At 45.4% G+C, this 57,671-nt stretch carries 53 protein-coding genes, 2 pseudogenes and 1 riboswitch; of the genes and pseudogenes, 9 read left to right on the top strand and 46 right to left on the bottom strand.

Annotated features, from left to right (window positions below):
* Positions 1-101 precede the first annotated feature (101 nt).
* The 22 genes and pseudogenes from A3KS_RS0111135 to A3KS_RS0111015 form a co-directional block, all read right to left on the bottom strand.
* Positions 102-1,796 (bottom strand): S8 family serine peptidase, encoded by a 1,695-nt coding sequence (locus A3KS_RS0111135; protein WP_026394989.1) that lies wholly within the window; start codon positions 1,794-1,796, stop codon positions 102-104.
* Positions 1,797-2,072: 276 nt separating this feature from the next.
* On the bottom strand, positions 2,073-2,630 hold the full coding sequence (locus A3KS_RS20950) for a GNAT family N-acetyltransferase (protein ID WP_035356026.1): 558 nt from the start codon (positions 2,628-2,630) through the stop codon (positions 2,073-2,075).
* A 141-nt stretch (positions 2,631-2,771) separates the two neighbouring features.
* Positions 2,772-3,713 (bottom strand): alpha/beta fold hydrolase, encoded by a 942-nt coding sequence (locus A3KS_RS0111120; protein ID WP_026394988.1) that lies wholly within the window; start codon positions 3,711-3,713, stop codon positions 2,772-2,774.
* Between the two features lie 89 nt (positions 3,714-3,802).
* On the bottom strand, positions 3,803-4,645 hold the full coding sequence (locus tag A3KS_RS23195) for a GNAT family N-acetyltransferase (protein WP_084504975.1): 843 nt from the start codon (positions 4,643-4,645) through the stop codon (positions 3,803-3,805).
* Positions 4,646-4,765: 120 nt separating this feature from the next.
* Complete coding sequence (locus tag A3KS_RS0111105) at positions 4,766-5,497, bottom strand: LEM-3-like GIY-YIG domain-containing protein (RefSeq protein WP_026394987.1); 732 nt, start codon at positions 5,495-5,497, stop codon at positions 4,766-4,768.
* Between the two features lie 249 nt (positions 5,498-5,746).
* Positions 5,747-6,373: a hypothetical protein gene (locus tag A3KS_RS0111100; protein WP_035356023.1), complete on the bottom strand. Its 627-nt coding sequence runs from the start codon at positions 6,371-6,373 to the stop codon at positions 5,747-5,749.
* A gap of 51 nt (positions 6,374-6,424) precedes the next feature.
* On the bottom strand, positions 6,425-7,633 hold the full coding sequence (locus A3KS_RS0111095) for a hypothetical protein (RefSeq protein ID WP_026394985.1): 1,209 nt from the start codon (positions 7,631-7,633) through the stop codon (positions 6,425-6,427).
* A gap of 262 nt (positions 7,634-7,895) precedes the next feature.
* Complete coding sequence (locus A3KS_RS0111085) at positions 7,896-8,480, bottom strand: hypothetical protein (protein WP_026394984.1); 585 nt, start codon at positions 8,478-8,480, stop codon at positions 7,896-7,898.
* A gap of 119 nt (positions 8,481-8,599) precedes the next feature.
* On the bottom strand, positions 8,600-9,643 hold the full coding sequence (locus A3KS_RS0111080) for a hypothetical protein (protein ID WP_026394983.1): 1,044 nt from the start codon (positions 9,641-9,643) through the stop codon (positions 8,600-8,602).
* 45 nt (positions 9,644-9,688) lie between these two features.
* On the bottom strand, positions 9,689-10,489 hold the full coding sequence (locus tag A3KS_RS0111075) for a PASTA domain-containing protein (protein WP_169727702.1): 801 nt from the start codon (positions 10,487-10,489) through the stop codon (positions 9,689-9,691).
* 510 nt (positions 10,490-10,999) lie between these two features.
* Positions 11,000-11,198: pseudogene (locus A3KS_RS23190) on the bottom strand (PH domain-containing protein); the annotation flags it as partial.
* A 279-nt stretch (positions 11,199-11,477) separates the two neighbouring features.
* A complete protein-coding gene (locus A3KS_RS0111065) occupies positions 11,478-11,792 on the bottom strand; it encodes a type II toxin-antitoxin system RelE/ParE family toxin (RefSeq protein ID WP_026394981.1) in 315 nt (104 codons plus the stop codon).
* A 3-nt stretch (positions 11,793-11,795) separates the two neighbouring features.
* Positions 11,796-12,101, bottom strand: coding sequence for a type II toxin-antitoxin system RelB/DinJ family antitoxin (locus A3KS_RS0111060; RefSeq protein WP_026394980.1), 306 nt, complete (start codon positions 12,099-12,101; stop codon positions 11,796-11,798).
* Between the two features lie 112 nt (positions 12,102-12,213).
* Entirely contained in the window at positions 12,214-12,504 is a 291-nt protein-coding gene (locus A3KS_RS20935; protein WP_051355820.1) for a phage holin family protein, read from the bottom strand.
* The gene (locus tag A3KS_RS20930; protein ID WP_051355819.1) at positions 12,504-12,890 is read right to left on the bottom strand and encodes a D-Ala-D-Ala carboxypeptidase family metallohydrolase; all 387 of its coding nucleotides are present in this window, start codon (positions 12,888-12,890) and stop codon (positions 12,504-12,506) included. The genes A3KS_RS20935 and A3KS_RS20930 overlap by 1 nt, the downstream gene beginning before the upstream one ends.
* Positions 12,891-12,996: 106 nt before the next feature.
* Positions 12,997-13,221 carry a DUF2922 domain-containing protein gene (locus tag A3KS_RS20925; protein WP_035356017.1) on the bottom strand — a complete coding sequence of 75 codons (225 nt, stop codon included), beginning with the start codon at positions 13,219-13,221 and terminating at the stop codon, positions 12,997-12,999.
* A gap of 146 nt (positions 13,222-13,367) precedes the next feature.
* Positions 13,368-13,517 (bottom strand): hypothetical protein, encoded by a 150-nt coding sequence (locus tag A3KS_RS24030; protein WP_242834760.1) that lies wholly within the window; start codon positions 13,515-13,517, stop codon positions 13,368-13,370.
* A gap of 54 nt (positions 13,518-13,571) precedes the next feature.
* The gene (locus A3KS_RS0111035; protein WP_242834761.1) at positions 13,572-14,153 is read right to left on the bottom strand and encodes a DNA primase family protein; all 582 of its coding nucleotides are present in this window, start codon (positions 14,151-14,153) and stop codon (positions 13,572-13,574) included.
* A complete protein-coding gene (locus tag A3KS_RS0111030) occupies positions 14,129-14,482 on the bottom strand; it encodes a hypothetical protein (RefSeq protein WP_026394978.1) in 354 nt (117 codons plus the stop codon). Before A3KS_RS0111030 ends, A3KS_RS0111035 begins: the two co-directional genes overlap by 25 nt.
* Before the next feature lie 257 nt (positions 14,483-14,739).
* A complete protein-coding gene (locus tag A3KS_RS22615; protein ID WP_051355818.1) occupies positions 14,740-17,208 on the bottom strand; it encodes a hypothetical protein in 2,469 nt (822 codons plus the stop codon).
* Positions 17,209-17,500: 292 nt separating this feature from the next.
* Positions 17,501-17,860: a VOC family protein gene (locus A3KS_RS0111020; protein ID WP_026394977.1), complete on the bottom strand. Its 360-nt coding sequence runs from the start codon at positions 17,858-17,860 to the stop codon at positions 17,501-17,503.
* A 19-nt stretch (positions 17,861-17,879) separates the two neighbouring features.
* Positions 17,880-18,251, bottom strand: a complete 372-nt coding sequence (locus A3KS_RS0111015; protein ID WP_026394976.1) for a MerR family transcriptional regulator — start codon at positions 18,249-18,251, stop codon at positions 17,880-17,882.
* An 86-nt stretch (positions 18,252-18,337) separates the two neighbouring features.
* Here A3KS_RS0111015 and A3KS_RS0111010 point away from each other — a divergent pair, with 86 nt between their 5' ends.
* Complete coding sequence (locus tag A3KS_RS0111010; RefSeq protein ID WP_026394975.1) at positions 18,338-18,748, top strand: carboxymuconolactone decarboxylase family protein; 411 nt, start codon at positions 18,338-18,340, stop codon at positions 18,746-18,748.
* Positions 18,749-18,804: 56 nt separating this feature from the next.
* Here the strand turns inward: A3KS_RS0111010 and A3KS_RS0111005 are convergent, their stop codons facing one another.
* The 10 genes from A3KS_RS0111005 to A3KS_RS0110960 form a co-directional block, all read right to left on the bottom strand.
* Entirely contained in the window at positions 18,805-19,296 is a 492-nt protein-coding gene (locus A3KS_RS0111005) for an acetyltransferase (protein ID WP_026394974.1), read from the bottom strand.
* Positions 19,297-19,456: 160 nt separating this feature from the next.
* Entirely contained in the window at positions 19,457-19,942 is a 486-nt protein-coding gene (locus A3KS_RS0111000) for an NADPH-dependent FMN reductase family protein (RefSeq protein ID WP_026394973.1), read from the bottom strand.
* A gap of 484 nt (positions 19,943-20,426) precedes the next feature.
* Entirely contained in the window at positions 20,427-22,616 is a 2,190-nt protein-coding gene (locus A3KS_RS0110995; protein WP_026394972.1) for a DEAD/DEAH box helicase, read from the bottom strand.
* Positions 22,613-23,947: an ATP-binding protein gene (locus A3KS_RS0110990; protein ID WP_026394971.1), complete on the bottom strand. Its 1,335-nt coding sequence runs from the start codon at positions 23,945-23,947 to the stop codon at positions 22,613-22,615. The genes A3KS_RS0110995 and A3KS_RS0110990 overlap by 4 nt, the downstream gene beginning before the upstream one ends.
* 4 nt (positions 23,948-23,951) lie before the next feature.
* Entirely contained in the window at positions 23,952-25,952 is a 2,001-nt protein-coding gene (locus A3KS_RS0110985; RefSeq protein ID WP_026394970.1) for a TerB N-terminal domain-containing protein, read from the bottom strand.
* 181 nt (positions 25,953-26,133) lie between these two features.
* The gene (locus A3KS_RS0110980; protein ID WP_026394969.1) at positions 26,134-28,722 is read right to left on the bottom strand and encodes an AAA family ATPase; all 2,589 of its coding nucleotides are present in this window, start codon (positions 28,720-28,722) and stop codon (positions 26,134-26,136) included.
* Positions 28,723-29,157: 435 nt separating this feature from the next.
* The gene (locus A3KS_RS0110975) at positions 29,158-31,311 is read right to left on the bottom strand and encodes a HelD family protein (RefSeq protein ID WP_026394968.1); all 2,154 of its coding nucleotides are present in this window, start codon (positions 31,309-31,311) and stop codon (positions 29,158-29,160) included.
* Positions 31,312-31,588: 277 nt separating this feature from the next.
* The gene (locus A3KS_RS20915) at positions 31,589-33,607 is read right to left on the bottom strand and encodes a M13-type metalloendopeptidase (protein WP_051355817.1); all 2,019 of its coding nucleotides are present in this window, start codon (positions 33,605-33,607) and stop codon (positions 31,589-31,591) included.
* Between the two features lie 80 nt (positions 33,608-33,687).
* A complete protein-coding gene (locus tag A3KS_RS0110965) occupies positions 33,688-34,077 on the bottom strand; it encodes a beta-sandwich lipoprotein (protein ID WP_026394967.1) in 390 nt (129 codons plus the stop codon).
* Positions 34,078-34,167: 90 nt separating this feature from the next.
* Positions 34,168-34,767 (bottom strand): transglutaminase domain-containing protein, encoded by a 600-nt coding sequence (locus tag A3KS_RS0110960; protein ID WP_026394966.1) that lies wholly within the window; start codon positions 34,765-34,767, stop codon positions 34,168-34,170.
* Between the two features lie 276 nt (positions 34,768-35,043).
* Here A3KS_RS0110960 and A3KS_RS0110955 point away from each other — a divergent pair, with 276 nt between their 5' ends.
* A complete protein-coding gene (locus A3KS_RS0110955) occupies positions 35,044-36,237 on the top strand; it encodes a GGDEF domain-containing protein (RefSeq protein WP_026394965.1) in 1,194 nt (397 codons plus the stop codon).
* Between the two features lie 287 nt (positions 36,238-36,524).
* On the opposite strand, the gene A3KS_RS0110950 is transcribed toward A3KS_RS0110955, so the two are convergent.
* The gene (locus A3KS_RS0110950; RefSeq protein WP_026394964.1) at positions 36,525-36,887 is read right to left on the bottom strand and encodes a VOC family protein; all 363 of its coding nucleotides are present in this window, start codon (positions 36,885-36,887) and stop codon (positions 36,525-36,527) included.
* Positions 36,888-37,100: 213 nt separating this feature from the next.
* On the opposite strand from A3KS_RS0110950, the gene A3KS_RS0110945 reads away from it, so the two are divergent.
* The 6 genes from A3KS_RS0110945 to A3KS_RS22605 all read left to right on the top strand — a co-directional run bounded on the left by A3KS_RS0110945 (position 37,101) and on the right by A3KS_RS22605 (position 43,643).
* Positions 37,101-37,679 (top strand): TetR/AcrR family transcriptional regulator, encoded by a 579-nt coding sequence (locus A3KS_RS0110945; protein ID WP_026394963.1) that lies wholly within the window; start codon positions 37,101-37,103, stop codon positions 37,677-37,679.
* Entirely contained in the window at positions 37,676-38,428 is a 753-nt protein-coding gene (locus A3KS_RS22610) for a CPBP family intramembrane glutamic endopeptidase (RefSeq protein WP_026394962.1), read from the top strand. Before A3KS_RS0110945 ends, A3KS_RS22610 begins: the two co-directional genes overlap by 4 nt.
* A 107-nt stretch (positions 38,429-38,535) precedes the next feature.
* Entirely contained in the window at positions 38,536-38,946 is a 411-nt protein-coding gene (locus tag A3KS_RS0110935) for a pyridoxamine 5'-phosphate oxidase family protein (protein ID WP_026394961.1), read from the top strand.
* Between the two features lie 271 nt (positions 38,947-39,217).
* Positions 39,218-40,276: a DUF3089 domain-containing protein gene (locus A3KS_RS0110925; RefSeq protein WP_026394960.1), complete on the top strand. Its 1,059-nt coding sequence runs from the start codon at positions 39,218-39,220 to the stop codon at positions 40,274-40,276.
* 397 nt (positions 40,277-40,673) lie between these two features.
* Positions 40,674-41,363 carry a 3'-5' exonuclease gene (locus A3KS_RS20905; RefSeq protein ID WP_051355816.1) on the top strand — a complete coding sequence of 230 codons (690 nt, stop codon included), beginning with the start codon at positions 40,674-40,676 and terminating at the stop codon, positions 41,361-41,363.
* 255 nt (positions 41,364-41,618) lie between these two features.
* Positions 41,619-43,643 carry a sensor domain-containing diguanylate cyclase gene (locus A3KS_RS22605; protein ID WP_051355815.1) on the top strand — a complete coding sequence of 675 codons (2,025 nt, stop codon included), beginning with the start codon at positions 41,619-41,621 and terminating at the stop codon, positions 43,641-43,643.
* Positions 43,644-43,746: 103 nt separating this feature from the next.
* Here A3KS_RS22605 and A3KS_RS0110910 read toward each other — a convergent pair whose 3' ends face one another.
* Positions 43,747-44,253, bottom strand: coding sequence for a ferritin-like domain-containing protein (locus A3KS_RS0110910; RefSeq protein WP_026394959.1), 507 nt, complete (start codon positions 44,251-44,253; stop codon positions 43,747-43,749).
* A 289-nt stretch (positions 44,254-44,542) separates the two neighbouring features.
* Positions 44,543-44,626, top strand: a riboswitch (cyclic di-GMP riboswitch).
* A gap of 79 nt (positions 44,627-44,705) precedes the next feature.
* Between A3KS_RS0110910 and A3KS_RS0110905 the strand changes: the two genes are divergently transcribed.
* Positions 44,706-45,914, top strand: a complete 1,209-nt coding sequence (locus A3KS_RS0110905; protein WP_026394958.1) for a copper amine oxidase N-terminal domain-containing protein — start codon at positions 44,706-44,708, stop codon at positions 45,912-45,914.
* 222 nt (positions 45,915-46,136) lie between these two features.
* Here A3KS_RS0110905 and A3KS_RS0110895 read toward each other — a convergent pair whose 3' ends face one another.
* From A3KS_RS0110895 to A3KS_RS23475, 12 genes and pseudogenes are all read right to left on the bottom strand, one after another.
* Complete coding sequence (locus A3KS_RS0110895) at positions 46,137-46,997, bottom strand: class II fructose-bisphosphate aldolase (protein ID WP_026394957.1); 861 nt, start codon at positions 46,995-46,997, stop codon at positions 46,137-46,139.
* Positions 46,987-47,403 carry a DUF1667 domain-containing protein gene (locus A3KS_RS0110890; RefSeq protein ID WP_051355814.1) on the bottom strand — a complete coding sequence of 139 codons (417 nt, stop codon included), beginning with the start codon at positions 47,401-47,403 and terminating at the stop codon, positions 46,987-46,989. The genes A3KS_RS0110895 and A3KS_RS0110890 overlap by 11 nt, the downstream gene beginning before the upstream one ends.
* On the bottom strand, positions 47,403-48,695 hold the full coding sequence (locus A3KS_RS0110885) for an NAD(P)/FAD-dependent oxidoreductase (protein WP_026394955.1): 1,293 nt from the start codon (positions 48,693-48,695) through the stop codon (positions 47,403-47,405). Before A3KS_RS0110885 ends, A3KS_RS0110890 begins: the two co-directional genes overlap by 1 nt.
* A complete protein-coding gene (locus tag A3KS_RS0110880) occupies positions 48,692-50,149 on the bottom strand; it encodes an NAD(P)/FAD-dependent oxidoreductase (protein WP_026394954.1) in 1,458 nt (485 codons plus the stop codon). The genes A3KS_RS0110885 and A3KS_RS0110880 overlap by 4 nt, the downstream gene beginning before the upstream one ends.
* A gap of 62 nt (positions 50,150-50,211) precedes the next feature.
* On the bottom strand, positions 50,212-50,970 hold the full coding sequence (locus A3KS_RS0110875; RefSeq protein WP_026394953.1) for an SDR family NAD(P)-dependent oxidoreductase: 759 nt from the start codon (positions 50,968-50,970) through the stop codon (positions 50,212-50,214).
* Positions 50,971-51,216: 246 nt separating this feature from the next.
* A complete protein-coding gene (locus A3KS_RS0110870; protein WP_026394952.1) occupies positions 51,217-52,716 on the bottom strand; it encodes an FGGY-family carbohydrate kinase in 1,500 nt (499 codons plus the stop codon).
* 244 nt (positions 52,717-52,960) lie between these two features.
* Positions 52,961-53,515 carry a glycerol-3-phosphate responsive antiterminator gene (locus A3KS_RS0110865; protein ID WP_026394951.1) on the bottom strand — a complete coding sequence of 185 codons (555 nt, stop codon included), beginning with the start codon at positions 53,513-53,515 and terminating at the stop codon, positions 52,961-52,963.
* Positions 53,516-53,616: 101 nt separating this feature from the next.
* Entirely contained in the window at positions 53,617-54,036 is a 420-nt protein-coding gene (locus tag A3KS_RS20895) for an alpha/beta hydrolase family protein (RefSeq protein WP_051355813.1), read from the bottom strand.
* A gap of 122 nt (positions 54,037-54,158) precedes the next feature.
* Complete coding sequence (locus A3KS_RS0110855) at positions 54,159-54,629, bottom strand: HAD family hydrolase (RefSeq protein ID WP_026394950.1); 471 nt, start codon at positions 54,627-54,629, stop codon at positions 54,159-54,161.
* Between the two features lie 65 nt (positions 54,630-54,694).
* The gene (locus A3KS_RS0110850) at positions 54,695-55,291 is read right to left on the bottom strand and encodes a Yip1 family protein (protein WP_026394949.1); all 597 of its coding nucleotides are present in this window, start codon (positions 55,289-55,291) and stop codon (positions 54,695-54,697) included.
* 40 nt (positions 55,292-55,331) lie between these two features.
* Entirely contained in the window at positions 55,332-57,317 is a 1,986-nt protein-coding gene (locus A3KS_RS0110845; RefSeq protein ID WP_026394948.1) for a GAF domain-containing protein, read from the bottom strand.
* Between the two features lie 198 nt (positions 57,318-57,515).
* Positions 57,516-57,671, bottom strand: a pseudogene (locus A3KS_RS23475) (IS110 family RNA-guided transposase); the annotation flags it as partial.

Genomic DNA, 57,671 nt, shown 5'->3' with positions numbered 1-57,671 from the left:
ACCTGTCTGTAGAAATCCTCCTGAAATTAATTGTATAAATTAAGTGAGCCTGTCACCAGGGCTTAAGTTTTGAGACTTTTTTGATTTTAGATTTCAGCTCTTTATTTCTTAACAAAAGGTCGCTCTACCTTCCCTGGTGCTTCACTTCCTTTTAAAACTAACTGGATCTTGATCCCTTCCATGCGGTAACCAAAACCTTCTGTTCCGGCCGGATCGCCATTTTTTGCCCAATCCATCCAACCCATATTCTGAACATGAACCTGATAGTATATATCAAAGCGATCGGCATCTACCCCGGTTAATTCAATTTCAATGGCTTCCAAGCGCAGCGATTCACCCTCGGTGCCACTTATTTCGCCATTTTCCACAAAATTCTGCCAGCACTGATTTTCAACATGGGTTTTATACCGAACCCCAATATTGGAGTTGATGGCATTGGCGTTCAGCTCAACCGCTTCTAAGCGCAGGGATTCACCCTCGGTGCCGCTTATTTCGCCATTTTCAACAATTGGAAGCCATCCTTTATTTTGAACATAGGTACGATAGGCGGTCGTTGCCATTGGTATCACTTTGCCCAACGCTTGATCAAGTTGAATGAGGCCGTAACCATAATAATCGTCACGTCCATTTTCCCCCAGATCAATGGCCGTATCTTTTAAGATCGCCTCAACCTTAGACGACGAAATCGTCTCATCAGCCGCTACTAAAACAGCACAGGCACCCGCCACAACAGGTGATGAAAGCGATGTCCCGGAAGCGGTGATATAATCATCCTGATCCCACAGGGTCGTGGTCTCGACACCGGGCGCACAAAGATCAACCATTTCATTATGTTGGGAAAAATCGGCAATTACATTATCCCGATCCGTAGCGCCAACCGATATGACGTTGTCATAGCTGGAAGGAATCGCCATTTTCCCAGCATTTTCAGGATCACCGCCTTCATTTCCGGAAGCCGCCACTAAGATCTTGCCGGCGTTAGCCGCATAAGCGATGGCAGTCTCAAGGGCTGGAAAATCCTCATATCCGGCAAAGCTCATATTGATGACCCGAACTTCTGGTCGATTGGCCGCATCATAAAGGGCGGCACAGGCATAACCCAGGTTGGCTTCATAATCATCGACCGTTTTACCACCAGTCCGGTACGGGGCGATTTTAATATTTGCTGTCCCGGCCACTCCGGCGATGCCAAGCCCATTATTAGCAAGCGCTGCAATACAGCCACTGACTGCGGTACCATGACCAACCACATCGGTCACCTCGGTTGTTCCTGTGACATAATCAAAACCGGCGATCGTTTTGCCAACGATATCCGGGTGATTGGTGTTAAGACCGGTATCGAGAACCGCTACGACAACGGTGTCTTCATTATTAACCTGATCCCAGGTCTTCTCGGCACCGATCCCTTCAAATTGCCATCCTTGCGCTAATTGGGGATCGTTTGGCAGGGCTACAAATTTCAGGCAAGCATTTTTTTGTGCGGCCAGCACCCGGGGATTCTTTAGCAGCTCCAAAACCAGCGCATCGATCTGGTTCACATCCTTGACTTTGATAATATCAACCTGATCATTTAATTTTTCGCCAGCTGCGATCTGACTCGTTGTCAGCCCCAGATCTTTAACCGAGCCATCATTTTGATAAATCACCACAATTTCGTCTTCTATGTTCGAATCATCTGCCAAGTTCTTGACTTGACTATAACTTTGGATGCCTTGACTGGCAGCGACCACTCCGATTGGTAAACCGGATAGAATTAAAACTACTATGAGCCCAATAATACACTTCTTAAATTTCATCGTATGCCTTCTTTCTAACGTCTATGATTCAAATATAACTCGGGAACGTTCGAGACCGGTGATACCACGGAAACCAGTCAAGTCGATGGTTCGATGCCACCGCCAAAGGGTCCGCCCCCCAATGTCAGTGCAACATCTGAATCAGCCAATCATTACAGTCCCTTTTCCAACAATACCATGACAGTCAAAATTTGTACTAACCGCCATCCTTGTCTTGCATTTTCCTCGATTAAAAGATGGAGTTTTTTTCCAGTCTTTGGTAATCGAAGCGTCAAATTACTTGTGTAATGAGATGTCAAGTGATCCGCATTTTTCATCAATGATGAGGTCTTTTCTCATCAGATAATCCGTCTGGATCTCATCTCCCATTATAAAATCATGTGACCCGATTTTATAAAAGTTGTGTTTTTGATAAAAACTCAAGGCTTTTTTGTTGTCCTCCCAGACCCCCAACCACAGATAGGTCAGTTTCCGGGCTTTTCCCAGCGCTACTGCTTTATCCATCAATTGCCATCCCAATCCATTTCCCTGAAAATCCTTCAAAACATAGATTCTTTCGACTTCAAGTGATAAGGGATCATGAAGATCGGTTTGTGCTTTGCCTTCATTAAGTTTCATATATCCTGCCAATTGTTCATTACAAAATATGAAATAAAAAAATGAGGCTTCATTTAACCATTCACTTCTGAGCTTTTCTAAATTAAACGCCTCCTCCAAATAAGCCTGCATATTCGCTTGCGTATTCATGCCGGCAAAGGTCTCCCAATAGGTTTGGCGGGATATTTTTTGATAGTCCATTAAATCATCGACTGAACATTCTTTTATTAAAATCATTTTATTACTCCATTAAATCACAGCACTTCAGGAAGCCGTACGACCGCTTTTAAAAGTATGTTTAGCTTCATTTGATGCATTTCTTTGATTGTCTTGACTGGTTCCATTTATTCCCTCACAATCACACGTCTGCTGCGAAAATCAGTTTTCCTTCGTCGCAATGATCGCATTGATGAAGTCGATCATGCCATCTTCGACCTCATCACGAATGTCCCGATAATTGTGGATTTCATGACGATACCCAGAATAAATCTTTGTTTGGACCTGATTTCCGGTATCTGCCAGCCAGTTTGACACCGCATAGACACCTTCTCCGAAAAGACCGACGGGGTCCTGATCACCGGCAATATTATAAACCGGAATGGCAGCCGGAACTTTCTCGGCCCACGGGATGCCAAGAATACTATCAATCATCATGATAAAATCGTAGGTTGAGCGAATATTCGGTGGGCTGGTGAAATTGTTGAAGGGGTCACTGGCATGATCAGCAACGATATCCGGATCACCGGCGATCCAATCATTGGGGGTCAGGGGATTCGTGATGCGGTCAGTCATCCATTCGAAAAGAACCCCTAAATAACTGGGATCAACTTCTTCGCCTTTGCCTTCATCGATGCACTTTTGCAATGCTGCCGCCAACTCCTGAGTCTTCGGAAAAATCGACGAGGTTCCACAGAGCAGCAAACCGTCGATGCCTTCCCCATAAATTGTCGCATAAGACCGAGCAATCATCGAGCCCATGCTGTGACCGTACATAAAATAAGGCAGGTCGGGATAGTCGGCCTGAACTAATTTCCGCAGGCTGTGTTCATCTTCAGCCATGGTCAGATAGCCTTTGTTTCCCCAGTCACTCCAGTTGCCGGATTCCGCGGCGGTTTTACCATGTCCTACATGATCGTCTGCCGCAACTACAAAGCCAGCCTCATTCAGCTTAAGAATCATATGCAGATAGCGTCGTGAATGTTCGCCAAAACCATGGACAATTTGAACAATCCCCCGAGGTTTGCGAATCGGTTTGTAAATCCAAGCCTGGACTGTATCCTTTTCGTTAAATGATCTGAAACTTCTTTCTTCAAATGCCATTGTCTTCCTCCTGTAAATTTATTATCAAGCTGTCATGCAGCCGGATGATCTTAAGTTAAGTGCGCCTGACCGGGCACCGGGCTCGCACCCTATTTTATCTGCTCCAGCAGGGTTTTTCTGGGGTAAAAACCAAACCGCGCATAAAAGCTGAAGGCTTTTTCGTTGCCGACTGCCACCGACACGGTTTTCGTGTGGGCCCCCATTTCATCCATCCAGGCAATGGCATTGCTTAACAATGTCTCACCAAGACTCAATCCACGATAGTCGTCCTGCACATATAGGGATTCCATTTCAGCATCACCGGAAAATTCAACCCGGGAAATACAGTACCCAACATTTTGAGCGATTTCCTGATCAACTGCAATTTCGATTCGCAGCTGCCCAGTTTTAGCCTTTTGGAGCAGATTTTTTTTACGCATCGCAAACGTAAACGCTTCATAGTGGGATTTAAAATTTACCGCAGCATCGCGATGATGCCGGTTCAATGCTTCCCACAGCTCCCGGATGTCATCCAACAGCGATTCATCGCCGCTTCGATAGGTGATCGCTGTGGTTGGGGTTTTTTCGTGTTGCACCGCTTTTTTTGCCTTGCTTTGCCGCCTGATATCGTCTTGGGCTGTGAACGGATCGCTACCATCCACGACTTCCTGAATGATCACAATCGGATCGGAAATCAAGCCATAGTGTTCATCCTCGGGATAAGTCACCGCAATCGCCGGTTCCTGCCCGGCATAAGCAATCATGCTGGCCATTAAATCCCATTTTGTGCAGAGAAAAAAATGAGCAACCTCACCCTGCTCGACAATTTTTAAAAAAGCACCCCGATTGCCCGGGATGGCCAGGGTATCTTTAACACCGGTTTGATATTCATATTGTTCAAACGCCGCCCGCATTTTAAGCGGCACAATCCCATGCCAGGTTCGTGAAAACATGATAACTCCTTTTATACTATAAATGCTTCAAATCAAAGTCAGACAACGTAAAGGATGATCAAAACGTAAAGTGTGCCTAGGGCCGGCCATCAAAAGTAATCCTTCACAGACTTTTCTTGTTTAATCAACATTTACATAAATTACCGGGCTTGCGTTACCTTGTTTAAAATAATGTGCCACCGATTTGTTCAAATATTTTTTTCTAATTGTTTCGTCAGCAATCTTCCCCACAAACTCCCAGCGACTTGTGTCAACGTTTGAATTGATATTGATACAATTATAAGTGGTTCCACCAGGAAACCAACCAGCAATTGTATATACTTCCTGAATAATACCCTCATAAACTGCCATTGCGTAGGTAGCTTTTTCACGTCGAAGACCTAACTTCCACCGGGCTCTTGTTGCATCATAAAGTTCTTGTTCGGTAATGCCATAATAAAATGCCTGATTAATTCTAATAAGAAGTACTGGCTCAACAATCTTTGCAATTTCATTATTATACCTCTGAATCAATTGTTCAACGCCAATGCGCCCATATAGTTTACTATAATGTCCTTTGACTCGATTCGTCAATCCGTCCAGTCCAATTAAATCAATTACCGCTGCTTCCACTTTAAGGGCTGTTTCTTCATTCTCCAAACCGTGAATCAATATTTCTATGACTGGTTCTTTATGATCTGCTTGAAGCATTTTAATTTTTTTGACTTTTTCGGAATCTGAATCATCTTTAAGATGTGAGAACACGCGATTCCCTTTTCCTTTTCCCACATAAAAAATTTCTTTCGTATCCGGATCCATGTAGATATAAACGTAATATTTTAAAAACTCGATTTGTTCAGTCGTAAATTTCATTCATTATTACCTCGTCGTAAAATAACTGGGTTTTATTATCATTTGTTAAGTTTATCTGGCACTGTGACTACAGCCCATGGCAACCCGTGCAAATTCTACTAAAAAATTGGCCGATGAAATCTCAGTGAGCGATTTTCATCATACCGCAGCATAATAAAAATACCACCGATTCGCCTTCTCAATGAACAGGAGGGCGATTAATTTTGATTGGCGTGGGGTTTGTTGCTGTTTTCCGAATCCAGCTCAACCCTACTCATCTTCTCCGCGATGCTCTACGGCCATCTGGTCTACCCAATCTTCCTCAACGTACACCATACCATTCCGACCTTCCACCTTACGGTTAGGACCAGCCTTATGTAGTTTGCAACTTAAAGGACCATAGCAGAACGTCTCAAACCGATACTTTCTCCGCCCTCTCGGATTCCAATTATCGACAATGATTTCAACTGGCATTCGGCAGCCCCACATACAACTGCGACACTTCGTATCATAGGTTCTTGCTGCCAGTCTGCGGTGTCCTCTTTCCCTGTAAACGTCCAGCTCCGGCGGCACCCGTTCCCAGGGTGATAATGTGCTGCCCGGTTCTCCCTCAGCGATAACACTAAGCTTTGAAACTTTATAATAGTCAACCGGCTCCATATCCGGATCAGGAACTGGGACGCATTCACCTGAAACGATATCATTGACTTTGAATTGATGTTTGGTATGAGCTGCTTTGCCGATACCGATGGAAAAAGTCGTTTCCACGCCATCGAGTTCCCCTTCTAACATAATAGCATAACCAAGGTAGGTATGAGAGGCTTCATCGAAGGACCTCGTTAGACGGATGCGGGGTTGGATTGAAATGATCGTACCTTTGAAAGTTGATTTAATCATGATTGAGTGGCCTCCTTCTTTATCTTATCAAAATATAAGCTTGTTGCAATTTTATGCTGGAATCAGATATATGTTCTCTTGATCAAAAAGAAGCTCCATTGGCTGATTATACAGCCTATTGATGGTATCGATATTTTCTACGAATGGACGGACACAGTTATTTTGGTTGTTTTCAAATTGCTTCATCGTCTGTTCGGTTTTTCTTGAGCATAATTTCCCCAATTGGTTACTTGCTTCAATCAGAGTTTCATCAATCTGTGAATCACAGATAAAGGGAATCTTTGCCACCGCATCTCCGGCAAATTTATTCATGGATGCAAATCCATCTAGCAAAGATGAATTGATCGAAGACTTGGCATATTCTTCAATCTGGTTATAGCATTTTGTATATAATTCACGATATTGAAAAGAATAATCCTCTATTTTATGAACGGTACCTTCAAGGTATGCCGATCCAAAGTTTTCCAGTAACATCACTTCAAGAAAGGACGAAAAGGCGAATAAATATAACGCCAGTTGATATTCTTTGAGCTCAGCTTGAACTTCTTCCAGCTTGCCTTTGACATCCTGATCATGATGAATGAAAAGATTCCCTATTTTTTTATTCATTTTTTTAACGATCCGTTCCCGATAGAAAATAATGCTCTGCTCTGCCTCCCGTTTGATTTCCTGAACATGAATGTGTTTGTTGGTTTTATATTTTTCATTGTCCCAGTTGAATTTGTAATTATTTAAAACATCCTCCAAAACATTCAGGTTACCCCGCTGTTTTGCTTTTTCTTTTTGTTTCAGAAATTCAAATATTTCCTGTGAAGTTTCAAGGATTTCTGCTAGTTTTTTATCGATACTGATCAGTGCAACGGCTATTAACAGCAACGTAGGATTATAAGCCATTTTTGTGGTCAAGGTTACGGAGCTACTTGCTGCCGGTACAAATACCGGTTGGCCAGTAATTTGGCCATTTGCTCCCTGAATGAGTCCACGAAATCCAGTGCCATCTTTCGCTTTTGCCAGCTCTCCTAAAACACCTTCCGGGAAGACAGCCTTGTAGTAACCTTCCATTCCACCGGTTTCAAGCGTTTGGGTAACGGTTCGAAATGCTGCAGGTAAGGTAGCAAAAGCTGTACCCAACGCAGCAATACTTACTAATGGTAGTTTTGTACATTTTTCTAACGCCACTTCATCTTTAAGATCAGCAGAATAGTATTCAACATTCATCATAGCTTTTACGATCTCATTTTTTTTAATGTTCTCAGCCATTAATCATTTCCTCCAGAAATATGAGTTTTTTGCTTTTGATATCTATGTCAAGCATGTCTACACCAGTAGTTAATCGTTGCCCTGATAGCCAATCATGAAAAATGCTGCCTCGATGGCTCTCATTTTCAAATCGCTATCCAGATGATTAAATATCGTAAATAATAAAATCATCAATCATTTTCGTCCAATAGATACCCAGTCGTTTTTTGTTTCAATTGGACTGGGTATGCCTTTTTAAAATAGCAACCAAAGCAACCCCCTGTTATATCTTTTTTCGCACTTTTTTCCGGCCCATTGTTTTAAGCATAGGCGGATATTTATCAATCAAATAAGTTTCAAAAACGGCTTTGTCTGTAACAGCAATCGTTGCGTAAAATAGTTCTTTCGCATTAAAAAATGAATAGTTGCATAAATGTAAATTGCTGTTGTTTTTATGCCCATTTATATGAGCAATTAATCTACCAATCAGTAAATCACTTAATCCCCAATATAAAAGATATATCCCTTTGCTAACTTCTTCAATTTCTTCTATTTTTGAAAACCGAACTGTTTTCAATTTCTTTGCTTCATTAAATAACATCTCCAATTCCGTATCATTTAATCGCATTGCAAAACCGTACACAATACCAGAGTTATCTTTGTCATAAACAAATTTTATCTTTCCATTTTCTTTTTTACCATTTAATAGAAAACTCCTGCTAACGTTTTTTATTTCTTTAACGCCAGCGTCACTAACCGATCTTTGCATAAAATCCAATAAATCAAATTTATCATCTTTTTTGCTGCTTTCGTTAATGATATTGGCTATAGTTACACATGATTTTTGTATTTCTTTCGGTTTCTTCATTGAATTATAATTACCTTTCACTTCTCCCTGATTGATTTACCGGTCAATCTCATTTTCATTAAGCATGGCATTACGAGCATCTAATCTTTTTGCGATATCAATAAATGTTTCGCAATTAATCACCTGCTCTTTTTGTGTAGAATAAGCCACTTCATCAAATAAGGTCGATCATTGTTTGCAGGTACTTCATACCATTCTGAACAGAGAAAATAATTGATGCCATAAATGCATACAGGGTTTGCATAATATCTGACCGGCTTAATCCCGCCAGTTGTTTCCGTTTTTAATAATAACGGAAATTGAATATCGAAAGTTTCCTTAGAATATTCTCGGGTCTGCATTTTTTCAACTTCTTCGGGTGAAACAGCACCATCTTCAAGCATATTCCGAAAGACTGTTCTGACAATCGCACCAATTTTCATTTCTTTGAGCCCATCAAAATCGGTATTTTCAATCTTAACCATTTCTGGCGAAATCCGTCCAGGCGATGAAGCCCTCCGATTCTTGTTGACGCTGGTTTCAGTATTGACAAATAGATTATACATCTGCAAACTTCGCATGAATAATTCGGATGTATCTGAAACCTCACCAAGCATGCTCAAAACTGGTTCCAGAATACTCTCCCTGAAATCATCATTGGCAATGATCCGCACATCAAAATCAAGATCAGCCGTTTTTAAAACCGCAGTCATATCACACATGCATTCATTGATCGCTATCATAACACTCGGATTAATTTTGGGCGAGGCAAAAATAATTGTGCCACTACTTAAACCAAAGTACCCATAAATACACATTGCCGTGCGAATGCATTTTTTAATGACACGGGTTACCGTTTCCTCTTTCGATCCATAGTTAAGACCCGCCTCGTGAAAGGCAACATCAACTGCATAAATTTTACTGTGTGCCCCATCAGAAGTGATGCCAAGCGCATCAATTTCCGCCTGTGCCAAAATCTGTGACAAACCGCTGTTGGCCTTAAACAGATCATAACCGAATTTTTTGCTAAAACAATTTGCAGAATTATTCAGCAGTTGTTCGATTTTTTCCTGATTTTTCAGTTCCCAGTGTGATGATGCTTTCCAGTTGGTTTGGGCGATCTGGCATTCTTTTACATGCCGCAGCCATGATAGCATCAATGATTCGCCGACTTCTATTTTCATATCATACCTCTGTAAAAATATTTTGCTCTGATGTTCTGGCACCGACTACTTAATCGTTATTTTTCTCTTATCTGAATTTGATTTTTTCTTTGCAAACGGTTTGCCGATTTTTTTAGCGACTGTTTTAGGGACATCCACAACCCCACTGCAAACACCATCTGATACGTCTTTAGTAACTTTACCGATTTTATTGAGTATTTCACTCCGTTCTTTATCTTTTTTATCTTTTATCGACCGACTCTTTAAGATTATTTCTTCATTGACATAATAAAGCACAATGCGCTCGCCGGTTTTTAGTTTTGAGCCGATTTTTTGATCATTTGGATAAGTGACTCGAGTGACCTGACCATCTTCTTTGCTGACAAATTTCAAGCTTGGTTTTTCTAATTTCGCAGCAACTTTTAGACCTAAGCGTTCAAGGTCTTCTCGTGCTTCATAGAGATTAGCTCCAATGATTCTCGGAACTTTAAATTCACGAACAACGGTTTCTAATAACTTTTTGCTCTTATCAATTACTTCTTGAGTGAGATAGTAAACCTTAACTGCCGTTCCTGGATTGACCCGCGAGCCGAATCTTGGTTCAGAATACATCACTTCATTTTCACTTTCATCAACATACGCTAAATTAGGATTTGCAATCGCCGATGTTGGAATCAAATTTAGTTCGTCTTTTAGAACTCGCAATGCTTCATCAATATAGACGTCTTTTAAATCAGGTATTTTTATAAGGTTTTTCTGTTTTTCAATAAATTCAGTACCTGTTTTTTCTATAAGAACCAAAGCACTTGGCGCAATCACTTTAACTGCAGCTTTTCCATACTTCACGATTTTCGTCATATCCATCATTTTCCCGCCCTTCATTTATTAATTCCTCAACTTTCTCAACTTAATTGGACAACCAAAGCCTTTATGAAAAAAGGTTGCGAATCGATCGAACCCTAATCCTGTTTCCACACTATTTTTACCAAGAACACCATTTACTCGCGTTGATATGCCCACGCCTGGATTGCTGATAACCAGTTCATTACCTATTTTCATTCTTTCCATGCTATCGCATTTCTTTCACTTTCTCCGTATTTAGAAAAACATCTCATCCTTCTCTCTAATACAGAACTTGTAAATTTCGCGTATTACTTAAATTTTAGTCCTTGGTCATTTGATGAAAGCACTTATGACATGAACGAGAGCCAGGTTCTAGCCTTTCTGTGGGCTAATTCCATTAGTATAAGATAACCCAGCACCTCTGGTAGATTAGTATTTTCTATTTCTTCCTCTTTACGACGCCGATTGTCATCATTGATTTCTCAATATTGCATTGGCAATTAGTCGATCAAATTTTCTGACATCGACCCCTTTTCACAAATTCACTTTAATATGACCAGCACGGGTCCAGAGTTCAACTTCAGCATTTAGATCAAGGATCTTGCCTGCATTTTCAGTTGACCACATATTAATTGACGAGTATGGGCAACGAGTATACTTCCACTTTTTTACCACTCAATCCCTGTACATCTCTTACAATTAAACGTTAATTAGTAAAAACAGCACTATCTTTGCTAAAAAAACGTCGTTTGTCTCAGCAAAATATTTGTTTTAATACCTATGTAATCGGTTCGAATGGATTTATTGTATCATTTAATGGCATTGATGGAAAGTTTTTATCGGTGATTGAGCAAAAAAATAAACTCGCCGGATTGGGTCCGGTGAGTTGATCTAAAATGTGTCCAGGATGAAATTATTAGTCTTGATGATTGTTGTCCTCCTGCCCTAACTACGAATCATGTTTCCCGCAGATCGAGATTGGACAAGGTTTATGTTATGACTGTCTGCGCTACTATCTAAGCTGCTTCTCGATATTCCGACTGCCATACAACACCCGAATTATCGTAACGATATGGTTGCTTTCATCTTGTATATAGAATACGCAATAATTATCTACAGGCATTATTCGCAGGCCGCGACTGCGCCACGGCTCTTTGTCATAAGTTCGAAATCGTTCCGGCAGCTGGTCAAGTTTCATGATACTTTCTTCCAATCTGTCTAACTGTCCGCTTGCATTTTGGGGTGACTGTACTTCAACAGCTAAATACTCAAAAATTTCACGTAAATCGTCATCAGCCTGTTCCGTTATCTCAATCTCATAAATCATAAATCATAAATTGTAATCTTTGCGAATATCTGCAAATGCTTTACTTGCAGGCTTTGTTCGGTTGGCTTCCTTATCCGAATAGCCCTTTTCCAATTCTGCATTCAACTGTTCCTCAGTCAAGGCAGACATATCCACAGATCTCGCAGATGGGATTTTCACTTCAAAAGGAAGGCCTTTCTGCAAAATGATCTGTTTATAAAACATATTGATTGCATTGGATGCAGGAATTCCCAGTACCGCTAAAATGCGCTCTGCTTCTTCCTTCACTTCAGGCTCAATTCTTGCATATAGATTAGCTGATTTTGCCATCGGTTTACACTCCTTCCAGATCATGTAATTTGTATTTTCACTTTTATTATACTCATTTGTCTGTACAAAAGCAATGCATTAAGTTGTCTCTGTACTGCTGACGACGGTGAGATCAAAATAGCCACCAGAGAATGATTAAAATAAAAAAATCCCACAGTAACTGGGTGAGATCCAACAGATGCCCCATCCCCACGACCATAAAGATCAGGATTTTTTTGAGGATGCCCCGGAATCCCTGGGCGCTGGAAAGTTTCTTGTTCTGGAGCGCACAGAGCACTCCGGTTACGTAGTCGATCACGACAAAGGCGATCAGACATTGTAAAAAGCCGTCAAAGCCGCCGAGCATTTGGCCGATCACCCCGCCTGCCAGGGCAAAGGCCAGCGAGATTTCACTGATTTTCATTACACCTCACAATGCACAAAGCCCTGCTCCAGATAGAGGATGGTGGTAAGTCCCAGACTTTCGGCGATGCTGGCGACTCGTGTAATATCAATCCCCGGGGCGTAGAGATCAGCAGCCTGACCGATCCGGTGTTTGGAACCCGGGATGCCGCCCACCTCGGCGTTGCGGATTTCGCAGCGGAGCCCCGAGGTAATGATCACTGGAGCATTCAGGGCATTGCGGAGAGCTTCCAGCTTCAGCAATAAGCCCAGATTCATCGCTGCCGGAAAGCCGTTACAATAAGCACCCTGACAGTCGCAGGCAAATTCGGCCTTGGCAAAGTGTGGGGTGGGGCCATAACCCCGGTCATTGAGAGTGGTTTGAATTTTTTTGATAAAGGCATTCATTTTACTTTCCTTTCTTAATTGACATTGCGTTGCCCCAACGGGGCGGGCATGTGAAACACGCCCCTACGAATCTGAACGAATCGGCTACAGAACGGGAACCGTCGCCTTAGTTCATTGAAAAGGCGGATTTGTCAGTAATGACCAGTTCGGCTTTGACCTTGGCGGTCAGAAGCTGGCCATCCGGGGCGAAGATCGCTTTGTCAATCATCCCAGCCATAGCGGTATTGACTTCTTCGACGGTGAGTCCAACCTTGGGATCGGTGATCGACATGGTGGTGGTTTTTAAGTCGGCCCGTTTAAAGGTCAGTTGCAGTACGGTATTTGCTGCCATTTGTTTACCTCCTTGTATAATTTTTGCGGGTTGGTAGCAATGATGCTGCCAACCCCGTTGTTGTTCCCTTTGGGGACAACGAGCGATTGATAATCGCCCCGACAAATTTGAATTTAACCGACATAAAACAGCGGGGGAGCCTCCCCCTAGATCATTGACAGCAGTGCCAGTTCGTGTTTGATGACTTCTTCCAGTACCGGTTCCTGTAGCCCGTCAATAATCAGAGCCGTGTCATAAATTGCCTGATCGGTGGCGGGTGCCTGGGTAAGGCTGTCAATGACACAAAGCTCCTCCACAAACGACAGCACCGAGCTGCCCGCAATCCGGTAGGCATCCAGGGCCGCCTCCGCCTAGGCAGACGGGCTAAAGCAATAATAGTTGGCCTGTAAGCGGGCCAGTTCCGCCAGCGCCCAGTTTAAGATACCAGCCGCTTCCCCCTTAAGCTTATCCTTGAGATGGAGATCCCGTTGCTCCGGGGGTTTGGGTGGCAGAAAAGGAACGATAATCAGCCGCCGGTAAAAGGCCTCAGAGCGGTCGCCCAGATTTTTGAGCAGGCTGTTACAGGAAAACACCAGTCGGGCAGTGGCTTTAAAGGAAAAGGGATCTTTGTTTTTACGCTCGGCGGTAATGAAATCCTCCCCGGTGATGCTTTTAAAGAGGCCGTTATCCTCAATTGATTTGGAAGGCAGATCGGCAAACATATTGCCCAGCCGCCCGAACAACTCTGCCGTTTTAAAGCGATCACCCAGATTCTGCCAGGGAATATTGGAGACGTTGTCCAGCCCCAGCAAAACATCCTGGGCCACCGACAGCAAGGTTGATTTACCGGCTCCGCCCTCGCCCACAAACACAAAGGCCTTCTGAGCACAGGTTTCCGGGATCAGCAGATAACCAAAAATCTCCTGAATCAGCAGCTGCGTCTGTTCATCCAGACAGTATGCGAGAAAGGCCCTAAAAATCGGCGCTCTGGCTTTGTTATCGTAGCAAGGTTTTCACTGGATGGTTGATAAGATGCCCGGATCATGGGGCAACAGCTGACGGGTAGCCAGATCATAACGGCCATTGCTGAGATTAATGGTGCGTTTATCCCGATTGAGGCCGTCGCCAGCTCGGTACCACTGACCTGGTAATTCCGCCCGGCCCCTTTGCTCGCATCGGAAAAGGTCCGTAAATAATAGGGGCCTGGATGAAAAGCAGCCAAAAAGGCCCCCGGTTTCACGTTGATTGGTCTGGCCTCAGCCAGTGTTTTATTTGATTTCATGATAACCTCCTGTTTTCTGAAATTTTTAATCGATTTGTTTGTCGCTCAGCGCAAAAAAACCGGATGCACTTTAAAATTCACAGACTGACTGTGATTTAAAGCAACATCCGGTCGTTTAGTGGCGCTGTGGCCCAGTTTAACTCAGTATGCATGCTGATATATTAAATTGATTGTTGTGGGATCAATGTGATTTTTTTAATCATAATACGACGTGCCTCACTTAAGCACACTCCGCATATTCATCGTTATAGCAACGCTTATAAATCAGCCAAAGTAATGTAGGCTTTGGGATTGATTCCTTCACTGCTAACAACCGTTCCTTTGGGAACAACCTGAATCCGAATCGCTTCTAAACGCAGGGATTGTCCTTCGGTTCCGGCCGGTGCACCATTTTTCGCCCAATTCAGCCAACCAAAATTCTTGGCATGAACCTGATAATACACATCATATTTTTCAGCCATGGCCCCGGTTAATTGGATCTCAATCGCTTCCAGTCGGAGCCCTTCCGAAATGGTTCCACTGATTTCTCCGGCACTTTTAAAGCTCGATTCCCAGCCCTTGTTCTGAATATGGCTTTTGTACTCAATGCTGCCAGAATCCGCAAAACCATCAAGATTTATTTTGATCGCTTCCAGACGCAGGGATTCGCCGGTGGTGCCGCTGACGGCACCATTTTTAACGGCTTGCTGCCAGCCAATATTCTGGATCTGGGTACTGTAACTGACGTTCCCGGTAGCCGTGGCGGCAATCGTCACCTGCTGGGCTCCTTTGGTGGTATCATTTTTGTTGTAGACCGCTTCATACACAGCATATTTTTTAAGCGGGGTTCCGGTGACCTGATGGGCCTCCAGGCTGGCCTGATTAATCACCGCATCGGTCGCTGTCGGTAGTACAAACCCGGCCTTGTCACTGAGGGTCAGGCGCTCCGGCTGATAGCTGGGGTTGTAGTCCTGCCGGGTATCGCTGGAATCCAGGAAATTAACGAGCGGCAGGCCGTTGTCGTAGCCTAAAATTTGGGCATTCACCTGTTGCTGGCCGGCGCTCATTGATATTTCCATGTGCTGGGCACCAATGCCGATGGCTTCGGTCGCGGTGGCGCTGAATTTTTGGGCACTGTTGTCAATCAGGGCAGTTAATCCGGCATCGGTGATCCTCATTTGATCATTAGCGATACAGCCAATGGCCATGTTATCGCCATTGACCTTAATGTCGGTTACCGCATTGTTTTTCAGGTTGATATTCGCCCCCTGGATCCCAATAACTCCCTGGCTATTGACCGCTTCATCGAGGATTTCTGACGTGACGGTGACAGTGCCGCCTTCAATGATCAGATTGCCCGCGACACGTAAGCCCTGCTGGAAGATCACCTGCTGGTGATTGCTGCTGAGACTGGTCACCAGACTGCAGTTTGTGAGGGTCATATTACCGGCACCTTCTTCTGCCGAGTCACTGCGGTCGGTGGTCACGCCGGCAACGACAATGGGATCCTCATTGATCGGTTGGTCGGTGGCACTCATTGCCCCGGTCAGCGTGATTGTTGCCCCGTCAGCGGTAAATTGCCCGTCACCTTTTAAGGCCACAACGGTACCCATTTTGGCTTTGGCGTCCAGCACCGCTCCCGGCTTCATGGTGAAATTTCCCACCGCATTATAGGAAGCCAACAGCTGCAGAGCGTTGACTTCTCCGGTCACGGTCAGGGCCGTGTTTTCAGCCATGGCCAAATCGGCACAAATGGCGCCAATGTATTTATTATTGATGGTAACCCTGGCACTGTCGCCAAGCTTAACAAAGGATTCGGCATAAAGTCCGTAAAAATCGAAGACCTCGGGAGTCTGTTTGGGGCTGTCCAGTAGCAGTGCGCCGGTACCGCCAATAGTCAAGGTCATGCGGTCGTTAGACTCGCCACTGATGGCATGAAAATAAAGACCGGCGAAACTCTTTTTGACCTTATCCGTATCCTGATAACTCTTTTCGGTATCGGCAACAATGGTATTATCGCCAATTAGCTCGATTGTTACCGCATTGGCGGCATCATCGGCTGTAGCCGCATACTGAATGCCGACGCCGCTCAAAAAACTATTATAGTCGTTGCTATAGGTCAGTTTGGCATTGTCCAGGGTCAGGGTTTTACCATCGGCGCTTAAGCTGGCCTGACCGCCACCGGTCAGATTAATGGTCTGTCCCATTAAAACGATCTGGTCGCCCAGGGTAGCATAATAGGCCGGTGAACCGCTGTCAAGGAGATAGGTTGCCGGGTTGGAGACAGTCAGCTTGGAAGCATCGGTTTTGCTGGTCACCACACAACGAACCACCATATCATCCAGCTGGCCACTACTTATTTTGTTTTCCAGGGTGGCCCGTTGGGAGCCTTCGCCAATAAAATCGTACCATTCATCAGGTTGCCCTTCTTTTTGCAATAGCCATTGCCATTGAAAATCACAGGTTTCCGGGTTGGCCACCACAATGGTCATATTGGCCGGTTGGGGAACCGTAAAGTGGACATCCTGGGGTTGGGTAATAATCACCGGCCCACCGGCAGTGGAAACCGCATTATTGACCGTCCCCGTTGCCAACGCGGGCAGCCCCGACCAGCTGGCCGAATCCGTTCCCCAGACGCCCTCATTTTTTAACCAATTGCTGCTATCCTGAGCAAACACACTGGTGGCCGTAAATAGCGACCCCGCCAGCACCAAACAAACGGCTGCGAAAATTCTAATCTTTTTCATTTGAATACCTCCATTTTTTTTCTTTTATACCCCGATTTTTTATAAACGCACAGCCGCAACAATTTTTTCTCGCTCTGCAGAACAGCTTGGCTGTCGCTTAGAACAAAAAAACGGATGCACTTTAAAATTCACAGGCTGACTGTGATTTAAAGCAACATCCGGTAGTTTAGCGGCGCAGGTGGCCCCGTTTAGCTCAGCATGCATGCTGAGCTATTAAATTGATTCGTTGTGGGATTGATGTGATTTTCATAATCATAATACGTCGTGCCTCACTTAAACACATTAGCGGTGTTTACAGGTGCTCCAGCAGCTGAATCTTTAGCCCATTGGGGTCGGTGATAAAGAGGTACCTGATCTGCGGCGCAGGCTGAAACGGGACGCTGTGCAGGATACCTTTTGCTTCTAATTCTGCCATCGTTTGCTCCAGTGAGGCGACTTCAAATCCCAGCGAAATGTTGGCGTCAATGCCCGTCGCCGGGATGATCTTATTGTAAATCAGTTCCAGCTTGGTTTCGCCATCCCCTAAAAAAGCCAGTTCAAGATCTGGCCCGGCCGGCCTGCGGCTATCTACCTTCAATCCCACAATATCGGTATAAAACCGAATCGATTCATCCATATCTTTGACGGTGACTGTTACCCATGAAAACTTCATAACGCTCTCCTTTTTAAATCTAAAATTTTGTTTGATCAGTTGTTAACGGTATTGTCGCATAATACTCGATTTTTGCATCAAGGTTACAAAGATTTTGGGTCCATTTTTGCTGTTCAGCAACAACGAATAAGCGGTGGGTTTCCAGCATCACCCGTCGTTCGGGGATGGTCTGATCGCCCTCGGCTCTCAAATCGGAATATTTTTTGATCTCCCGCAGCGGCATCCCGGTCTCTTTTAGACGTTGAATGAAACGAATCCATTCAATATCGTTTTCGTCATAATTGCGTCGACCCCGGGCATCGCGGGAAACGATAATCAATTCCTTCTTTTCATAATATCGCAGGGTATATTCACTGATCTTGGTCAGTTGGGCCATTTCGCTGATAATCATAATAAAACCTTTCAAAAAGAGGGTTGACTTAGACCATAGTCTAAGCACTATACTGATAGTATAAAGAATTTTGGAGGTAATTACAAATGGATCAAACCCGTTATCAGATTGGCATCGAGCAGTTAAGAAAAATTGATGGCGTTGGCGGCGAAAAAGTGATCGAATCACTAAAAACAATCGCCCCCGACCTGGGCAACTATATTATCGAATTCGCCTTTGGCGATATCTACCCCCGGCCGGGGCTGACCCTTGCCGAACGGGAACTGATCACCATCACCAGCCTGCTGACCGCTGGCGGCTGTGAACCTCAGCTGGACGTACATATTAATGGTGCCTTAAATGTCGGGATACTACCAGAGAAAATTATTGAAGCCTTTATTCAATGTATCCCCTACACCGGATTTCCGAAAGTTTTAAACGCGGTTACGGTTGCCAAAAAAGTCTTTGCCGACCGTGACGCACTCCCCCATGACCAGCCGGTTCCTGGCAAGCGTTAAGCGTTCCTGGCCCAGGTGCCTGAAACAGGCCTGGTTGCGACGCTCCCAACCAGGTCTCACTTCTTGCCGACACGCTGATAAGTCAGCCGTTCGGCCCCACTCTTGAGATAAATCAGGCCGCAATAAGTAAAACCATTTTTAGTAAGAACACGTTGCATGATCCGGTTGTCCCGATGAGTATCAATCCGGAGATTGGGACAGATCTTTTCGCACCAGTCAAAAATCGCCCCGGTTAGTCCGGCCACATTGCCAGCACTGGCCACACGATGGATGGCAACGTACGGTTCATCATTTCGCCACTGACCGTCAAAAATCTGGTCATAGTCAGGATCGCCTTCCTGCAGTAGCATAAACACCGCCTCAATCCGACCATCAATTTCACAGATATAACTGATCTGCTTTTTGATGTCATCTTCAATCAGGCTTGGTTGGGGATAACCATCAACCCATTGATGGGGGTTTCCCGTCGCGGTCATCATGGTACGGGCATGGGTATAAATTTCTTCAATCCCCGGGATATCTTCAATTTGCGTATGTCGAATCTTCATTTTTTGCTCCTCATTATCCTTTCGCCGACCTGGTTTGGTTTGAATACTGGGCATGGCCTTAACCTTCTTGTAATCGCACGCGATTCTCATTTAAATTTCTTGAGGGTGTAGCTAATTACCTTTTGGATAAGACCCGTAGCCTGGTGATCGGGCCTTTACATCAGTCTTGTCGTGCGATCGAATCGATCTGATCATAAATCAATTTTTCCGCGGCGCAGTGGCCCATTTTCCCGCCAACAAATGCATGGGTTCCGATGATCTGTCCGTTTCGCTGTTTAACCGCTGCGGCAATTTCCTGATGAACTTTGTCACTGTTTTTCAGGTCGGCAAATTGCTGAAACGTGATGATGGTAACCTGTTTTCCTGAAAAATCAGCGTTTTGAAGAAAGGTATTCATCGCTGGTACAGCATTGCTGGCCCAAATCGGCTGCATTAAATAAACATCCGTCGCAGCAGCGATTTCTTGCCAGGGGTTGCCCTGGAGTTTAGAACCTTTTTTAAACAGCGCCTGCAAAACATTTCCGTTTTTCTGTTCCCGCAGTTCAATGATCTTACCACCAAGACGCTCATTTAAGCGTTTAGCACCGCTTCTGGTATTTCCATCTTTTGAAAAAAAGACAATAACTGGGCGATTCTCATTTTCCATATCGTTTCTCCTTTAAATCAAGTGAACCTAGCGCTGGGGCACTAACGCCGACTTTCCGCAATTTCCCGCTGTTTCTTTTTTGTCAGTTTCATAAAAACGGTCTGATAAGCCAGTTGGATGCAGTCAATCAAAACCGGTTCCGGGACATCACCGGCAAGCAGAATCGAATTCCAATAGTGTACGTTACACCCGGTCTCTGATCAAGAAAAAAGCAGGAAAAAATCGCCCCAAAAAGTTAAGACAATAGGTCAATTCCATAAGCATTTTGGCTTGGCTCACAGAACTTTCGTCTCATACCTTACCCGATGAGATTTGCAACGCCTATATGAAACGTCATAACTCAGGAATACTAGCCTGGGGTTACTCTTACTTACACTGAATCGGCTGTATAAATAGTGCACAAAACCTCCATCCTTTGTATACTGAGTACGGAAGCCTCCTATATGATCCGACCTAGCTCGGCCGCACTGCCTGGCACCGGTGATTAACCCGTGTGTGTTTTTCCACAAATATCCGTCAATATCTTTTGCAAACCTTTAACATCCAGCACATTTCTCAAAAACGCCTCTCTAAGCAATTCTTTCGGAACCATATAGTCATATTTATCCATCCTTAGCTGCTGTTGTTCGGAAATAACCGCCTCCGGGTTATTAATATCAATCTGTGCTTTTTTAAGAACCGCATTAAAATCCTCAATGCTTAAATCACTTCGAATTTCAAGGTGATGTTTTCCCTGCCGGATCGAGTAAATCTGCAGTTCATCTTTCAGACCGCATAAAAGCAGATTGTTAATGGTAAAAAGCTGCCTTGTCCCCACCCAGGGACACAGATAAAAAGAATCCGTACTGCCGGGAATAAACGCCCAGTTTAAAAGATTATTGTCTTTCACAAAATCACGGGTTTTATTTAATAGCTCCTGTGAACCCGGCTGGAGATAGGAATATATCATTTCTTCCTGTAAAACCTTTTTCATCCGCGCAACAATTCTGGTATGGATCAAACCGGAATGATCCCCCGTCCACTTCGGAAGCCGATTGTTTTTCACCAGTTTGACATAAATCACTTTCCAATCCTCGTCAATCGAAGAAACCTGCCAGCTGCGACCAGCCAGGATAAACACTTCACTCACTGCCGGGCAAGTACTTAAAGTGCCGATTTCGCCGTTTTGACTAAAAACGTGGTAAACTTCCTCATCCTGAAAGACCGCATAAAAGCTGTAATGCTGAACGATTTTTTCCCCTTTTAAGCCGATAATTATTTCACCGGAATCCATGCGCTGGAGATAATCGTCGGTAATCATTTTTTGCAAAAGTAAACGGTATTCATTTTGATCAATGCCCGCAAAAGGTGGCATGGTCAGGACATTTTGAGCCAGATCCGGAGGCTTAAGTTCCCCATAAGTAAAAAGGGTGCTTAAAGTCTGATGAGCCAACAGACTAAAAGGTTTTGGCTTAACTTCAAAAGGCTCCACCCAGCGTTCTTCCAGATATAATTGGATCACGGCAATTGACCGAATCAGATCCCAGGGGATCATATCAAAGGGACTGTGTCGATCTTCCTCAAACTGATTGACAAACAGCATTTTAGATTTTCCGGTGCGCCTGCCCGACCGGCCCAGCCGCTGAACAAAACTTGAACAGCTAAAAGGTGCCCCAATTTGAATAATCGAATCCAGATCACCGACATCAATTCCCAGCTCCAGCGTCAAAGTCGCCGCGGTGACCGTCGGCCCCTGCTGTTCTTTGAGGGCGGCCTCGGCTTCGTGGCGCAACATCGCTGAAACACTGCCATGATGGACAAAGAAGACATCCCGTTCATGCTTTTTAACGGCCAGCGCTTTCATATCATTGATCACTTCTTCCGCACCTGCCCGACTGTTTGTAAAGATCAGACACTTTTTGTGATGACAATGCTCATAGATAAAATCATTATAAGCAGCTAAAACATCATCTTTTTTGGCATCCTCCTTGGGCAGGACAAAACTTTCAGCAGCAAGTAACACGGTTCGCTGATGGGTTTTAATTCCAACCGGAATGGTTTCTCTTTTGGTGCCGGCCGATAAAAACGTCATCGCCGGCTGATAATCATTCAGGGTCGCCGAAAGCCCGATTCTTCTGGGTTTGCAGCCTGTCAGTTTTTTCAGCCTGCTTAACAGACAGATCACCTGCAAGCCACGGTCGACACCCATCAGGGCATGGATTTCATCAATTACGACAAAACGTAAATCGGCAAACAAATGGGCGGCTTCTCCAGGTCGCCGCATGATCAGCGCCTCCAGGGATTCGGGCGTGATCTGGAGAATACCTTTTGCTTTGTTTAAGGCCTGTTTTTTAAGGGATTGGGAAACATCCCCATGCCAGGGCCAAACCGGAATGTCACTTTCTTCCAGCAAATCGCTCAAACGCTCAAACTGATCGTTGATTAGCGCCTTTAGCGGACCGATATACATAATCGCAATGGTATTTGACGGGTGCTGCTGCAATTGCGTGAGCATTGGAAAAAAGGCGGCTTCCGTTTTTCCCGATGCTGTTCCCGAAGCAATAATGACATGGTCGTCGGTGTCCAGAATGGCCTCACAGGCCTCCACCTGGACTTCCCGCAAATCCGTCCACTTTTTTCGATAGATGTATTCCTGGATAAAGGGTGCGTATCGTTCAAAGGCTGTCTTGCTCATATGTCAAATTCGGCAAACAGATCATCATGATCACTGCTGATTGTTTCGGGGTCGCTTTCAGCACTTTTTACGGCGTAATTTTGTTCATTCATTAAAGAATCAAAGCTCGTCCCCGAATTTTGATAAAGGATATTTAATAATCCCAAAAAATCCCGGGTAATTTCGCGGGGCGTCAGTAGCTGGTCAGCCCCCAAACGAGAAACCACGGTCTTTAAAAACACGGTCAATTCATTTTCACTAAGCGTACAATCATAATTGTAATGAGCGCTATGGAGTTCGCAAAGACGTTCCATCAGAATAAAAAGTTCTTCCGGTGAGAGCTGGTTCAATTTAATTACCGGGGTGGTAAAATCAACAAAATTCTGACTGCTGAAGCGGTTGTCTTCGAGCCGTGTCCGCAGGGCCTCATAGTTAAAAAGTCCACGCCGCTCATCGTAAATAAACTGCGGGGTTCCGCTAAAAAAAACGCCAATATTTTGGGCTTTCCCCTGCATTGTGTCGTTAAAAATAGTGAGCAGTTTTTCATAGTTGCTGTCTCGCGCCTGTTTATGGGGAATTTTGTAGAGATTAACTCCTTCATCCAGAAAGACCAACAAGCCTTTGTATCCCGCTTTTTTGACAAAGACGGCAAACAGTTTTAAAAATTCATACCAGCTCGCATCTTCAATGATGCAATCAACCGGCAGATCCTTTTTGGCTTCAGTTTTGGTCGCGTATTCCCCTCTCAACCAGCGCAAAGCATTTTGTTTGAGATCGTCATCGCCTGTTTTCATCCCCCGCCAGTAGGAATCAATGACATTGGAAAAAGCAAAACCATAGGCCAGCTCAGATAACTCCATCATCGTTTCTGCAATCCGCTCACTGACCGCACCAACAAGTTGAGGTTCATTCGGTCGATAACCACTTTCTTTGCTGACGGCAGACTGCAGCCCCATAATCCATTTTTGCAGAATGGCTTCCAACGATCCGCCATCCGGCCGGGTCGGGGTAGAAAGATGCTGTAATAATTCCCGATAGGTTGAAAGCCCCTGACCTTTCGAACCAGTCAGCCTCCGCTCCGGCGAAAGATCGGCATCAGCAACAACAAAGTTCTTGTCCATGGCGTTATTTCGAATCATCTGCAGCAAGAAACTTTTACCGCTTCCGTATTGACCCGATATTAATCGAAAAGATGCGCCACCATCTTCGATGGTATTCATATCGTTCAAAAAAGCGTTTACTTCATTTTTCCGGCCAACAGCAATATGGCGCAATCCAATTCTGGGTACCACGCCGGCGGTCAGTGAATTAATTAATGCGCCGGATTCTCGGCGGCTAATTGTTGGTGCCATCGTTTTATTCTCCTCTTAATGATTTTTTCAGGATAACCGCATACTCCGCGACAACCTCAAGCTGCGTCTCAATGATAATATCACCCAAGATATTGATTGCCAGAGCATTAATGTCATCTATTAGTAATTCCGGCATCGTCATTGTCTCTTCGGCAATTCGCTCCAGTTCAATTTCAGGTTCTTTAAGGGTCAGAACAGCAATCAGGCTTTGCCGCTGCTCCGGCAATAGTTCTGTGACAAATTCCTGAAGATTTTCCGGTAACAGGGTTTTATCAGAATCTGCCTGGTTTTCTTTAACCACTTCAATTTCAGGCGGATTTTTGAACAGATAATCAATTTCGTCTCTGAAGTCATCTTCGATAATCATCTGATCGCCTTCGACGCTGATTAAGTCATTTTGTAAATAACGGTCCGCCAGTCGGTTGATTGCAGAAATTGTTTGGGTATCGACTGGCATCAACTCCGCTTCGTACTCCGACTCATAAAGCTTTTTAAGAAAAGCTCGTTCATTTTCAGAAAGGGCTTTGTAAATGGTGATAAACTCTTCGACTTCGGTTAATAATATTTTTTCCGTTGGCGCTACCATTTCTTCGCCGGCCGCATCTTCCACCTGTAAAATTGAGCGAACGGCATCGGACTGCTTACGCAGATCATTGATGTCCTCAAAATTCAGTTCAAGCTTCGCCGGTTTGTCCCCTTTGTTTTCTTCGATTTCTGTTAATCCGTATTCTCTTTTCAGAAAAGAAGCGATCAGATTTCCGGTTTCCTCATCGATCGCAATGCCCCGCAACCGCCCTTTCGTTCCATAAATCTCACGCAGGGTATTTTCCCCAAAACGGACGAGCTGGTTAACATAATTACTTAACTGCGGCGCTGAAGAATATTCTTTGATCGTAACAAAAATGGTCTGATTGGCCTGGGGACAAAGGGCACTTCTGTACAGATAACGCTCTTTGGTGACTGCCTGTTCGGGGCCGAAGGTTTCCAAAAGCCCCTGCTGGCTTTTTTTCCTTAAAAAAGCATCCGCCAGTGAGACAATCCGGGGAATCGCCTCTTTCATCAATTCATGATAGCCGCTTTGATAAAATTTGCTACCTTTTATGGAGTAATCACATAAGGCGTCAACCAGTTCAAAGCTAATTTTAAGCGGCACATCCTGACGATGCTGTTCAATAATCGTATCCGTTACATAGGAGGACTTATGAAAAGAAGACTCGTAATTTGCAAAGCTTGGCTCAATTCTATTTAGATAGGCAAAGTCAAAGGACCAGTCATACAGATAATTATTCAGTTTGGGAAAAGCTTCCCGATAGGCTTCCCAGATTTCCAGCAGCAGGGTGTAGCCTTCATCGGGTGTTTGATATCCAACCCCGTTTAATAATTCATAAATGTAGATAAAAATGTAAGATAAATCAGTATCAAGATAGTTTTTCTTTCTTATTTCAGAGCGCCAGTAAAAATACCATTTTCGCTGCGGACCTGACATGCTTTGATAGGACGGCCAGTAGGACATAAAGGGTACGAAAATGGTTTCTGCCCCTTTTTTATCAGCATATTTTTTGATATCCTCAAAAAATTCTTCATGGGGATTAAGATAGGTTACCGATACCGTAAAGGGGATCGTTGCTGTAGAACCCTTTTCTGGAATGGTTTGTTTATTTTCCACTTTACCTGATAGGGTTATATCTGAGAAGATTTGCTTTTCGGGCAGCGTATTTTTAATCTGTTTGACGGTGGTATTTTCTGATGGCACTTTTCTAACCTCCACCATTTTCTTTTTAATTTGCCTATAGAAAATGATATAGTGAATCACGACGACAAGCCAGATCAGCGGCGAAATATCCGGGAAAAACAGGGAAATTAAAAAATAGGCACCACCGAGAATAAGCGTCAACTTTTCAGCATAACTTATGCCCAGGTAGATTATTACAAAACAATTAATCACGGGCACAAAAGAAAGAATCCGCATGCCTGTGCCGGGGAGTTTTGGAGCTGTTTTACTCATGATAAGCCTTCTTTCTGGATTTTAAATCTGAGCGGTTGACTAGGGGAAGGTGCATATTACCACCGTCCCTTTGAGTAAGCAAGGGTATCCTAACGATGACGCTTGCGACTACAACCTGCAAGGCTGCTGTCGCCATGCCAGGAAGCGCACAAAACCTCCGTCCCCTTGTGTACCTATTTTTTTAATTGTATGTTGCTAGGAATGTATTCAACTTAAGCTTAAACTTGTCTTTCCAAGTTGAATAACTTCTGATGTCTTGTTCAATTTCAGATTTAGTTGGTAGCTGTGGAATTGTTGATATTCCTCCATCATGCTCTGTTATAGAATACTTGCTAAATAAATTTAAAAGAAAATCAACATCTTCTTGTTCGGTAACTATATAACTTGATAAATTGCCTTTTTTCAAATGTATATTTTTACTAAAACGTTCATAAGTTTTGTTAGATAAAATTTCTTCAACAGAACGCTCTAATAACATTCGAAATCTTTTTCGTGCCGAATCAAGCTTGGTTTCTCTACCATGCGAATCAGTCAAATCAAGTGAATCGTGTTCTTTCAAGATCCTGCTAATTGAATTCACTCTTTCTTGAACGTTTTTCGCCAAATATGGAATTTCGTCTGTTACAATACCGCTAATGCCGTTGTATTTGTCAATACCTATAATTTTGCAGTGTGTGCCTTCGATTGCTTTATGCGTATCTATAAGCAATCGTAAAAATGATAAGTCATGAGTGAAAATTATTATTTGTCTGTTTTGCGATAAATGAACTATTTTAGTCGCAATCAAATCTCTATAATCTAAATCTAAAGATGTAACCGGATCGTCAAATACGATAGTATTCAGACGATTTTCAATCGTACATTCTGCAAGAAAATTTGACAAGGCAATGATTTTTTGTTCACCTTCACTCATAATGGAATTTATTGATTCGTTGATGCCATTTAAACTACATCTTTGATATGTATTTCCTTGGCTTGTTCTTGTTTTCGAAATCAGAACTTTGCTAGCTAAATCAATATTAAAGAAGTTAAGATGGTTAATAAATTCTCGGTGCTGTAAACTCACTGCTTGGGTTCCCATCAACTCGCCAATTTTACGTGAGATTCCGTTTGTCGCAAGTTTCGATTGACACTGACATATCCAAGATTTGTATTTGAATTCGTCGAAGTATTTAAGAATTATAGTCCTGTTATTGAACAAAAATTCTTTTGTTTTAAGTTCATCTAGTTCAGAAATAAAAGCGTTTCTATTTTTCCAAAGCTGCTTATACTGTTCAATCTTTGAATTAATACTTGGAACTAGTGCCTTTATGCTTGGTGTCATAGTTTGTAAATTGACGTTTAGGTTGCCACCGTTTTGCAAAAATGCGATAACTGAATTTTTTAATATTGTAATTGAATTAGCAAATCGAATGTAGTTGTCTTTAAAGTTTGGTATTACTTGTTCTAATTCAGTAAGATTTTCATATGGCGGAACGACTAATGAATTGTATGAGCTCAATTTTTGTTGAATTGTCAAGTCAATTGAACTCAACTGCGTTGAAACATCATTTAATACAAACTTATTAAATGTTAACATTCTCTGTTGTGCGGTTTCGTCAAGTTCTTGTTGACATAACACGCATTTTTGTAAAGATATCAAAGATGGAAAGTTCTGACCATCCGAAAGATTTGAACTATGTGCATATTTTTTTGCGGCTTCCCATAACGTTCTCCAAGGATTTGTTCCAAATCCGTCTAGGGTGTCCATATTTTGTAATTCGGTTGTTGCAATTTGATATGCATGGTATACACTGTCAAATTTGTTTCTATTTGCTCTTAGTTCGTTTATGTTCTGTTCGTTGAATAATGCTTCAATTAGCGCTATTTGTCGAATGTAGCCGTCAATTCGTTTTAGCTGATCGGTTAAATTTGTAATATCCTGTTGGGGATTTTGCGCTGTTGTTAAGTTTGTAAGTTCTTGTTTTCTAATGGTGTCCATTTTGATAAATTGAATTTGTGAATCAACATTAACTCGTTCTAAATTTTCAATTGTTTCATACCATTGAGCTATATTTGTTTGACTCATACTATGAGGTAATGTAGGTTTTTGCGTAATGTACGAAGCGATAGACGAATCCAAAGTTTGTGAAATTATTCCAAAAGTTGAAATCAATTTTTCTAAAATATCAATTCCAACAGGTTTATATTCGGTGGGATTTTCGTTGTTGATGTAAACATCTCCGCATTCGTTATCAAATACAAAAATTGAATTGAGAATAGAATTCCTTGAGCTGCTTTCAGTCCAAGTGAAACTATCATTCGAGCCATTTCTTTCAATGACAAAATCAACTTGCTGTTGGCTGCTTGATGGGTTGAAAACGTTTTTCTTAAGTGTAATATCAGGATTTCTACTCCAACAAAATTTTCTTAAAATGCGTGAGTAACTTGATTTTCCAGAGCCATTATTTCCATAAACAACAGTCAAACCCGTATTTGAAAATTGCAAATTTCCCTGATTATGCAAAGCGCAAATATTTATAGGATTACTTAGACTAATTAATCTTGGACAGTCTCCATTTGTTACAGTTGATATAGGTATATGACTATTGTCAAGCGGAATCGCATTTATAGAAATCGACAAGTCGCCACATTCTTTTTTCACTAATTGTACAAGTTCATCAATATCGTTTTGTGTAAGTGCTGATGATGTTATCAGTCTTCTTAGTGCATCTTGAACAAATGCTTGCCTGTCTTGCGACCAATTTAAGATATCTTGATATACTGACATTATATGAATTCCTTTCTTTTGTCGGTTGTTGTTTTTTAAAGTTCCGTGTTTTACGTATTAGTATCTTAATGTATCCTCAATAATTGTGAATTCTATGACAAAGTAACGTTTCGCTTATTACGTAAACGGTTAATGCGTATCAAATAAAGAATACTCACGAATTTTTTTGTAGCATATATAACTACGTGGATTCATAAAAAGTTTAATGGCAAACTCCTATCACCAAATATCTGGGGTACTCTGCTATTCCGTTTGTGCTGGACATTCACAATTACAAATCATTGTTTTAATCGATTCTTATGGATTTATTGTATCATTTAATGGTACCGACGGAAAGATTTTATCGCCGTTTGGGCAAAAAAATAAGCCGAAGTGATGACCATTAAGCCATCCCTCCGACTTGACCGAAATCACGGCATCCCCCGATACCTCCCTTTAATCGGTTAGCAGGGGACTCGGTTGGCCTTCCCAGAGCAGATACAACCGATGCAGGGCCCGGGTACAGCCAATATAAAGCAACCGTTTATCAGCCTCACTGTGATAATTCTCAGCACTGACATCACAGATCAACACCGCATCAAACTCCAGACCTTTTGACAGGTACAAAGGCATGATCGAAACGCCCTCAATCTCAACAACCGTCTGATGCCGGATCAGATTGACCGACATTTTTTTCTTTAATGCCTCAAAAAGCACCATGGTATTTTTCTGGGTTTTTACAATCAGCCCGATCGATTGGTAACCCGCCGTTTGACACTGGTTGATTGTGTCACAAAGTTTTTCCACCAGGCTTTCGGTATCGGCCGCACCCAGCAACACCGGTTCTTCCCCACTGCGGTTAAAGCTCTCCACCGGGATGGCATCATCGATGAACTGTTTACTGAAACGTAAAATCTCGCTGGTGCAACGGTAGCTCTTGTTCATCGTCACCAGGGCACTTTTCTTGCGGTTCAGGCGCTTTGCGATCGCTTCATAAAAGCTGAGATCTTCATTTTTTTGCAGGGTCTGATTGATATCCCCCAAAATCGTCAACTTGGACTTTAAAAACAACCGATTCAGGATTTCATAATGGAGGGGATAATAATCCTGGCTTTCATCGATGATCACCTGTTTGATGGTAGCGTATTCTTTTGCTCCAAACAGCCTTAAGCTCAGATATGCCAGGGCAACGGCATCATCATAGTTTAAGTGATGGTGGATCAGATTTCGTTTGGTCACCGCCAGCATTTTGCGGATCCCCTCCGGCAGGGCAATCCCCGCGGCAATTTTAAAAAAGTAACCGTCATTCTCAAACAGCTGGGCATAAAGATTCAAGGCATCGATTTCGGCAAAGCGCATCATTTCATTCCGGACCGAGCTTTTAAGCGGACGTCGCCATTTTCCATAGACCGTTTCATTGATCGCCTCTTCCAGATAGCCCAGTTTGGTTTTTAAGGGCGTATCGGGGTTCGTTTGCAGACGGCTGATGATTTCGGCCCGGGTAAAAATCGTCTCACCTTTATAGCGGATATCCCGGATGTTCATTAAGTGCTGGGGAATATCATCAATAAAACGATCCAGAATTTTGATAAAATCCGCCGAGGCCTTAAATGCCATGCTGTCGCTTTTTAGCTGGCTCTGAGGACCATTTGATAAAACCCGTTCCAGAAAAACGTTCTTTGTTTCAAATTTTTTATCGATCAGATCCTTAATGATTTCATCAAAAACCAGTGTCCGGACATTTTCTTCCCCCAGTTCGGGAATCACGTTGGCAATGTACTGTTCAAACAGTTTATGGGGCGAGACAATGATGATTTCCCGCCCCTGAAGACGATCTGATAAACCCTGGTACATCAGATAGGCGGCCCGGTGCAGGGCTATTGAGGTTTTGCCGCTGCCCGCCACGCCCTGAACAATCAACACATCGTTTTCCATATCCCGAATCACCAGATCCTGATCCCGCTGGATCGATTCGACAATGGTTTTCATTTTCGGCGAGGTATTGCTGGACAGGAGCTTCTTAAGAAACTCATCAAAGACCTGCAGATCGGCATCAAAAAAGAAATCCAGATGGCCATCTTTGATTTCAAATTGGCGTTTTAACAGCAGCTTACCCTCAATCCGACCAACCGGTGCATCATACCAGGCATCCCCCGGGGCAAAACGGTAGAAAACGCTGGCAACCGGTGACCGCCAGTCATGGATCAGCATTTTATAGGCGTTTTCTTTTTTCAGTGAATGGTGACCAATATAGATTGGTTCGGTTTGCTCGCCATCACTAAAACAAAAATCAATCCGGGCAAAATAAGGCGTGTCAAGAATGCCCCGAAGCTTGGTGATCTTGGCTTCGGTAAATTCATATAGGGCCGTTCGTTCTGTCACCGGAGCCATCGCCTGGCTCAATTCAACCAGCGCTTCAAAGCCATCGGAACCCCAGAGATTGCCAATGCCATGGGAAGTATTTTCACGGATTTCTTTTTTGGCCGCCTGGATCATTTCCCGGTTCTTCTCATTCGCTTTCAACGCATCATCAAGTTGTGCCCTGGCTTCTTCAATGGTTTCCTTCAGTCGTTGCTCTTCAATACACCAGTTATGGTTATTTTCATTCATTAAACATACCCCTTAATCTAAATCGGCAATGCCCATGCAATGCTTCGCTTGGTAGTTTACCATAACCCTGCACTTTCGACCAGTCTTGTAGTTTTTTGGGTTTCATGATATGATAGAAGTGACCAGAAAAGACATCTACAAAATGTAATATGCATTAATCGTTACCAACCCGAACTGTACTTCTTAACAGCGGGTTATTTTTTTGCTCACGATCAGGATACCTTGATGATTGTTATACTTCATATTTTCTATCAGAGCTCCTCTCTAATTCTTCTCATTAATGATTCGTTGTGTTTGTCTGCCAGATCGCCACCCGGTCATCGGGCGCAACATACATTTTATCGCCTTCTTTAATCCCATAGCTGTCATAAAATGCATCAATTGAGCTGAGTACGGCATTGACCCGAACTGCCGCCGGGGCATGGACATCGGTCAACAAATAATTCTTTTCCAGATCCGGAGTTGAGAGTTTGGCCCAGATCGTAGCCCAGCTGCTGTAAACATCGGTCAGGGATTCGCCCTGTTTTTGTGCCACCGCGGTCACCGTGGTCAAGGCCCCCAGATCGGCAATGTTTTCTGACAGGGTCAGGGTGCCATTAACCGACTCTCCGGTCGAAATGGTATAGTTCCCATAATAGTCAATGATTTTCTGGGACAGTTCATCATATTTTTGATACTCGGCCTCCGTCCACCAGACATTGTAATTGCCCTTTTCATCATATAACGAGCCGCTTTTATCAAAGGCATGACTGATTTCGTGTGCAATGACGGCGCCAATGCCACCCAGGTTTTTGCCATTACTCTGATTTTCATCAAAATATGGGGCCTGTAAGATGGCTGCCGGAAAGACGATTTCATTATTGGCCGGATTGTAGTAGGCATTAACCTCCTGGGGTGCCATGTACCATTGCTCCCGGTTGACACCTTTTTTATATTCATCATAGTCATATTGTCGGGTCGCCTTCATCAGGGCCAGCGCATTGGCCAGATAAGTGCCGCCGTCTTGGGGTGCGGTTACCTGGAGCGTATCGCCAATGGTTGGCCATTGATCGGGATAACCAATTTTTAAATCCATGGTATCCAGCTTCAGAATCGCTTTGGCTTTGGTCGCCGGGCTCATCCAATCCTGAGCGTTGATGATGGCCTTGTACTCTTCACTGATCGTCGCCACCATCGTTTTTATATCCTGCTTGGCTTTTTCATTAAAGTATTTTCCGGCATAGATCTTACCAAATTCCCATTCCAGAAAGCTTTCCACCTCGTCAAAGGCCAGCCGCTCGGCGCTTTTTTTCTCTGTTGAGCCATCCAGTTTCATGGCCATCTCCAGTTTAAGATCCCGGTAAGCAATCGGAGCATAGTCGGCCAAATCATTTAAGACGACAAATTTCGTATACTCTTTCAGCACCGGCAGGTTTTCTTCAGTCAACATCGTATTGATCTGATTGATCGCCTCCACCTCAAAGACCACGTAGTGATCCTCGCTGCCAAGCCCCTGGGCGGCCAGATACTTCGCCATATTAATATTGCCATAAAGAGCCAGCAGTTGATCATAGCTATAGACATTATAGTAGCGCTCCGGGTCATAAAACTCCTCCGGTGCCAAGGCCTGGGCAGCCACTGCGCTGGCAAAGGCATAAACTGCTTCGGCATTTTTCCCGGCGGTCTCTTTATCCTCACCGCTGAGCACCAGCATATCCTGGATATACCCTTTATAGGCGTCGCAATATTCCTGCATCGAAGGGTCTTCCATGTATTCTTTGCCGATTAACGCATCCATCGACTCAAAGCCCACCATCAAGGCGTCCGAATTCATATCATCCTGATAATAACCGTAGCGAATCAGGCTGGACTCCCCGATGGCCGACAGGTCGCTCAGTCCCTCCAGATACTGATCGAGATTCCGGGCTGATTCAATCTTTTCCAGATACGGTGTCACCGCGGTCAGACCCTGGGCGTTGCGTGTGTCAAGATCGATGGCACAGGCATACAGATCGCTTATTTTTTGCTCACTGCTACCTTGGGGATAGGTTTTGCCGCTGTTTGCCAACTCACTGACAATCCCCTGTAGCTGGCCCGATGTTTTTTCATCTAATTCATAAAAGTAGTCCCATTCTCCTTCGGTTGCCGGAATCGTCTTTTCCGCCAGCAAATCATAATTAATGGCGCTATAAAAGTCCGCAGTCTCACTCGGTTTAACTGCTTTTCCGGCCTGTGAATTGGCACAGCCAGTGAAACTGACCAGCACCAGGACAACCATCACCAGGGCCAGTTTTTGAATCGCATTATTTTTTTTCATTTCATCTCCTTGTCGGGGTATCATTTCGTTTAAAACATGGCACGTTTACCGTGATACCACCGCACGGTGGCTCCGGCTGCCTAATCGATGGTCTGAACTTCTACGGGAATCCACATTTTAGGATTATAATTAAGGGTATATTTATACTTCGAAACCGCGTTCTCACCTAAATCTTCCAGCACATAAGTAACGTTGTCACTTAACCCGATAAAATGTTTTTTGTAACTACCGTCCTCATCTTCAACGATGACTTCCAACTGATTATCAGCAGTATCGGCGGTAATTGACATTTTGCCGGTCATTTGAAACAAAACGTCGCCTTCAATACAATTAATCACCGTCAACTGCCGGATCACATTGAAGTTATCAGCCTGTTGCGACAAATTGTAAGAAACCTTTTCGGCTTCGCTTTCGCAACCAGTCAGCAGCAGCAAGCCCATCAGAGCTATCATTAATACTATTTTTTTCATAGATCTTTCCTTTCTCTTCTCAAAATCAGTTCCACTTTATCATCGATAGTTTAATTTTTCTATTTAGATGCCTGGCGACAGGTCCACACGTTACGCTAAAAGATCCGGTATCTTGCCGAGCGTATCCGGAATGTTGTCAAGGATATCCTGAAGACATCCCGCCTTTTCCAGCCTTTGCATGGTGGCCTGGTGGGGATTGGCGTAGATACCCGGCCAATCGTATTCATCGTATTCCCGACGGTTCGCAAAGGCCAGGATCGGTTCGCTAAGTGAAAACTGCGCCTCAACAGCAGGCTTATTACCCCTGGCGTCCAGCCTGATCCACCGATTTTCCAAATAGACGGCATTATAGGCGTGGACACAATACCCCAGCGAGTCATCGTCGGCCAGGGTAAGATGCTGAAAACAAAAGCCGGTGGGGATCGCCTGGGATCGCAACAGGGCGGCCAGTAAATTAGCTTTGGCATGACAAATACCGGTTTGGTGGATCAGCACATCGGAAGCTTTTGCCGTAATTACCTGGGCATTGCAGTCAAAGGAATGGGAAACTTGATCCCTGACAAATACATAGGCTGCTCTGCTCTTATCAATATCATTCATCCCCGCTGTAAATAACTGCCGTATTTTATTCTGGATGGCGATATGATGATAATCAATCATATCTGTTGCTAATAAGAATTTTTGTGTCATGCTTCATTTCCTTTCAAATTGGTCTGGATATATCACCGTTTATAACGACTACCAGTAACAGGTGCCTGCTTGCGGCTTAATCAATGGTCTGAACCTCAGCGGGAATCCACCTTATCAACAAACACCTCCCAGGAATAGAGAGATTACTTCATTAATTTATGGTAAAATAATAGGTGCTTTAAGAAGGTATTCTAGAAGAGCTTCTTAATATTAGTTTAAATTTGCCATTTTTAGTGTATAATAAAATGCTATTATTTCATATTGCGAGGATTACACATGAAAAACAAACATCTCCTAACGGCCGGGAATGCTCCGCCAGAATCAACCATTTCATTGATTCAGCAGAATACCAACCAAATCAACATCAAACGCCTTAACTACTTCTTTTTTTGGATGCTCATCATTGAACCATTTATCATCCTATTCTTTGATATTGAAGGTCTCCTACAACAAAACTCACACGAAAAATGGATCCATCTCAGTTATTTCGTTCTCCATTTAGCTCTTTGGTTGATTTCCCTCGGCTGGACCCTGATGAGAAAAACCATTAAAAATAAATATGGGGCGATAAATTTCTTTGTTCCCGTTGTTACTTCTTTTGTTCTGGTGCTATTGAGTTTGATCAATAGTCTGGATCAGATCAACGGCAATGGAATCACGGTATATATTGCTTATATTCTGATGGCGGGTGTCGCTCTGCTGATGCCATTTCCCACCAACTTGATTGTTCTGATACCATCCTATGGTATCTTTGTCATGGGAATGCTTATTTTTCAGACAGATCCTTTTGCAAAATTCAGTAGCCTCACCAACGGTTCGATCTTTTTTTTGGCTGTCGTTGTCATTTCAAGCTATCTATATAAATACTATTATGACAATATACTGCACACCGTCGAGTTAAAACTGGCCAATGAAAAGCTGAATTACATCTCAACCCACGATGGCCTGACCGGATTGTACAATCGTCTGGAATTTGAACACCAGTTATCCACTTTGCATCAGCAGAGTACCAATAAAATCGCTTTGCTGCTTTTGGATATTGATTTTTTCAAACAAATCAATGATCAATACGGCCATCTGGTCGGTGATCAGGTATTGATTCACATCGCCCAAATTATTGAGAATGCGGTTTCTGATGATTTTATCGTCTCCCGATGGGGCGGCGAGGAATTTCTAGTCGCCGGACCGGTGACAAGTCTGAAACAGGCATTAAATCTTGCGGAAATGATCCGAGACCAGATTGCCAACGATTCCTACCCTTCCGAACAGGGGAATATAACCATTACCGTCAGTATGGGGGTTTCTTTGATAACCGAGGATTGCATCAAAAACTTTGATCACTATTTCAAACAAGCAGATGACGCTTTGTATCTGGCCAAAGAAAACGGCAGAAACCGGGTTGAACAATCGGGCTCAATATCCGGAGCATCGGATCCAGCGGTCTCCAGGCATTTATCTTCCTTAGCATAGCTTGTTGATGAGTAAAGATGAAGTTCGCCCCAATTGTAATCAATGTTAATCAACTCACCCAGCTTAACACCTGATACTAAGAAGCGCAGCGGATTTCTCAAGGCGCGGGAACAACAGATGAACAATTGGTCGGTACGGTAGTTATCGACAACCTCGCACAGGATTTTGCGCCTGTGCTTTTTTTTATTGAGATGAATCCGCTGATTTCGTTCCGAAGCTTTTTACATATGTTCCAGCAGCTGCTTCCACCAGCCGTTTGCCGTTGACCATGTAGTTATCGAAGCTTTTTACATATGTTCCAGCAGCTGAATCTTTAACCCATTGGGGTCGGTGATAAAGCAAAACTTGATGTGTGGGGCCGGCTGAAACGGGCCGCTATGCAGCGCGATGCCCTTCTTTTTTAACGCTGCCATGGTTTGATCCAGTGATGCCACTTCAAAGCCCAGCGAAATACTGGCGCCGATGCTAAACTCCGAGACGGCCTGATTGCAAACCAGTTCCAGCTTGGTTTCGCCGTCGCCTAAAAAGGCCAGTTCCATATTCGGTCCAGCCGGCCGGCGGCTGTCTAGCGTCAAACCAACGATATCAGTGTAAAAGCGGATCGATTCATCCAGATCTTTAACCGTGAGGGTTACCCATGATAAATTCATAACATTCTCCTTTGCAGATGCAAAAATTTTATTTGAATTTGTTATTTTAAATATTGTAGCATAAAATCAGTCTTTGCAGAAGCGAATCAATTGTGTTGAATGGCGGGATTTTTTCTGTTGACAAATACCTTTCCAGCCTATAGAATATAAAGTAACGTATGATATGTATCGCACGTTACATATCATATAGTTTTTTTGAAAGGACTTCGCACAATGCCGCCTAAAATAAAAATCAAAGAAGATGCCATCCTCGATGTGGCGCTGGAAATTACCAGAACGTCCGGCATCGAAGGTTTAAATGCCAGAGAAATTGCCAGAATCCTGGGCTGTTCAATCCAGCCGGTCTTTCGGACATTTCAGAATATGGATAATTTAAAAACGGCCCTTTATCAAAAGGTTGAGGATTCATTTAATACTTATATGCTGGATGGCATGAATCATCGTATCCCCTTTTTAGGGATGGGACTGGCCTACATTCGCTTTGCCAGCGAAGAAAAGAATCTTTTTAAGTTACTGTTTATGTCCGAGTCTCTTCATGTTGACAGCCCGATGGATATGATTGCCGGGGACGACAATCAGGAAGTGATCGCGATGATTGCCGGGATGACCGGGTTAAATCACGATCATTCCAAAAAACTCTATGTTGATATCTGGCTGTTAACCCATGGGATTGCCTCGCTGGTGGCAACCAATCAATGTCATTTCAGCCACGAAGAAATCGAAACGATCCTGATGGATGCCTTTAAAGGTTATCTGAATTTATTTACCATGAAAGAAGAGGAACAATCATGAAGCTATTTTTTTCAAGCCGTCACCCTTTGCGCAGCGCCATTCTATTGGCTCTGCTGCCGATTTTATTTGCCACTGCTGCTGGTGTCATCAGTGTCGTTTTAGTCTTCAATGAGACCCAAACCCTGATTGCCCAAACGCTATCCTTTGGCATCTCAATTCTGCTGGGGCTGTTGCTGGTGGCCCGGTCGCAACTGGGGTTGGCAGCCTTTGGTTTCAGGGGCTTAGAGCGTCACAGCAGTCCCGTTGCGCTGTATTTTCTGCCACTTTTAGCGGCGGAACTGTTGCCTTTTCTGAACGGCTTTGATCTGAGCCTGTCGCTGACCCAAGTCGGGCTTCTCTTTATCTTTGCCACTGTGGTCGGAATCAACGAGGAATTATTTTTTCGGGGCCTGATGTTTAAAATCCTCCAGACCAAAGGCGTGAAATATGCGGTCATTGCCTCTTCGCTGCTGTTTGGCATCGGTCATGCCTTTACCGCCCTCAGTGGCAGCGACCCTTTTTATGTGATAATTCTGATTATTTTTGCCGGGCTGTTCGGTCTGGTCTGTGCTGAAATTGTCGTCCTGACCAAAAGTATTATTCCCGTGATTATCTGGCACGGCCTCCACGATTTTATTGCCAACATCACCCTGGAAACCGGAACTGCTCTAAATATGACGCTACTGCTGGTTCAAACGGTGATCCTCTGTCTGTATGCGGTCTTCTTATGGCGTAAACTGCAGTTTAAAAAAGTAGCATCTGTCGCTTAGTACCTGAACATATCAAATTGATTTCCCACCTTATATAAAGATCACAATCGTTCAATTTTCGACGCTTTTAAGGTAAGCACAATGATTATTAAGAAAAGGTGACCACAATGAAAAAATCCATTTCTAAAAATGAACTCGCCAAGATTGATGGTGATCAGCCCCGGGTCCGGGGGATGCTGCTTTATCAGGCTGATGAAAATGGGCTGGTCTTTCATTCCGGCACCATGAAAGAAGTCTATGCTCAAATACAGAATAACCCCAAGGTGGAATGCTGTTTTAATGATTTTAAAAACGGATGCCAGTTGCGGGTCCGGGGCCAACTGGAAATTGTCAATGACAATGCTCTTAAAGACGAAATCGCCAGCCACCCTAGCCGGGCTTTTCTAAAACCCTGGAAGGAAAGCGGCGAACTGTCAGATTTTTATCAGACCTTCGCGGTCTTTAGAATGACCGATGGGGTTGGTGTGACCTGGACCATGGATACGAATTTCGCTCCGAAAGTGGATGTCCCCTTATAACAAAGTCAAAAAAAATAATTGAACATTATTATTTAAAGTCGGGCGATAAACCCGGCTTTTTTCTGCATTATTGCAGCCCCCAATTGATGACTGGCTGGTTCGGAATCGCAATGCCATAATATTGTTTACATAAATGCCAGATTTTTTCATAATCAGAAGTATTTTTCCTTCTTTTTACGATTATGCCTCTATACTTTTTACACCTTTTCCACTATACTGAAATCGATGACGTGCATTACATTTAATCAAAATAAAAACAAAGGAGCTCAACATGAAAAGAAAATTCATTCTATCAATTGCCCTGATCGTGACCATCTGTGGCCTGGCGACGGCCGGATGTACCACCGCCAAAAAAGACGGCGCCCAGACTGAAACTTCGGATGCCATCGTTCCCACGGATTACAGTCAAAGTGCCCACTGGCTCAATGTTCCCACTGAAATAACGAAAGAGGTGGATGTGTTCTACCTGTACCCCTCGGCCTGGGCCAAGGTCAATGCAGATGATCCGCTCATCTGCGAAATTGACAATCCGGTCATGCTTCAGCAGTCCAAACTGGCTTTTGACCGACAGGCCACCGCCTTTGAAACCTCGGCCAATATATTTGCCCCCTACTACCGTCAGGACGACGCCGGCTCAACCCTGGCGATGGATTTTGAAGAACAACAGGACATCGTTAAGGGTGTGCCGCTGACCGATGCTACCGCCGCCTTTGAATACTATATCGAGCATTACAACAATGGTCGGCCCTTTATTCTGGCCAGCCACTCCCAGGGTTCCAACGTGATGATCTATATCCTCCAGGATTATATGAAAGAGCACCCCGATGTTTATAAACGGATGGTCGCCGCCTATGTCCTTGGCTATTCGATCACCGACGACTACCTGGCCGCTAACCCTGACCTCAAATTTGCCAGCGGTTCCGGCGACACTGGCGTGATTATTTCCTACAACACCCAGGCCCCCACCATTGAAGGATCGGATGGCGTAGTACTGCCTACTGCCCGGGTTATCAACCCGATCAGCTGGACGACTGAGGAAACCGTCGCACCAGCCTCCGACAATCTCGGTTCGCTGCAATTGAATTCAGATGGCTCGGTGGTTAAAAATGCCGATGGCACCCCATTAAAGGTGATGAACTTTGCTGATGCCCAGGTGGACAATACCAAAAATGTCCTGATCTGCAGCACTGTCAATGTCGATCAATATGCGCCGGGCGGCGGCACCTTTGGCCGGGGCGTCTTCCATTCTTATGATTTTCCGTTCTACTATTTTAATCTTCGTGCCAACGCTGAGGAACGGGTGGCTAACTACCTGAAAGAGCATAAGTAAGTCATTGTTACGTAAATCTTAAAAAGTTACAGCAGTACCGACAATTGTTACATCATGTTGTACGCATCGGAGCGGACATGGCATCGCCTGTCCGATTCTTCGCGAAGGCAACGAGCCAATCGCAAGCTTGCTTGTAGTTGGCTCGTTGCCCGCGACCAATGCGAAAGGAGCAATGCGGATTTCGCATGGCGCGGCGAACAACAGATTAACAATTGGTCGGTACGGTAGTTTATCGATAACCTTACTCAATTCTGTACTGACAGAATTGAGTTTTTTTAATTTTTATCATTTTCCTGAGTTGGTATGAATAATCGCCAGGGAATTGGTTATAAATATAACGCAGTGTCAATTAACAATAACCATCTGCAAAAAGAGAGTAACTTGTTAGGAGAAGTCAATGAATAAATATGGAACACTTAGAGAAAAAAAGGGCAATAGCCTAATTGAATTCCCGGATAATTACGTCATTATCGATATCGAAACTACCGGATTCAGTCCCCGAAACTGCGAAATCATTGAGATCGGTGCCGTCAAGGTCCGTAACAATAAAATCGCCTCTGTCTTTCAGATGCTGATCAAACCCAAAAACCCGATCAGTTCTTATATTACCAATCTGACCGGTATCACCAATCACATGCTCGCTGATGCCAGTCCGATAAGTGAGGTGTTGGATGCTTTCGTTTCTTTTATCGGCGACAATATTTTAATCGGCCACAAGGTTAATTCGGATGTGAATTTTTTGTATGATCACTGTAAAAGCAATATCGGCCATGATCTGACCAATGATTTTATTGATATCCGTGAGCTGTTCAGAGAACGGCAGCGATCAGTACTCAATCATCAACTGACCTCCCTGTGTGAAAAATGTGCCATTCAGAATACCAACGCTCATCGGGCTCTATCTGACTGTCTGGTCGGCAATAATCTGTACCAGTCACTGAAGTATCATGACGGATCAATTGCCTGCGTAGAAGAACTGGATACCTTGATTCTGGCCACGGAATTTAATCTCAAGCATTCGCCCTATAAAAAGAAATGTCAAAATTTGTCAGCTCCCATCGAGAAATTTAATCGAATTTCCTTATAATTGCAACTCCGCTATTTTCAGTTTCCCCTCTGTAAAAGCCGCGGCTGCCTAGGCGCCGCCGGTTTTTTTATGCTGCTATTGGTAATTCTTCTGATCCCATTTATCTTCCAGCACTATTTTGTCATTTACTTTCATAATCACTCCTAAAATGGGTATCTATGTTATAATTCTTTTATAATCGTTGGAAAAGCCTGTCATGCTATCTGCTCAACCGGCTCTTTTAAAATCTGCACACAACCGGAAAGGAAGGTTACCATGAAATTCAGCAATCTTTCCATCAAATACTCGGTGATGATTTTACTTGTTTGTATCATCATGCCTATTTATTTTCTTTTTGCGGTGATCAATTACAATAGCATCCGAAATGGCATCTTGACCAATAGCCAGCTGGCCGTCAACCAGTCCCGGATCAACATCATCGATACCATCATCAATACCGAAAAAAGCTATGAGCTGGTATCCACTTACTATGATGACATGATGGCCGAGAGCCTGCAGCAATTTAATGCCGCATACGAAGCCAGTGGCGGTGATGTCTCAGCCATTGATCTGGCAGCCATCAAGCAATCATTCCAGGGTCATCTGGATCTTTATATCATTGATGAAAACGGGGTCATCATCGGTACTACCTTCGCCACGGCTCTGGGTATTGATTTTAAAACCGTGCCGGATTTTTACCAGACCCTTACCGAGCTGCGGCTGGGCCATGATCCGGAAATCTCCCATGTCACCACTGACCTGAAAACCGGGGAGCTCCGCAAATGGGGCTATATCCCCACGGTGGACCATCGCTATGTATTGGAAGTGGGTATCTCTCCGGGGGCTTTGTCCCAGTACGTCACCCAACTCAACTACGCCGATTTGGAAACAGCCGCCCGGCAAAACAATCCCTTTATTGCCGGGATTAAAGTTTATGACAGACACCACGTCATCCTCGGCCGCGACGCGACGGAAACCGATGGAGATACCATCGACATCATCGACATGGTCATCAGCAGGGGTGTCGACCACGCGATCTTTGGTAACGATGGGCTCATCAATCAGGAATATATTTACGTCAACACCTTTCCCGGCGGTATGAACGACTCTCAGAAGGTCATTGCGATCACCTACAATTACGACGCAATCATCCGCCAGATCAACGGCACCCGGATCTCCACAATGCTGGTCTTTATGGTCTACACCGTATTCAGCCTGTTGCTGATTTATTTTCTGGTAACCCGAACCCTGACCGAACCGCTGATCCGACTGACCAACCGAATCAAAACCGTTACCGGTGAAAAACTCGATTTTGAGATGCCCGTCACTGGCACTAACGAGATGGGCCAGTTGGCGCAATCCTTCAACGATCTGTCCCAAACGCTGAAGTCTACCCTGGTGACTAAAAAGTATCTGGAGAACGTCATCGATTCGGTGGGCGATATCCTGATCATAATGGACCAGGATCTGAAGATCAGCCGGATCAACAAATATACCCGGCTTTTTTTGGGAAAACCCTGCGACGATATCATTGGACAGCCGGTTGCAATCCTCTTTGACCGCAGTTTCTATCAAAACGAGATCCAGGCCCAACTGACGGATAACCTCCATCTGGAACACCTGGAAGGAACCATGATCAAGGCCGATGGCCAGAAAACCAGTGTAATTGCCTCAATCTCAGCATTTTGGGGCGAGAATGAAGATGTCAGTGGCTATATCTTAAATGCCAAGGACATCAGCAAAACCAAACAGATTCTTAAAAAACTGGAGGAGTCCAATCTCAACTTGAAAAGGCAGGAGTCGATTTTGTTGGAACAATCCAATACCGATGCCCTCACTGGAGCCTGCAATCGGGGCTGTATCTTCAGCATTCTCGAGGACATCCACGTCAATACCCCCTTACTTTATGCCACCTTCACCGTGATTATGATTGATCTGGATCATTTCAAATCTGTCAACGATCGCTTCGGCCATCAGGCTGGGGATGAGGTACTGATAGAAACCGTGCGGATCATGATGGATAATCTACGCAAGACTGATTTTCTGGGACGTTATGGCGGCGAAGAATTTCTGATTGTGATGCCGGACACCACCCTCGACGAGGGTTACCGGATTGCCGAGCGGATCCGGACCAAAATTAAAGATACCCGCTTCTATCACGCCACTATTGACCTGACCATCAGTGGTGGCATCGCCCAATGGGATCACAGCAGCATCAGTGAACTGATTGAAACCGCCGACCGCCTCCTTTACCAGGCTAAAAAATCCGGCCGCAACACGATTCTGCGCAAGGAAAAGTAAGCGATGCCCAAGAACCAAAAAAGAGCGAAAGGTCAGCAACCTTTCGTTCTTTTTGATTCAGTTCTTATTTAGTTTTCTCAGTCAGTCGAAAGATACGGGCTGACTATTTTACTTTTCGCTGAAAGGCCAGCAAATGGCTTTCGGATGCTTTTTTCAGGGATTCAAAGACGATCCGAACAGAGTCAGGTAATTCCTGGTCAAGAAAACGATTGTACATATCAATGTTCATGATCTCAGCCTGAACGCCGATGACATAACTTTCTTTCAGGGTTCCCGGCAACACAACCCGGCTGGTGGCGTCATTGACTGGAACCGCAAAGCCGTTGGCTTCAAATAAAGGAACCAGGGCGGCAATGTGTTTGGTTTCAGCCTTGACAATATTGGTGTAAGGTCGTACTAAACCGTAAGTTTCAATGATTTTAGTATATTCGGCTTCAGCAGCATATTCATCCTGAATCGCATAGGTCAGCATTTCCGCCAGGGTCAGGTTATCATCAGCCAGCGCTCCGGCGGAACCATAGCCTGGCTCTTCAGCCATCACAGCACCCATGGAACCCACCAGGGTGAAAGCCAACAGCAGCACGGTCAGTAATTTTGATAAACGTTTCATTTTACACATCTCCTTATGATTTTTCAGGCGTCTGCGAAACGGTTGCTCGCTTCGTTACGTCTTTTTTATTTCTGATCTCATCATAATCCAGAACTGTGTCAAACCGGTGTCAAACACCTGATGTTAAAGTAGGGCCCCTTGTTTTCAGTTTTCTTTAAGTATCGCTGACCTGAATTAACTGCATATCAACTGTTTTGGAAAAAACCGATCCATCATTGACCAATATTCAAAAACTTGAATTTTCCCTTGCAATCAGTCGCCATCTGATTTACAATGTAAACAATAACATCTCCGATAATAGCAAACCTGATGAAAGTCAGGGACGCAAAGCCACGGGTCTAAGGCATATTGCTACGACAGCCGGGTTGCCGAAGAGGGCGCAGTTGATGATACTGTATGCCTTTTTAGGCATACAGTTTTTTTATGGAGATCAGCAAGAAAGGAGTCTTTTTATGAAAAAAAGATTAATTCTCGTTTTGGTCCTGGCGCTGGCGCTTTCCGCACCAGCAACTGCTTTGGCTGCGCCAAAGAATTCAGACAAAAGCAATGGTAACGCCTCCCCTAAAAAGGATATCATTGTCGCCCCTGCTCCGGTTCCTGAACCGGTGGTCGTCCCGGTTGAAACCGGCATTCCCGACAGCACTGAGCCGACCGTTACGGCACCGGTTACCGAGCCCATTGAAGATGGGACCACCGAAGCAGTGCCCACCCCAGAAGTAAGCAAACCCGGGAAAAAACCGGCCAAACCGCAACAGGTCTTCAAGCAGGAACTGAACGAACAGAAAAAAGAACTGACCCAACAGAAGAGCGTTCTAGCTGAAGAAAAAGTCACCCTGGAAGCCGAAATGGCAGCCCTCCTGGCGGCTGGCGACACTGCCGGTGCAGCAGCGCTGCAAGCCGAGCTGGACAGTCTCAAAACCGAGCTGGCCGGACTCCAGTCACAAATCAAACAGATCATCAACCAACGCTATATGGTGGTAAAAACCATGTATACCGATGACGAACTGGCTCAGTTTGAAAGTGTTTCGGCCCTGATTGAAAAGATGATCGAAGACGCCAAAGCCCTGGATGCCGGTAGTGTTACCATTAACAATCAGCTGATTAAATTTGATGCACCGGTTTACATCAAAGGCGGCGACATTATGGTTCCAGTTAAGGCTATCACCGAAAAACTGGAAGCCGAAGTGGTCTTTAATGAAGAAACCAAAACGCTGACCATCACCAAAGACACTGCCGTGATCGAAATCACCGCTGCTGGCGTCACCGCCACTATCGATGGCACCTCAGTGGACATCACCGATCGGGTCCAGGTAACCTGCGGCCGCACCTTCATTCCTCTGGATCTGCTGGCTGAAATTCTGAATCTGGATGTATCCTATGACAGCGACAATGAAATCATCGATGTCGATGTTCCGGTTGACGAAACCACCGACCCGGCCACCGAAACGCCGGTTGATGATGGCACCACTGATCCTGTCATTGAAACGCCAGTTGATGACGGCACCACTGATCCGGTCACCGAAACGCCAGTTGACGATGGCACCACCGATCCTGTCACCGAAACGCCAGTTGATGGTGGCACGACCGATCCTGTTACTGAAACCCCGGTTATTGAACTGACTCCCGACCCCGTCGTACCGGAACTCGAACCGGTTATTTAATTGATTTAATCATATAATCTGAATCAAGATATCTGGCAAAAGCAATTTTGATGATATAGCTTTTCTTCTTTGACCAACCTGAGAACTCATTTCAGGTTGGTCTTTTATTTTTGGCAAAATTAAAACCATCGGCATTGCCGATGGTTGAGGTTGTCGATAAACTACCGTACCGATCAATTATTTCCATTTACTTTGTTTACCAAAATAAAAAGCAGATATTTCTTAGCCCCGGAAGACCTTGATGGCCTGTTCCACATCAGCTTGCATCGCCACCCGGCCGATCTCGGCGATTTCATCGAAGCGCAGATCCCGGCCGGGGTTCTGATCATAATAGGCTTTGACGGCCAGCCCCCCAGCCAGCGACATATAGGTAAAATAATTGATTTTCGTAATCCCGGCCCCGATTGCTTTGCGGAAGTCAGCAGCACTGACCCCGGAACCGCCGTGCATCACCAGCGGGACTGCGACCCGCTGATGAATCGCGGCGATCCGCTCAAAATCGAGACAGGGTTCAGCCTCGTAAACGCCATGAGCGGTGCCAAAGGCAATCGCCAGGGCATCCACCCCGGTCGCCGCCACGAAAGCTTTGGCCGTTTCGGGATCGGTGTAGCATGCTGCCGGGGTCAGATCTTTTTCCTCGGGATCGGGGACACCGCCGCCTTCCGGCCGCAGCACCCGGCCCAGCTCGGCTTCCACCGAGACACCCAGATAATGAGCCACCCGGACAATTTCCCGGGTGTTGGTCAGATTTTCCGCGTAGGGCAGACGGGAACCGTCATACATCACCGAGGTGAAACCCATTTTCATGGCGTGAAGCAGATAGCCCAGGTCTTCGCCATGATCAAGATGGGCGCAGACCGCGACCCGGGCCTGATCGGCCAGCCGAATCATCACCGGGCCGATGACTTCCAGCGGAACAAGACTTTCATGGATCTGCGCATGCATGATGATCACTGGCTGGTTCAGAGCTTCGGCCGCTGCGATCACCGCCTGGACGCTTTCCAGATTGGGGGTGTTAAAGGCCCCCACCCCTTTTCCATCAGCCTGAGCCCGCTTTAAAATCGTTGTCAGATTAACACGCATGATTTTCCTCCTTGATACTCCGGCAGGCCACCACATCCACCTCGGTACCGCAGATGTTTGGGATCACCACATCCCCCATCAGGCAGGGCCCGATGAGCCTGGTTTTGCGGATGACATTCATGGCTAGAGCCATATCTTTTTTAGGAATCGGGGCGGCCGTTTTGACTGGCAGCAAATAAGCCTTGTCTCTACATTCTACCATAACCGTACTGGTTAATGTTCTTTCTGGTGTGGTAATCTCTTTTTGCGCAAATTTTTTACCTCTTTTGCAGCCTTCTCCCTCCACACTGTCCAGAATCCCCTTTTTTAGATGAACCGTCATGATGCATTCCCTGGGACAGGTGGTGCAGCAGACATTTATTTCGGTTTTATCTGGCTCGTTAATTATTATTTCTTTTTGACTCATTATTTCACCTCCCGGACGGATACGGTTATGGATTGCTCTGAACCATTAAGACCGTTTATACCAGCTGGGTTCAGCATCACCGCTTCCATTACACTGGGCTTAAAGGCCTGGGGTTTGCCCTGATATAGGATGGTTGTGCCGGCTTGAACCACGACTTCGGCCTGATCTAAGGGTCTTCGCACCCGGAATAAAATCCGGATTGGCTTTTGTGACGGAATGGTCAGTTTTGTCGGTACAGTATAGCCGACATTTTCTCCGGGACCGATCGCGACGGTTGCTTTATTTACGACCGGTCCGGTTTCACTGACCGCCGCCGCCTTTTGCTGCAGGGCATAGACAGCGGCAGCAGTTCCCGCCTGTTCGGCTTCCAGCGTTACGTTATCGACCAGATCATGGACATGGAGAACGTTTCCGCAGGCAAAAATTCCCGGTTGGTCGGTGGCCAGCTCTTCATCGACCAGCGGGCCGTTGGTCCGGGAATTCAGGCTGACTCCGGATTTTTGGGACAGCTCATTCTCGGGAATCAGACCAATCGACAACAACAGGGTATCACAGTCGATCACTTCCCGGGTTTCGTCAATCACGGCCAAGTTTTCATCAACCTTAGCCACCTCGACTGCTTCCAGATGCGGATAGCCGATAATATTTGTTACCGTGGTTGACAGATGCAGCGGGATATCAAAATCGTCCAGGCAATTTTTGATGTTCCGGTATAGCCCGTTGGCATAGGGCATCAACTCGTAAACGCCCAAAACCTGCATCCCTTCAAGGGTCAGCCGTCGGGCCATGATCAGGCCAATATCGCCGGAACCGAGAATGACAATTCGTTCGCCTGGTTTACGGTTTTCGATGTTGACATAGCGCTGGGCCAGCCCGGCGGTGAGCACTCCGGCTGGCCTTGAGCCGGGAATCTTAATGGCCCCCCGGGTCCGTTCACGACAGCCCATCGCCAGCACAATCGCCCCGGCCGCCAGAACCAGCATACCGTCTTCGTTCATCGCTTTCACCTGGCGCGCCGGGGTCAAATCGATGACCATGGTTTTTAAATAGACGTCAATACCGGCCGCCGCCACCTGATTGATAAACAGCTCGGCGTATTCCGGACCGGTGAGCTCCTGCTTGAAATAACTGAGACCAAAACCGCTGTGAATGCACTGATTGAGAATCCCCCCCAGTTCGTCGTTGCGTTCGATGATGGCGACGGTGGCGCCCGTTTCTTTGGCTTTGAGAGCCGCCGCCATACCGGCCGGACCGCCGCCGATGACGACCACGTCATAGTCTAACTGTTTCATTTCACACCTCCCTTGACCGCTTCGCAGAGTAGTTGGGAGCCCCGGTCTTCCAGATAGATATCAGAAACCGGCAGCCCCAGCTCCCGGCTCAAAATGGCAATGACCTTGTACTGGCAGAAGCCGCTCTGACAGCGTCCCATCCCGGCCCGGGTGCGACGTTTAATCGCGTCCAGGGTGCGGGCCGGGATCGCCCCGTGGATGGCATCGATGATTTCGCCTTCAGTAACCGTTTCACAGCGGCAGACAATCCGGCCGTAGGCGGGATTGTGCTTGATCAGCGCATCCTGTTCGGCAATCGATAACGCATCAAAATCGGTCGGCTTCTCCCGGTACGGATTATAATCTGATTTAGGCACCATTTTCAGTCCGGCATTATCCAGCAGATCCCGGACCTGTTCGGCAATCGCCGGGGCCGAGGCGACCCCCGGGGACTGAATCCCGGCAGCGTGAATAAAGCCTTTGACCGTCTGGGATTCGGCAATGTAAAAGTCATTGTTGTTGTCCAGCACCACCGGCCGCAACCCGGCAAAGGTACGGATGATCTTACCGGCGTCGAGTTCCGGTAAAATCTTATGGACCCCGTCGATCAGAGCCTGAATCCCCGGCGCATAATTGTTGACGGCTTCCTTGTCATCCATCATCGTCGCCGTAGATCCGACGATGGTATTGCCATGAACCGTGGGAATGCAGGCAATCCCCTTGGTGTCCGGTCCGGGACAGGGAAACATCACCGTTTGGGGCTTATTGACCATGTCCTTATCCAACACCAGCAGATCGCCATGGCGCGGTTTCATCTGGTATTCGGCAATCCCGACCAGCCTGGCCACCTCATCGGCATGATTGCCGGCGGCGTTGACAATATAAGAACAGGAAAATTGCTGTTCGGGAGTGTTCAGCAGAAAACTACCGTCGGCTCTTTTTTCAATGGCGGTGACCGGCTGACTGGTCAGAATATCGACGCCGTTGGCTTTGGCATTTTCAGCAAAGGCGATGGCCACCTCGAAGGGATCAACCACGGTAGCCGTGGGAGCATAGAGCGCATGTCTGGCGGCGGTGGCCAGATGGGGCTCGCGGTTGCGCATCTGCCCGGCATCAATGATGGCCAGATCCCGAACACCGTTTTTGATCCCATACTCCAACTTCTGTTTTAACACCGCTTCATCGGCATCACTAAAGCCGATCACGAAGATCCCCGGATTGATAATGCCGAAGTTCAGGTCCCTGGCCAGTTGCGGATAACGGTTGGCGCCCCGGACATTGATCTTGGCTTTCAAGCTGCCGGGGGTGGGATCATAACCCGGGTGAACCACCCCCCCGTTTCCTTTGGTGGCCCCGATCCCGATATCGGTGCCCCGCTCCAACAGGGCCGTCGTCAATTGATATTTTGAACATTCACGGGCAATGGCCGTACCGGTAATACCGCCGCCAATGATGATGATGTCGTAATGATTCATTTTATTTTCCTCTCGTAAATGGTGTGCATGGGGTAATTAAGTGCCGCGAGCTTCGCTACTGGTTAACGCATCAGCATTCCACCGGTGGCGTCAATGGTGGTACCAGTGAGGTAAGACGCCGGTTCGGAGGCCATAAAGACGACGATGTTGGCGATGTCTTCTGGCTGAGCCACCCGACCGATGGGAATCCGGCTTTCGTAATAACCGGGGTTGGCGGCGATGTTGTCCCGGATCATGTCGGTGTCGACCACCCCCAGGGCGATGCCGTTAACGGTGATCCCTTGGGATGACAGTTCCCGAGCCATCGAAATGGTCAGGGCCACCATCCCGGCTTTACTGGCAGCGTAGTGAGCATGACCGGTGGTGGAACCGTTAAAGGCCGCCTGGGAATTAATATTGATGATTCGCCCCGGCCGCTGCTTGGCCAGATTGACTTTGGCAAAATACTGGGAGGTCAGAAAGGGCGCCGTCAGATTCACATCCATGGTCTCTTCCCAATCTGATAAGGGAATATCCTGAATCCAGCCGGTCAGCCAGATCCCGGCGTTGTTGATCAGAATATCCAGATCACCCAACAGCGCTTCGGCCTCCTTCATCATCACCTGGACATCATCGGCATTATTCATATTCGCCCCCAAAGGATAGGCTTTTACCCCCATCGATTTGGCTTCTTCCACCACTTCCAATAGTTCTTTCGACGATTTTCGGGCTGTGACTACCACATTAACCCCTTCCGCCGCCAAGCCCAGGGCAATCGCCCGGCCCACCCCCCGAGAACCCCCGGTGATGATCGCGTTTTTTCCGTTAAGTTTCAAATCCATTTTAATCTCCTATCTTCACTCAGCCGTGCAAATCAGTAACTTGCTTTGATAATATTTGAATAATTCTTAAAACAAAGCAACGAACCGTACCGACAATTGTTACATCATGTTGTTTGCATCGGGGCGAACAGGTTGATAAACCTGTCCGATCCCGCAGCAAACAACAGATTAACAATTGGTCGGTACCTGTTTTCGTCGTTGTATCTTTTAGTTACATATCGACATCAAAGCTCAGCTGAACTGATCTTAATACTCGTCCCAGATCCCATCCAGGGCATTGATGACCTTCAGGTAGCGGTTGTACTTCTTTTCGTACATGGCCCGCTTATCAGGGTTGGGCACCGCGGTAAAGGCGATTTCCACCATCACGTCCGAAGCCGCCTTGAAGCTTTCGTAGGCGCCAGTGGCGACCCCGGCACAGATGGCCGCACCCAGCGCCCCCAGTTCGGTGCATTCGGTGACTTCGATGGGCACCTGCAGAATATCGGCAAACATCTGTACCCAAACCCGGGACTTGGCCACCCCGCCAGCAATCCGGATGCTTTTGGGGGCCTTCCGATATTTTAATAACTTTTCAATATGATATTTGTGGCTGAAAACAATCCCTTCATAAACGGCTCGCAGCATATTATCGCGGTTGTGATAGCTGGACAGCCCGACAAAACAGGCTTTGGCGTTGATGTTGACATTGCTGGCATAGAGAAACGGCAGGAAGACCACGCCGCAATCTTCATCGGCGACACAGTTGACACAGTTGTTGGAATACTCATAGACGTCCTGCTCTTTCAGGTCAATGTCCCGGAGGATTTCGGTTAAAAACCATTCCAGATTGCTGGCCGAGGTCGGGCTCCCTTCGAGGATCATCCAATAGCCGGGAATCGGATAAATGGAGGTCATAAACAGATCCTTGTCCACCACCGGCTGCTTGCTGATATATTCGTTGATGCTCCAGGTACCAGCCACCACGCACATCTTTTCTTCGTCAGTGATCCCCACCGCCATTGCCGAAGCATGAATATCCATACAGCCCCCGGCCACCGGAGTGCCTTCGGCCAGACCGGTCAGTTCAGCTACTGCTTTGGTGACGGTACCGCAGACTTCACCGGAATAACGCAGCGGCGGCAGTTTATCATAAATGCTTTCCAGCCCCATATCGACCAGCAGCTCGCGATCGTATTTGACATCCCTAACATTCATCAAACTGGAGCCGGACATATCAGCAATTTCGCCATAGGCTTCCCCGGTTAAGCGGAAACGGATGTAGTCCTTGCACATAAAGATCCAGCGGGTTTCTTCCAGCACCGCGGGTTGATGATCCATAAACCAGCGCAACAGGGTGGTCGGCTGCCCGGCAAACACACTCTGCATCGTTTTCGGTAAGATCTTGTCGTGGGTGCCGTCGTTCTGCCATTTGATGACGTATTCCCGGCCCCGGACATCGGTGGAGATCATCCCGTTGGTGGTCTGAGTGCCATCGGCCCGGACCAGATAGAGGCCGTTGCCATGTCCGGTGGCGGCAAGCCCGATGATCTCGCTGCCGTCGATGCCGGCTTTGGCGATCACTCCTTTGATGGCTTTGACATTGGCCTGCCACATTTCTTCGACGTTACGCTCGGTGAAGCCCGGTTGCGGCTGATACATCGCTGTTTTGGAACTGGAAATAGCGACCTCATTACCTTTTAAATCATACAGTGCGGCCTTAATCATGGTGCCACCATTGTCCAGACCCAATAAATATTTTCCCATTTTTGTAACCTCCAATTTATTTTTTGAATTTCAAACGATTTTTTGTTCAACATTTCCGGGCGTATAGGTCGCCCCTCGACAATAGGATGATGATACGCTTCGTTTACCTTCCTGAATACCCCCATTTCTCACGAAAAAAAGTCCTGCTTAATAAATGCGACATATCATCACATTTATTAAGCAGGACTCACACAATTACCATCCGGCACATTCTATTTTGTTTTATTATAAATTCATCGCCATACTACCACAGCGATTTGTCGCTGACCGTCAAGCCTTTAAAGCCGCAGTCTTTGATCTTGTCCATCATCTCCCGGTCGCGGATAAAGCCGCCGGCCAATAAGGGAATTTTTGCCACCGCCGTCAGTGTTTGATAACAATCCAGGGCCATAATCGCTGGCAACAGCTCGGCGCCGTCAACCCGGGAACAGTCAATAATTTTAAGAGCGGTCTCAAAAGAGCGCGAATCATGAAGAAAAAATCGCTGAAAGGTTACCAGGCCACATTGTTTTGCCATCCCCAGCTTGCCGCTGTCGGTTGACATGACCCCATCGACATGGTAATAGTTTTTTAATAGTTTCATCCCGACATGGTCTTTTCCAAAACCGCCCAGCAGCTCCAGATTGACCAGTGCCTTTTTATCTTTAGTGTGAACCAGTTTGACCAGTTCCTGCAGATTGGCAATATGGGCTTCGGTCAGCAAAATCACCTGCGCATCGCTGTTTAGGGCAATTTCCAGATCATTTAGCCTGCGTATGGAAGGAATAACCTGAAATTCTGAAAAATCAATCCAACTCATTTTATCTCCTCATTGCCTAGATCATAGCACAGTGAGAATGAAACCGTCAACATTTTTTTAAGCAGTGAATGGCCCTGCTTCACTTGCATAATTACAAGGCGCTACTTATCTTTTAAAAACTCACTGACAATGGTTTTATAAATAAGCGGCTGTTCAATATGATGGAGATGGGACGCGCCGGGGATCACTGCCATCGAGCCATGGGGAAAGGCCATTTGAAAATCCTTGACCATTTTGACTCCGGCTTCATCATTGTCGCCACAGGTCAAAAGTACCGGCACCGGAATTTCAGGGAGCCGGGACATCAGATCAAAGTGCTTGAGCTTGCCGTTGACCGTGAACTCGCTGGGGCCCCACATGGTTAAGTAAACATCCATATTCAGTTTACTAAATGACGCCATTACACTATCTGGCCAGGGATCCAGGCGACAGAGGTATTTACCGTAATAAGCGCCAGTGGCCATCTCGTAGTCGGCGCCAAATTCCTGACTTTTTTCGGCTGCAACAATGATCTTCTGCATCGTTTCGGGCAGATTTGAAATATAATTTAGTGCCGCGAGCTTCGCAGTTATTAATAGTCCTAGTCTACACTTTACCCTATTCTGCTTGAAGTTAACGATTTTATCACTCATCCAGTCAATTTTCAGGTTCGCAGAGTAGCGACCAGCCGATCGGTGTTTAGCAGCAAATCCAGAGCATCCAGCGGGCTGTTGACGACAATATCCGCAGCCAGCAGCGACGGCACGCAGCAGCCTTCTGTGCCCATCACCACAATCGCCAGCCGACTTTCGGCAAACATTTCCCGGTCATTGTTACCGTTGCCGATGGCAATGTTAGTCGCACCGCCTAGCGCCTCGACAAAGGCTTTTTTCTTTTGGGAAATATTATCCTTGGCAAAAATCTCAATCGTCACCGGCAGACCCTGACATTGCGCCCGGACCAGCCCAAAGGTATCGGCGGTGAGAATATGCACCTCCACCAACTTCGCCAAAGCGACCAGCCGTTCTTTCAGCCCTGCTACCAGATAACCATCCACCGCCAGGGTACCGTTATAATCAAAGGTCACATGCGCCACCGTGATGGGCTCGTGACCGGGTATTTGTAGGTTTATCATTGTCTACCTCGCTATTTCGCTTCTTATTTCTTTTTTGTGATTGCCGTAAACATCGATTTATGACCCTATGATGCAATAAGATAAATAATAAACAGTGGGATCATTTTGATTAAAAATTGCAAATACAAAACCGACGCCTTTTTATAGGAAACATCATAGACCTTGGCAAAGCCGACAATCAGCAAATAAATCCCCCAGATATTGAAAATATTGAGAAAATTGTAGATCAGCAGGGAGACAAAATGAAGGTTCTCAAACTGGAACAGGCCGATGGTCTGGGGAAAAATCAAAAATATCAAGCCTTCCACCAGGGCGGGAAAACTGGCCAGTCCGAGAATATAAAAAGCCTGCTTGCGGGTTCCTGTGCCGCCCATTTTTTTCATGATCAGATTAAATACAACGGTCTGGATGAGAATCAGGGCGTAAACGCTAAAGCTGCCCATTAGCATCGAAAAGAGCATCGTGGTGGCCGATATGACCGGAGCATCTGGATTGAGCCTGTCATAGATGGTGGTATGATTTACCAGACCGGCTACCACTATCCCATCAACAATCCCGATCATAATCAGAATAATAATCGGAGCAATGATCGAAATTTCCCGCTCTCTGGAATTCGCAAAAAAACGTTTTGGATGAATAATTAGATCAACAGCATTTCTCATTTCTGCTCCCCTTCACTTGAATTAAATCCCGTTTTCCCAATCAATTTAAGACTATCACCGTGACAGCTTTCTTTTGACAGTCTTTTTTCAGCCGATTGCATAAAACCCGATAAACCGCCAGATCGATTCCCTGGGGCAGGCTGTTAACGATAACCAGCTTGGGTCGCCGGATCCGGGCTATGCCATATTCCAGTCGGATGTATTCAGCATCGGTAAGATCGTTGATCCGGGTTTTAAGTTTGTTATGAAGTCCCATCATTTTAGCCACCGTATTGAGATTTACCCGGTTCTCCCGGAGCTGAAGCAGCAGCGCAATCAACACCGTACTGACCCGGGTTTTGGCATGCCGCAGGTGCGGATTTTCAAAAATAATCGCATATTCCTGCTTGCGCAGCCGTTTTAACTGTTCCTGTTTATCCCTGGTAAAGGTGATCCGATTAAAAATCAGGCGTTCATTGGGTTCTAATGACAGGCCCGATATTTTTTTAAGAAAAGCGTTCTTTTCAGCTGGGGATGCAAAGGCTTTTTCTGTAAAGCCGTTCTTTTCCACTGCAAAAGTCCGCTGACCACCTTTTCGGATCTGTAGCAGCGAAAAATCCCGGTAATTATCCAGCGATTGGCCAGATTTTTTAAAGAGCTCCAGCATCGTCAGGGTCATGTCATTGACCAGGGCAAAATCTTCCAGTGAAAAGACGCCACCCCGTTTATTAACCAGTTCCAGGGCACCGAAAACTTCGGCTTCGTCAATTCCCAGGGGCACTGCAATTTCGGAGGTGATGGTCAAACCCATAGCCTGTTTCAAACTGCCAACTGGCAACCGATATTGGCGGGAATCCTTAATATATAGTGGTAATCCCTCAAAGACAGATTGGGCAGCAATCCCCTGGCCCGGCCGCAATTTCAGCTGATAGAGATCCTCCGCTCCGGGACTCTTAATAATCAACGGATATATAAAGGGGCCCCGGTCATCTTCATCTTTGAACCAGATAATGGCTGCCCGGGCTTCCGTTACCAGCAGGATCTCGTCCAGGGTGGTGCTGAACAGCCGCGGCAACGAGGTAATCTCATTTAGTTTTTCCTGGAAGCGGGCCATGCATTCGTCGTGAGTCAGCCGCTTTTCAGCCGCATAGTCATTAAAAAACCGGGATTTCAGCTGGCTGACGGTTTCACGGATGACCCGGGCGCCTTCCAGATTTCCGAATTCGTCGAAATTCACCTCGGCAAAGCCGTGAATATCAATAAAACGCCGGGTTGCATAGCGGTTAAGGGGAGCTGTCCGGCTGATATAAGGCACATAGCTGGCCTTTCGGGTGGGATCATTGGCATGGACAATATACTCAAAGCGGTCTGTTTTTAAGGCTTCCTTCTGAGTTTCATCCATGGTGTACCAGCAGTAGGGCTGGGCATTGACACAATAGGCATTGGCATTTTCATCAAGGCGATTGATATAAACGTAAGTGGCCAGATTGCCGCCCTTGGAATGCCCGAGAATATTCCGTTCGCCCAGAATCCCGGTCATGTAGTGGTCGTAAAAAGCGATGGCCTTGTGATGGTGAACGGTGACGACGCCCAGCGAAGCAATCAGACAGCCGCCCCAGTCCAACACAATGCTGGTGGGATTCATCTGTTCACAGCCACTGAAAATCACCGCCCCGTTATTTTCGCGGTCTGCCAGGGCGATACCCACAAAGCTGGTTTTATTCTTATCAGCAGTATTGCCATAGGAACCATAATTATCATTGACATAGCCGGTAATCACCACATCACCCAGATTATCGCTGGATGCGTAAATCCGTTTAAAATGAGCCTGCCGTCTTTTTTTGTATTGGTACCCATGCTCAGAACGGCTGATAAAACCAGGATAGATTGAATAGCCGCATTGTTCCACCAGATCGATGTATTCATCCAGCTTTATCGGGGTTTCCCGGGTAATTCGATTTTTGTATTGCGGCGGCAAATGAAAATAAACCAGTTCCAGCAACAGGTATTTTTCAATGTCCAGCAGGTTGCTCATTTTCAGGCTCATGGTATTCCTCTTTTCTAATGATTACACTTAACTTAACTAAATAAATCATATCACAAGCGATTTCAGAATAAAAGCCTGCAAATAAAAAGTCAATAGGAAATTGAAAGTTTTGTAAAAAGTTATATTCAAGATAATGAAGCACGACAAAAAGACCAGCAACTATCGTTGGTCTGAAGATAAGGATATTTGTGGTGAGTGTTATGAAAGAGATAGCAGGTATTCTTTTACTCGTCCATAGTAGATACGCAGAAACTTATTAGCGCCTGCGGTCATGTAAACATAGTAAGGCTTGCCTTGGGCACGTTTCTTATCGAGAAACTGATAAACAGCATCATCCTGTGGCTTGGTCTTGAT

Origin of the sequence: Acetobacterium malicum subsp. dehalogenans DSM 11527 (assembly GCF_000472665.1) — a bacterium.
GTDB lineage: Bacteria > Bacillota > Clostridia > Eubacteriales > Eubacteriaceae > Acetobacterium > Acetobacterium malicum.
The sequence above is the reverse complement of the archived record's forward strand: the minus strand, read 5'-3'. Positions and strand labels throughout refer to the sequence as shown.

Bases quoted from the DNA above. Each gene is read 5' to 3' on its own strand.
- A3KS_RS20935 (WP_051355820.1), bottom strand. From the start codon at position 12,504: ATGAAAATCAGTGAAATCTCGCTGGCCTTTGCCCTGGCAGGCGGGGTG.
- A3KS_RS0110950 (WP_026394964.1), bottom strand. From the start codon at position 36,887: ATGAATTTATCATGGGTAACCCTCACGGTTAAAGATCTGGATGAATCG.
- A3KS_RS0110895 (WP_026394957.1), bottom strand. From the start codon at position 46,997: ATGCGTGTTAATCTGACAACGATTTTAAAGCGGGCTCAGGCTGATGGA.
- A3KS_RS0110955 (WP_026394965.1), top strand. From the start codon at position 35,044: ATGAAAAACAAACATCTCCTAACGGCCGGGAATGCTCCGCCAGAATCA.
- A3KS_RS0110990 (WP_026394971.1), bottom strand. From the start codon at position 23,947: ATGGCACCAACAATTAGCCGCCGAGAATCCGGCGCATTAATTAATTCA.
- A3KS_RS0111010 (WP_026394975.1), top strand. From the start codon at position 18,338: ATGGATCAAACCCGTTATCAGATTGGCATCGAGCAGTTAAGAAAAATT.
- A3KS_RS20930 (WP_051355819.1), bottom strand. From the start codon at position 12,890: ATGAATGCCTTTATCAAAAAAATTCAAACCACTCTCAATGACCGGGGT.
- A3KS_RS0110855 (WP_026394950.1), bottom strand. From the start codon at position 54,629: ATGATAAACCTACAAATACCCGGTCACGAGCCCATCACGGTGGCGCAT.
- A3KS_RS0110905 (WP_026394958.1), top strand. From the start codon at position 44,706: ATGAAAAAAAGATTAATTCTCGTTTTGGTCCTGGCGCTGGCGCTTTCC.
- A3KS_RS0111020 (WP_026394977.1), bottom strand. From the start codon at position 17,860: ATGAAGTTTTCATGGGTAACAGTCACCGTCAAAGATATGGATGAATCG.
- A3KS_RS22610 (WP_026394962.1), top strand. From the start codon at position 37,676: ATGAAGCTATTTTTTTCAAGCCGTCACCCTTTGCGCAGCGCCATTCTA.
- A3KS_RS20925 (WP_035356017.1), bottom strand. From the start codon at position 13,221: ATGGCAGCAAATACCGTACTGCAACTGACCTTTAAACGGGCCGACTTA.
- A3KS_RS20915 (WP_051355817.1), bottom strand. From the start codon at position 33,607: ATGAAAAAAAATAATGCGATTCAAAAACTGGCCCTGGTGATGGTTGTC.
- A3KS_RS0110875 (WP_026394953.1), bottom strand. From the start codon at position 50,970: ATGGATTTGAAACTTAACGGAAAAAACGCGATCATCACCGGGGGTTCT.
- A3KS_RS0110965 (WP_026394967.1), bottom strand. From the start codon at position 34,077: ATGAAAAAAATAGTATTAATGATAGCTCTGATGGGCTTGCTGCTGCTG.
- A3KS_RS0110890 (WP_051355814.1), bottom strand. From the start codon at position 47,403: ATGAGTCAAAAAGAAATAATAATTAACGAGCCAGATAAAACCGAAATA.
- A3KS_RS0111005 (WP_026394974.1), bottom strand. From the start codon at position 19,296: ATGAAGATTCGACATACGCAAATTGAAGATATCCCGGGGATTGAAGAA.
- A3KS_RS0110850 (WP_026394949.1), bottom strand. From the start codon at position 55,291: ATGAGAAATGCTGTTGATCTAATTATTCATCCAAAACGTTTTTTTGCG.
- A3KS_RS23195 (WP_084504975.1), bottom strand. From the start codon at position 4,645: ATGTTTTCACGAACCTGGCATGGGATTGTGCCGCTTAAAATGCGGGCG.
- A3KS_RS0110865 (WP_026394951.1), bottom strand. From the start codon at position 53,515: ATGAGTTGGATTGATTTTTCAGAATTTCAGGTTATTCCTTCCATACGC.
- A3KS_RS0111135 (WP_026394989.1), bottom strand. From the start codon at position 1,796: ATGAAATTTAAGAAGTGTATTATTGGGCTCATAGTAGTTTTAATTCTA.
- A3KS_RS20905 (WP_051355816.1), top strand. From the start codon at position 40,674: ATGAATAAATATGGAACACTTAGAGAAAAAAAGGGCAATAGCCTAATT.
- A3KS_RS0111030 (WP_026394978.1), bottom strand. From the start codon at position 14,482: ATGAAATCAAATAAAACACTGGCTGAGGCCAGACCAATCAACGTGAAA.
- A3KS_RS22605 (WP_051355815.1), top strand. From the start codon at position 41,619: ATGAAATTCAGCAATCTTTCCATCAAATACTCGGTGATGATTTTACTT.
- A3KS_RS0111080 (WP_026394983.1), bottom strand. From the start codon at position 9,643: ATGAAAATAGAAGTCGGCGAATCATTGATGCTATCATGGCTGCGGCAT.
- A3KS_RS0111000 (WP_026394973.1), bottom strand. From the start codon at position 19,942: ATGGAAAATGAGAATCGCCCAGTTATTGTCTTTTTTTCAAAAGATGGA.
- A3KS_RS0110980 (WP_026394969.1), bottom strand. From the start codon at position 28,722: ATGTCAGTATATCAAGATATCTTAAATTGGTCGCAAGACAGGCAAGCA.
- A3KS_RS0110985 (WP_026394970.1), bottom strand. From the start codon at position 25,952: ATGAGTAAAACAGCTCCAAAACTCCCCGGCACAGGCATGCGGATTCTT.
- A3KS_RS0110845 (WP_026394948.1), bottom strand. From the start codon at position 57,317: ATGAGCCTGAAAATGAGCAACCTGCTGGACATTGAAAAATACCTGTTG.
- A3KS_RS0110975 (WP_026394968.1), bottom strand. From the start codon at position 31,311: ATGAATGAAAATAACCATAACTGGTGTATTGAAGAGCAACGACTGAAG.
- A3KS_RS0110885 (WP_026394955.1), bottom strand. From the start codon at position 48,695: ATGAAACAGTTAGACTATGACGTGGTCGTCATCGGCGGCGGTCCGGCC.
- A3KS_RS0111105 (WP_026394987.1), bottom strand. From the start codon at position 5,497: ATGAAATTTACGACTGAACAAATCGAGTTTTTAAAATATTACGTTTAT.
- A3KS_RS0111060 (WP_026394980.1), bottom strand. From the start codon at position 12,101: ATGGCAAAATCAGCTAATCTATATGCAAGAATTGAGCCTGAAGTGAAG.
- A3KS_RS0110925 (WP_026394960.1), top strand. From the start codon at position 39,218: ATGAAAAGAAAATTCATTCTATCAATTGCCCTGATCGTGACCATCTGT.
- A3KS_RS0111120 (WP_026394988.1), bottom strand. From the start codon at position 3,713: ATGGCATTTGAAGAAAGAAGTTTCAGATCATTTAACGAAAAGGATACA.
- A3KS_RS0110960 (WP_026394966.1), bottom strand. From the start codon at position 34,767: ATGACACAAAAATTCTTATTAGCAACAGATATGATTGATTATCATCAT.
- A3KS_RS0111015 (WP_026394976.1), bottom strand. From the start codon at position 18,251: ATGATTATCAGCGAAATGGCCCAACTGACCAAGATCAGTGAATATACC.
- A3KS_RS0111085 (WP_026394984.1), bottom strand. From the start codon at position 8,480: ATGAAGAAACCGAAAGAAATACAAAAATCATGTGTAACTATAGCCAAT.
- A3KS_RS0111100 (WP_035356023.1), bottom strand. From the start codon at position 6,373: ATGATTAAATCAACTTTCAAAGGTACGATCATTTCAATCCAACCCCGC.
- A3KS_RS0110870 (WP_026394952.1), bottom strand. From the start codon at position 52,716: ATGGGAAAATATTTATTGGGTCTGGACAATGGTGGCACCATGATTAAG.
- A3KS_RS0111095 (WP_026394985.1), bottom strand. From the start codon at position 7,633: ATGGCTGAGAACATTAAAAAAAATGAGATCGTAAAAGCTATGATGAAT.
- A3KS_RS0110880 (WP_026394954.1), bottom strand. From the start codon at position 50,149: ATGAATCATTACGACATCATCATCATTGGCGGCGGTATTACCGGTACG.
- A3KS_RS20895 (WP_051355813.1), bottom strand. From the start codon at position 54,036: ATGCAGAAGATCATTGTTGCAGCCGAAAAAAGTCAGGAATTTGGCGCC.
- A3KS_RS0110935 (WP_026394961.1), top strand. From the start codon at position 38,536: ATGAAAAAATCCATTTCTAAAAATGAACTCGCCAAGATTGATGGTGAT.
- A3KS_RS0110995 (WP_026394972.1), bottom strand. From the start codon at position 22,616: ATGAGCAAGACAGCCTTTGAACGATACGCACCCTTTATCCAGGAATAC.
- A3KS_RS20950 (WP_035356026.1), bottom strand. From the start codon at position 2,630: ATGATTTTAATAAAAGAATGTTCAGTCGATGATTTAATGGACTATCAA.
- A3KS_RS0110910 (WP_026394959.1), bottom strand. From the start codon at position 44,253: ATGAAACGTTTATCAAAATTACTGACCGTGCTGCTGTTGGCTTTCACC.
- A3KS_RS22615 (WP_051355818.1), bottom strand. From the start codon at position 17,208: ATGAAAAAGATTAGAATTTTCGCAGCCGTTTGTTTGGTGCTGGCGGGG.
- A3KS_RS0110945 (WP_026394963.1), top strand. From the start codon at position 37,101: ATGCCGCCTAAAATAAAAATCAAAGAAGATGCCATCCTCGATGTGGCG.
- A3KS_RS0111075 (WP_169727702.1), bottom strand. From the start codon at position 10,489: ATGATGGATATGACGAAAATCGTGAAGTATGGAAAAGCTGCAGTTAAA.
- A3KS_RS0111065 (WP_026394981.1), bottom strand. From the start codon at position 11,792: ATGATTTATGAGATTGAGATAACGGAACAGGCTGATGACGATTTACGT.